We start from the raw sequence: 56738 nt of genomic DNA, 5'->3' as shown, positions 1-56738 counted from the left end.
GGGCTCCCGCAGCGGAGACCGGCATCTCGAAGACCGCCACCTCGCAGACAGTTCCATAGGAGGACGTGCCATGCCGTGGGCCACCGCTCACCGCCCCGCCCGCTCGCCGGGCGCCAGCCGAGGGGTCGGCCGGGTGCTGGCCCTGCTGCTCTCCTTCCTGCTCACCACGTTCGCCGTGCTGCTCGGGCCGGCCGGCCCGGCCTTCGCCGCCACGACCCTGAACTCCGACGGGTCGAGCTGGGCGGGCCCGGCCATCGAGAAGTGGCGCACCGACGTCGCCTCGCAGGGCATCAACATCAACTTCAACCCGAACGGCTCCGCGGCCGGCCGCCAGCAGTGGGAGAACGGGCAGGACGACTTCACCGCCTCCGACGTCCCGTTCCGCACCGCGATCGACACCGGGGCCAACCAGCAGGAGCAGGGCTCGGGTATCGCGAGCGCGGAGAACCCGACCTACGGCTTCTCCTACGTGCCGATCACCGCGGGTGGCACCGCGTTCATGTACAACCTGGCGATCGGCGGGAAGCAGATCACCAACCTGCGCCTGACGCCGGACGACCTGGTCGACATCTTCACCGGGAAGCTGACCTGGTGGGACGACCCGAAGATCACCGCGGCGTACGGCAAGGCACTGCCGCACATCCCGATCACGCCCGTGGTCCGCTCCGACGGCTCCGGTGCGACGGCGCAGTTCACCCGCTGGATGGAGCACACGCACCAGGGGCAGTGGGACCAGTACTGCTCCGGCGTCAACGGCGTCACCTGCGGTGACTACACGGAGTTCTTCCCGCCGTCGGGCCGGATGCTCGCGCAGAACGGGTCCGACCAGGTCGCCCACTACATCGAGCAGCCCTCTGGCCTCGGCGCGATCGGCTACGACGAGTACGCGTTCGCGCTGACCAGCGGCTGGCCGGTGGTCAAGGTGCTGAACCCGGCCGGGTACTACAGCCTGCCCACCGCCTCCAACGTGGCGGTGGCGCTCACCGCGGCGAAGATCCGCGGGGTGGACGACAACACCCCGCCGACCGACCCGAACTACCTGCAGCAGAACCTCGACGGCGTCTACACCAACGCCGACCCGCGCTCGTACCCCATCTCCAGCTACAGCTACGTGATCGTGCCGCGCAAGGGCGCCACGCTGAACCCGCCGCCGAAGTTCACCGACCCCAAGGGCGCGGCGCTCAGCCAGTACCTCGACTACGTGCTCTGCGGGGGACAGGCGACCGGCACCAGCGGGATCGACTCGATCGGGTACTCGCCGATCCCCCGGGGCCTGGTCAAGGGCGGCCTGCTCCAGGTCGCGCAGATCCCCGGCTATGCCGGGAACGTCGACCCCAACTCGCTGAACAACTGCCCCAACCCGACCTTCGACAGCAGCGGCAACCTGATCATCCTGAAGAACGCCCCGCAGCCGAACCCCTGTGACCAGCAGAGCCAGCCGCTCACCTGCACCACGGGCGGCCCCTCGGCGGGCGGCTCGGGCTCCGGTGGCGGCAGCGGTTCGGCCGGCGCCGGGGCGGGCGGCAAGGGCGGTACCGGCAAGGGTGGTTCGACCAAGGGCTCCGGCTCCGGCGGGGGCACCGGTGGGACCGCCGGCGGCTCCGGCTCCGGCGGTGGCTCGGGCGGCGCCGCGACCGGGACCGGTGCGGGCGGCGACGGCTCGGCGTCCGCCGCCGCGGATTCCGGCGGCACCACCGTCGATCCGCAGACCGGCGAGGTGGTCCCGGCCGGCGGGGGTGGCGGTGCGAGCGACGTGGCCGCCAGTGTGGTCAACGTCGGCGACCGGCCGCAGAACTGGACGCTGACCACGATCACCGCGCTGGAACTGCTCGCCGTGGTGGCCGTCCCGCCGTTCCTCGGCGGCTGGCTGCGCCGCCGCCGGGCGGCCGGCTCCTCGGGAGGCCCGCGATGACCGCCGCGACCGAGGCCCCGGTGGGCACCGACGCCTCGGCCACCGATGACACCGTGGTGCTGCCGACCTTGCCGGAGCCCGGATCCGACGCGGCGACGGCCCAGGTCCCGGTCGGGCGCCGCCGGGTGCTGCAGGTGGGCTGGGCGGCGACGCTGCTCTCGGTGCTGCTGCTCGGCTTCGCGGTCTACCTGACCGCGCTCTCGCCGCTGCAGGAGATGCACTACCAGGCCGCCGCCTACCAGACCTTCCGCTACCAGCTCTCCCAGGCGACCGCGCCGGTCGGCTCGGCGGCGGACGGCCAGCCGGTGGCGATCGTGGACATCCCGAAGATCGGCCTGCACCACGCGGTGGTGGTCGAGGGGACCACCGGGCGCGACCTGATGCGCGGCCCCGGCCACCGGCGGGACACCGCGCTGCCGGGCCAGGCCGGAGTCTCGGTGCTGTTCGGGCGCGGCGCCTCGTTCAACGCGCCGTTCGGGCGGCTGTCCGAACTGCGGGTCGGCGACCAGATCTTCGTCTCCACCGGGCAGGGGCAGTTCAGCTACACCGTCAACGTCTACGGCGACGGCAATCACCCGGTGCGCGACCCCGACCCCGACCGGCTGGTGCTGACCACCAGCGACTCCGGCTGGATCCCGACCGGCACCGTTCTGGTCGGGGCCCGCCTGGACGGCGACCCGCAGCCCGATCCGCACGGGCGCCCCGGACAGGTGGCGGCCGACCACGCGCTGGCGCAGGACACCGGGGCGCTGGCCGCCTTCCAGCTCTGGTCGGCGGCGCTGCTGGTCGCCGTGCTGGCCGCCACCCTGGCGGTGCGCTACTGGCACCGCAGGGCCGTCTACCTGACCTTCGTACCGGTGCTGGCCGCGCTGCTCTGGGCCTGCTACGAGAACGCCGCCGCGCTGCTGCCCAACCTCTACTGACCTGATGTGCACCAGAGCTGACGTGAGGTCAGCCCCGCGAAAGGACCCCGTCCGATGACCACCACCGTCCCTGGGCAGCCGCCGGCGGCCCAGTCGGACCGGCTCTCCGGCCTGGAGACCCGGGACATCTCGGCCTGGTTCGGCTCCCACAAGGTGCTGGAGCGGGTCTCGCTGAGCATGGCGGCCGGCGAGGTCACCGCGCTGATCGGGCCCTCCGGCTGCGGCAAGTCCACCTACCTGCGGATCCTCAACCGGATGCACGAGATGGTCCGCGGCGCCCAACTGGCCGGCGAGGTGCTGTTGGAGGGCGAGGACGTCTACGCGCACGGGCGCCGTCCGGCCGAGGTGCGGCGCCGGATCGGCATGGTGTTCCAGCGGCCCAACCCGTTCCCGGCGATGTCGATCGCCGACAACGTGGCCAGTGGGCTCAAGCTGGCCGGGATCAAGGTCAGCAGGGAGCACCGCGCGCACCTGATCGAGGAGAGCCTGCGCCGGGCCGGACTGTGGAACGAGGTCAGCGGCCGGCTCGGCACCCCGGGCGGCGCGCTCTCCGGTGGCCAGCAGCAACGCCTGTGCATCGCCCGCTCGTTGGCGGTGGAGCCGGAGATCCTGCTGATGGACGAGCCCTGCTCGGCGCTGGATCCGACCTCCACCCGGCGGGTCGAGGAGACCATCGCCGAGCTGCGCGGGCGGCTGACCATCGTCATCGTCACCCACAACATGCAGCAGGCGCAGCGGGTTTCGCAGTCCTGCGCGTTCTTCCTGGCCAGCCATGACACCCCGGGTCGGATCGTGGAGGCCGGGCCGACCGAGCAGATCTTCGGGAGGCCGGCCGACCAGCGCACCGCCGACTACGTCAACGGGCGCTTCGGATAGCCAGGCTGACGGTGCGTCAGACCAGTTAGACCAGTCAGACCAGGGCTCGGGTGATCAGTTCCTCGATCACCCGGGCCACGCCGTCGTCCTGGTTGCTCAGCGTGTGCTGGGCGACGGCGGCGAGCACCTCGGGGTGGGCGTTGGCGACCGCGTAGGAGGTGCCGGCCCAGGCCAGCATCTCCAGGTCGTTCGGCATGTCCCCGAAGGCGACCACCTCGCTGCGGTCGATGTCCAGTTCGGCGCACCAGCGGGCCAGCGTGCTCGCCTTGGTGACGCCGCGCGCGCTGATCTCCAGCAGTGGGATCGGGCTGGAGCGGGTGATCTCGGCGAGCGGGCCGACGGCCTCCCGGGCCTCGGCGAGGAAGGCGTCGGGGTCGCGGTCGGGGTGCTTGGCGAGGATCTTGTAGCTGCCGAGCGCCGCGCCCGCGTACTCGCCGGTGCCGCCGTCGGCCAGCAGCAGCTCGGCGGGGGCGATGGCGTGCGCCTCGTCGTCGCCCCACATCGGGGTCTCGTAGTGCGGCTCGCGGGCGAAGCCCTGCTCGTACTCGAAGGCGAAGGCGATCTCGGGCAGCCGCTCGCGCAGCCTGGCCACCACCGCGCGGGCGTCTTGTCCGCTCAGCGGGAAGCTCTCCAGTAGCCGCTCGCGCCGCACGTCGTAGACCGCGCCGCCGTTGGAGCAGATCGCCACGCCGTGGCCGCCGATGTGTCCGCTCAGCAGCCGCATCCAGCGCGGCGGTCGTCCGGTGACGAAGACCACCTGGAGGCCCGCGTCCTCGGCGGCGGCCAGCGCCGCGGCGGTCCGCTCGGAGACGGTGCCGCCGTGGCAGAGCAGGGTGCCGTCGAGGTCGGTGGCGATCAGGCGGGGGCGTGCGGCGGGCTCGGTCACCCGTCCATCCTCGCAGCTGCTCGAAGCCGCGAGTTGGGCGTCCAAAAAATTGACGGCGCGCGGTCAACCCCCGTGTGACCGCGCGCCGCCAGGGGAGCCGTCTATTTTGTTGGACGGCTCGCGCTCGAAAGATACGCTGAACCCTCCCTGGGCTGTCAACCGTAATGACATGTGGGTCGGCAAGTGACCAAAAGGGAAGGAACTTTCCGTTCCGCTCGTACCGAGCGTCCATTTCAGTGGATACTGGGGCCTACAGCACGGAAACAGCATCCGCGCGCGCCATGACGCAGTCGCCGCGCCCGCGGACCGGGGGAGCAGGGAGTGGCGATGGCGATGTCGATGCCCGAGCAGGCCCAGGACCGCCGACGCACCCTCGCGCAGAGACTCGACCACCTCTTCCAGGAGATCCACCCGGCGGGGCGCGGCCCGTTCAGCTACCACGAGGTCGCCCAGGCGATCCGCGAACAGGCCGGACCGGACGGGCCGACCGTCTCGCACGGCACCCTGCAGCAGATCCGCACCGGCGCCAAGACCAACCCGACGGTGAAGACCCTGGAGGCCATCGCGACCTTCTTCGGGGTGCCCACCGCGTACTTCCTGGACGACACGGTCGCGGACCGGGTGGACGCCCGGGTGCGCGAGCTGAAGGCGGGCGTGGCGCCGCCGTCCGCCGCCGGCTCCGCGAAGTCCGCGGCCAAGGCGGCCACCCCCGCCGACGAGCTGGCCGACGTGCTGGCCGACAGCAACATCCGCGCGGTCGCCTTCCGGCTGGCCGGCCTGTCGCCGCGCGCGCTCAAGGGGCTGCGGGCGATCGTCGACCAGGTCCGGGAGGTCGAGGGACTGCCCGAGGTCGGCCGCGCCAGGCGCGGGCGCGACCGGATCGCCTAGGTCCTGTCCGGCCGGCTTTGCCCACCCCGTGCTGGCGGTCCGCGCGGTGAACGGCGCCGTACGCCAAGGACACCGCACCTGCACGCCACCGCACGTGACCGCTGCGGGACCGGGCGTTTAAGCTACTGGCTCGATCGTCCGAGCACGGTCGGCGGATCGGCCCGGGTCGCCCCGGTAATCGAACGGTGGCAGAACGGCGGCGGAGCGATGGCGGAGAGGGCAGGCGGGCCATGAGGTGGCGCAGGCAGCCGCGGTCCCGGTTGGCCGAGCTGGCGGACCGGCTGGTCATGACGCAGCCGTTCCAGCTGGAGGAGTTCTGCGCGGCGATCGGCCGTGAGCGGGGCCGCCCGCTGCGCCTGCTGCCGCTGGAGAACGCCGCCGGTGCCGACCTGCCGTGCGGCCTCTGGGTCGGCCTGGACACCGCCGACCTGATCTTCTACGAGGCGGGGGCGGCACCGATCCTGAAGGCCCAGATCGTGCTGCACGAGGTGTCGCACATGCTGCTCGGCCACGTCTCCCCCGAGGGGACCTCGCTCGCCGAGTTCGCCGAGTTCGCCGAACGCGTCGAACAGGTTCGACTCGCCGAGCGGGCCGAGGCCGAACCGGCGGCGCGGGTCGAAGAGGCCGCCGCCGTGGACCACGCGACGCAGGACGCCGAGCTCGGGCTGGCCACCGACCGGCTGCTCGCGCTGCTCGCCCGCAACGGCTACAGCAGCCGCCAGGAGGCCGACGCGGAGTCGCTCGCCACGCTGATCCTGGAGCGCGCCACCAGGGCCGGTGCGGAGGTCGGCGCCCGAAGCTCCGACGCGGTGCTGAGCCGGCTCAACGACGCCCTCGGCCACCCGGCGCGGCGCGCATGACGGCCGCGTGCCAGCTCGCCAGGCTGGCGGCGGCTCCGCAGCCCGCCGACCCGGTGTCGCTCGGCCACCTCCTGGTGCTGGCGATGCTCTGGCTGGTGACCGCCTGGCGGCTGCCCGCCGCCGTCCGCAACCCGCGCCAGCGCACCCTCTGGACCGCCTTCGCCGCTCTGGCGGTCTCGATCACCCTGGGCCTGCCGGCGATCACCGACTGGGTGGACACGGCCAGCGGCGTCCACAACGTGGTGATGGTGATCAAGCACCTGATCGGCCTGGTCGCCTGCGACGGGGTGCTCGCCTTCGTGACCGCCACCACCCGCCCCGAGTCGGCGCCCCGGCTGCGCCGTCTGCAGCTGGCCGTCCTGTTCGCCGCGCAGGCCGGGCTGGTGGTCAGCTTCTGCCTGCTGCGGCACACGGTCGAGGTCGCCGACTTCTTCCAGGACTACCCGGGCTCGGTCCCCGTGGCGGTGTACGAGCTGACCTTCGCGGGCTACCTGGGGTCCGCGATGGGCTTCGCCTCCTGGCTGTTCGGCACCTCCGCCCGCCGGGCCGCGGCCGGCTGGCTGCGCACCGGTCTGCGGGTGCTGGGGGCGGGCACCACGGCCGGCTTCTGCTACGCGGCGCTGCGGGTCTGCCAAGTGGTGCTCCAGCTCGACGACCGGCCGATGTTCCTGCGGGCCTCGCTGCTGTACGACATCGAGTGGACGGCGATCGCGCTGATCCTGCTGGGCAGCTCGATCCCGGCGGTCGGCAGCGCCTGGACCGCGCTGCGGGCCTGGCGCACCGCCCGCCGGCTGCGACCGCTGTGGGCGGCGCTCACGACGGCGGTGCCCGAGGTGGTGCTGACCGCCCCGCTCGGCCGCAGCCCCCGGGTGCTGCTGCACCGCAGGGTGATCGAGATCCGCGACGCTTCGCTGGTGCTGGCCGGCTACGCCGACGAGGAGCTGCGCGAGCGAGTCGCCCGGCAGGCCGGTGCCGACCGCCCGGAGCTGGCCGAGGCGCTGCTGCTGCGGGCCTGCGGCGCCCAGAAGCTGGCCGGCCGGTTCCCCGGCCACCAGGCCGCGCCGCAGCCCACCGAGAGCTTCGCCGAGCTCGACTTCGAGGCCGAGACCCGCCGCCTGCTCAGCCTCGCCGCCGCGCACCGGTCGGCTTCCGCCATCCCCGTCATCGATCCCGAACTCCAGGACGTTCCGTGACCCCGCTCCCCGTCTCCCCTGTCGACCCCGCCGCCCCGCCCGCCGCCACGCCGTCGCCCGCCGCCACCGAGCCGCGCTTCGCCCGGCGGGTCACCGACGGCCTCGAGCCGAAGAACTGGATCATCGCGGTCACCCTGCTGATCGGCTGGCAGGCCGGCCGGTGGAGCGGGGTCGGCTGGGGGCTGACGGCGGCGCTCTTCTCCGGGGTGATCCCGATCCTGCTGATCAAGGCGGGCGAGCGGCGCGGGCACTGGGGCGACCGGCACGTGCGGCGGCGGCAGGACCGGCTGGTGGTGATACCGCTGATCATGGCCTCGGTGACGGTCGGGATGACCCTGCTGCTGGTCGGCGGCGCCCCGGCGGCGCTTGTCGCCCTGGTCGCCGCGATGCTGGCCAGCCTCGTGGTGATCCTCGCGGTCACCACGGTGTGGAAGGTCAGCGTGCACACCGCCGTCTCGTCCGGCGCGATCATGATGCTCGCCTGCTCGTACGGCCCCTGGCTGCTCGCGCTCTACCCCCTGGTCGCGCTGGTCGGTTGGTCCCGGGTGGTGCTGCGCGACCACACCCTGGCGCAGGTCCTGGTGGGGACGGTGCTCGGCGCGGCGGTCGCCACGCCGGTCTTCCTCGCGCTGCGCTGAGCGGCGCGTCGCTGCGTTGAACCGCGCTGGGCCGGGCCGACGTCGGTCAGGGGTGTCGAGGGGTCAAGTCCCCGCCTAGTGACAGAAGTTCTCAGTCTTCGCTGAGTCATTTGGCGCAGCATCCCGCGCGCGGCCCTGGGCCGCTGCCTAACGTGGCGGCAGGAGCGAGGCCGGCGGCCGGTCCCTCGGCGCCACTTCGGACCTCGCTCTCGCCCCCACTCCTTCAGCGGCTCCCGGATTCGCCGGGCGCTGCCCCGTGCCTGCCCAGGAGGCAGTACGTGACTGTCCGTATCCGTATCCGTACCCGCCGGTTCGCGGCGCTGGCCGCGCTGACCGTCACCATGGCGACCGGTGCCGGCACCGCGCACGCCGTGGCCGCCCGGCCCGGCGGCTCCGTGCCGTTCATCGCCCCGCTCGACACCGTGTCGAACGTCGCCTCGACGGTCCCCGCCAACGGCGACATGAACCCGTACGGCACCGTCGTGATCCACGAGAACGCCGGCGAGCTGCGTGCCGGCAACGTGCTGGTCAGCAACTTCAACAACAGTCAGAACCAGCAGGGCACCGGCACCACGCTGGTCCAGATCAGCCCCGACGGGCAGGTGCGCCAGTTCGCCCGGATCGACCCGAACAACCTGCCCGGCTCCTGCCCCGGCGGGGTCGGTCTGACCACCGCACTCACGGTGCTGCCCGACGGTTGGGTGGTGGTCGGCAGCCTGCCGACCACCGACGGCACCGCCGCCACCGCCCAGGCGGGCTGCCTGCTGGTGCTCGACAAGCACGGCACGGTCCGCGAGACGCTCGCCGGCGACGGCATCAACGGCCCGTGGGACATGACCTCGGTCAGCCACGGCGACCGCAGCGAGCTCTTCGTCACCAACGTGCTCAACGGCACCGTGGCGGGCGGCGGCAACGAGGTGGACCAGGGCACGGTGCTGCGGATCACGCTGCGCACCGGCCGGGACGACCAGCCGCCGGTCCGGGAGGCGACCACCGTGATCGGCTCCGGGTTCGGTCAGCGGACCGACCCGAACGCCCTGGTGATCGGCCCGACCGGGGTGGGCCTGGGCCGGGAGGGCAAGCTCTACGTGGCCGACACCCTGCACAACCGGATCACCGAGATCCCCGACGCCGAGCACCGCGACAGCGACGCCCTCACCGGCCGTCAGGTCTCCATCGGCGACCACCTGAACGGCCCGCTGGGCCTGGCCATCGCCCCCAACGGCGACATCCTGACGGTCAACAGCGGCGACGGCCTGCTCGTCGAGACCACCTGGTGCGGCGATCAGGTCGCCACCAAGCAGCTCGACTCCAGCGGCAACCCGCCCGGCGCGGGAGCGCTCTTCGGCCTGGCCGTCGACCGCGACAAGGACAGCGTCTACTTCGTGGACGACGCCACCAACATGCTCGCCCAGCTGCACTGACGGCCACCCGCACGCCGGGGCCCGTGGCGGCGCACGATCGTGCGCTACCACGGGCCTGTCCGTGTGCCTGGAACCAGCGCCCGCCAGGCTGTCTGACTGATCGTCAGGCAGTGGCGATCGCCGGGTCGCTGGTGCTGGGCGCGCCGGTCTCGACGTGGCCGGCCAGCCGGCGCAGGAAGCCGGGGTCCTGGTCGGTGGTGACGGACAGGTCGTACCAGCCGTGGCTGCCGCGCGGGTCCGCCGGGTGGGTGAACTCGGCGCCCGGGCGCAGCTGGTGGGTGGTGGGCTGGTCGTTGCCGTAGCCGTCGGCGACGGTGAGCTGGACGGGACCGGCGCCGGTGTTGGTCAGCACCAGCTGGACCTGTCCGCTGTCGCCCTGGTGACGCGCCGTCAGCTCGACACCCGCGGCGCCGGCCTGGCCCTGGAACCGGCGCAGGAAGCCGTTGGGACCGTGCACGGTGAAGTCGTAGGCGCCCGCCGCGAGGGTCCAGTCGCCGGTCAGCTGCCGCCCGGCCCCGACGGTGTAGGTCCACGGGCCGTTCGGCTGGGTCGCCGAGGTCACCAGGAAGTGGGCGCCGGCGTCGCCGTGGCTGGTGAACTCGATCTGGAGCCGGCCGTCGGCGCCGGCGCGGGCGTCGGCCGACAGGTCGTAGGGCAGCGGACGGGCGGTGCGCAGGCCTGGTTCCTGCGTCGGCAGCGCCGGGTCGGCCGGGGGCACCGGCTGGTAGCTGGGGTGGCGGTCCTGGTCCGGCGGCAGGTAGCCACTGGTGTCGGGCAGGCCGGGGACCTCCGGGTCGGGGCGGCTGAAGTCGAAGGCCGCCGTCAGGTCGCCGGAGACGGCGCGGCGCCAGGGCGAGATGTTCGGCTCGTGCACCCCGAAGCGCCGCTCGATGAACTGGATGATCGAGGTGTGGTCGAAGGTCTGCGAGCAGACCGCGCCGCCCTTGCTCCACGGCGAGACGACGAACATCGGCACCCGCTGGCCCAGGCCGTAGGGCCCGGCCGTGGCGGCGCCCCCGTCGTAGAGCTCCCCGGTGGTGGTCACGGTGGACTGCCCGTCGGCCGCCGAGCTCGGCGGGTACGGCGGCACGACGTGGTCGAAGAACCCGTCGTTCTCGTCGTAGGTGATCAGCAGCGCCGTCCTGCTCCACACCTCGGGGTCGGCGGTGAGCGCGTCCAGCACCTGGGAGATGTACCAAGCACCGTAGTTGACCGGCCAGTTCGGGTGCTCGGTGAAGGCCTCGGGCGCCACGATCCAGGAGACCTGCGGCAGCTTCCCGCCGACCACGTCGGCCTTGAGTTGGTCGAAGAGGCCCTCGCCGGCCTGGGCGTCGGTGCCGGTACGGGCCTTGTCGTAGAGCGGGTCACCGGGGTTGGCATCGCGGTACTGGTTGAAGTACAGCAGCGAGTTGTCGCCGTAGTTGCCCCGGTAGGCGTCCTCTATCCAGCCCCAGCCGCCCTTCGCGTCCAGGCCGTTGCCGATGTCCTGGTAGATCCGCCAGGAGACCCCGGCCCGCTCCAGCCGCTCGGGGTAGGTGGTCCAGGAGTAGCCGGCCTCGGCGTTGTTGATGACCGGGCCGCCGCCCTTGCCGTCGTTGCCCGTCCAACCGGTCCACATGTAGTAGCGGTTGGGGTCGGTGGGGCCGACCAGCGAGCAGTGGTAGGCGTCGCAGATGGTGAACGCGTCGGCGAGCGCGTAGTGGAAGGGGATGTCCTCGCGGGTCAGGTAGGCCATCGTGGTGGCGGTCTTGGCCGGCACCCACTGGTCGTACTTGCCGTTGTTGCGCGCCTGGTGGCCGCTGTTCCAGTCGTGGGCCAGGTCCTCCAGGAACTGCAGGCCGAGGTTGTCCGCGGTGGGGCGGAAGGGCAGCACGTCCTTGCCGCCGTCCGACTGGTACCAGACCGGCTTTCCGCTGGGCAGCGTCACCGGACGCGGGTCGCCGAAGCCGCGGACCCCGCGCAGGGTGCCGAAGTAGTGGTCGAACGAACGGTTCTCCTGCATCAGGACGACGACGTGCTCCACGTCCTTCAGGCTTCCGGTCCGCCGGTGCGCCGGGATGTCCGCGGCGCGCGCGATGCTGGTCGACATCGCGGACAGGGCGGCGGTCCCGCCCGCGAGCTGGATGAAGCGGCGACGATTGATGGCGCTCATGGCAGACCTGTCTCCTGGGGGGCTCCGGGATCACCGTGGACAGAGCGGGTGCGGAGACAGTCTCATGAGCCGACCGGGAACTGGCGACGGAGCGCGGGCGAAGCCCTGGAGAACGCTCCGCCAACTTCGGTCGCTTCGGGCATTTCCAGCAGTAGGCATACGATATGACGCCTACTCGGGCGGCGCTCGGAGCACGGGCCGGGACGGCCGGTTCAGCTCGCCTTGCTCAGCTGCGTGGTCTCGGCGCGCGGAGCGCGGGCGACCGTCTCGGGCGCCTGCGGCCGGCGGCCGGCCAGACGGCAGCCGAGGCAGCCCGGGTGTCCGTCCCGGGCGTCGGTGTCGCGAAGGCGCCAGTCCCGGCGGTCGACCGGGCGCGGTCCGCTCGGCTTGCCCCAGCCCGCGAGGTGCAGCGACCAGCTGGCCAGTGCGGCGGAGGCGACGATCACCACGCCCAGCCAGAGTCCCGCCGGGGCTCCGGCGGCGAATGCCACGCCCAGGACGAGGCTTCCGATGGCCACCAGGGCGCTGCCGGTCCAGCCGGCGACGGTGTGGCCCATGTCGTGTCCGCCGTGTGCGGTCATCCGGACTTCCTCCAGGATGTGATAGTCCAGCTGCGATGGAAGCAATTTAGCTTATGAGCTAAGTAACTTAGATGCTAAGGGGAATCCCGGTGAAGGGCAAGACGCGTCCGGAGGCGACGGCCGAGCAGGCACTGCAGGCGATGGACCGCATGATCGCGCTCGCCCACTTCGGCCAGCAGGACATCGCCGGGCGGCTCGGGCTCAACGTCACCGACCTCACCTGCCTGGGCTTCGTCATCGAGGCGGCGCTGGCCGGAGAGGCGCTCACCGCGAGCGACCTCGCGGACCGAGCCCGCCTGACCACGGGGGCGGTCACCGGCGTGCTCAACCGGCTGGAGGCGGCGCGATACGTCCGCCGCACGCCGGATCCGGCCGATCGACGCCGACTCCGGGTGGTCATGGACGAGTCCGCCCAGAGCCGCGTGCTGGAGGTCTACGGTCCCTTCTACGAGGGCCTCGGCGGGCTCTTCGCCGACTACACCCCCGACGAGATCGCCGTCCTCGCGGACTGGTTCACCCGCGCCCGGGCCCTGATGCAGGAGAGCTTGACCGAGATCCGCACCACCGCGAAGCCCACGCGTTCCTGAGGCGGCTCTCCTGGCGGGCCGTCCGGGCGCTCACGGGAACCGGTGTTCCTCTGGTCGGCGTCGTGCATTACGGTCGGGCTCGCACGCATGAGTGGACGGGGGTCACTGTGGCGATCGAGTTGCCTGGCGAAGTCGTGTCGATGCTCCAGTTCATCGGGGTGAACTGGCCGAACGTGAACGAGGACAAGGTCCGGGAACTTGCCTCGCATGTGCGGGAGTTCGCGGACAGTGTGGACGGTACGCACCAGAAGGCGACCGGGACGGTCAACGCGATGGCCGCCGACTACCAGGGCTCCTCGTACGAGGCGCTGGTGGCGAGTTGGGCGCATCTGTCGTCGAGTCACATGAGCGAACTGGTCGATGCCTGTCACACGGTGGCGACCGCGCTGGACGCGGCGGCCGGGGTGATCGTCGGGATGAAGATGCAGGCGATCGGCGAACTGGGCGGGCTGGCCGTGACGTTCGCGGCCGATCAGGCGGCGGCGGTGGCGACCTTCGGGCTGGCGGAGGCCGGCATGGCGCTGATCGTCGAGGGTGCGGAGCAGATCACGGACTACCTGGAGCAGCAGCTCGAGCAGTACATCATCGGGCAGGTGATCGAGGCGGCGATCACGCCGTTGGTGGGCGTGGTGGCGAAAGCGGTCAACGGGCTTGCCTTCGAGGCGGTTTCGGGGGTGCTGGGCGTCTCGGGCACCGGGGGCGCGGGCGGGACCGGGTTCAAGATCGACCCGGCGGCGCTGGAGGACCACGCGGAGACGATGAACGGGCACGCGCAGGAGGTGGCCGGGCACGCGCAGGTGCTGCGCGGCAAGCTGGCGGGGGTGGACTTCACATGAGCAACCAGATCGTCAAGGCGCTGGAGGACGGCGCGAAGAAGCTCGGCAAGGCCCTCGCGGAGGACGCGGGGAAGACGGTGAAGGACTTCTACCACTCGGCCGGCGCCAAGCTGAAGACGGTGGCGAAGCGGACCGCCGAGACGGACGCCGAGCACGAGGCGGCGCTGAAGAAGATCCTGGGAGACGCCAAGCACGACGAGCCGCATGAGCCCCACCTGCCGGGTGAGGGCGGTGGCCGTGGTGGCAAGGGCGGTTCGGGCGAAGGCGGTTCGGGCTCGGGCCGCAAGCAGGTCGCGGACCCACGGGAGGCGGGCCGCAAGGAGGACGCGGTCTGCGAAGGCGGCGAGCCCGTCGACATGGCCACCGGGCGGATGTTCATCGACCAGGTCGACGTCTCGCTGCCCGGTTCGCTGCCGCTGCTGTTCACCCGCAACTTCGAGTCCGGCTACCAGGCGGGCCGTTGGATGGGCCCGCGCTGGGTCTGCACCTTCGACGAGCGCCTGGAGGTCGACGCCGAGGGCGTGGTCCACGTGGGCGCCGACCGCCGCACCCAGGCCTACCCGCACCCCGAGCCGGGCGAGGCCGTCCAGGCCAGCGCCGGAGCGCGCCGCGACCTCGAACTCGCTGCTGGCGGCTACACCATCACCGATCGCTCCACCGGGCTGGTCCGCGAGTTCTCGGTCGCCACGGGCGGCACCGAGGCCCTGCTCACCCGCGTGCGCGACCGCTCCGGCCGCCACTACGACCTCGCCTACGACGAGCACGGCACCCCGCACTCCATCACCCACTCCGGCGGCTACCGCCTGCTGGTCACCGTGGACGCCGGGCGGATCACCGCCCTGCGCCTGGCCGGTGGCGACGTGCACGGCCACGACGCGCTGCTGCTGCGCTACGGCTACACCGAGGGCCACCTGAGCAGCGTCTACAACTCCTCCGGCAAGCCCATGCGGTTCGCCAACGACGCGAGCGGCCGCATCCTCTCCTGGACCGACCGCAACAACTCCCAGTACCTCTACGTCTACGACACCCGCGACCGCGTCATCGACGAGGGCGGCGCCGACGGCACCCTCAAGTTCCGCTTCACCTACGGCGATCCCGACCCCACCACCGGCCTCAAGCTCCACACCGAGACCAACGCGCTGGGCCACACCACGACGTACCACGTCAACGAGCACGCCCAGATCGCCACCATCACCGACCCGCTCGGCAACACCAGCCACTTCGAACGCGACGACTACGACCGCTTGTTGGCCGAGACCGATCCGCTGGGCCGCACCACCCGCTACGAGTACGACGGAGCGGGGGATCTGATAGCCGTCACCCGCCCCGACGGCGAGCGGGCCACCGCCGACTATCTCGGCGGGATGAGCCTTCCAGCGCACATCGCCGAGCCAGGCGGCGCGACCTGGCGGCACACGTATGACGCGACCGGTCGACGCACCTCGCTCACCGACCCGCTCGGTGCCATCACCCGCTACGCCTACGATGCCCTCGGCCACATCGCCTCGGTCACCGACGCCCTCGGCCACAGCACCCGGATCACGTGCAACCCGGCTGGACTCCCGACCGAGATCACCGACCCGACCGGAGCTACCACCCGCTACGAACGGGACGCCTTCGGGCGAACCGTGATCGTTACGGACCCTCTCGGCGCGTCCACCCGTCTCGGCTGGACGCCAGAGGGCTACCTCGCCAGCCGGACGGCCCCTGATGGCAGTACCGAGTCGTGGTCCTACGACGCCGAGGGTAACCAGCTCGACCACGTCGACGCGCTCGGCCGACGAAGCGCCTTCGAGTACACCCACTTCGAGTTCCTGGCCGCCCGTACCAGCGCTGACGGCGCGCGCATCAGCTTCACCCACGATGCGGACATGCGGCTCGTTGCCGTCACCAACGCTCTGAGCCAGCAGTGGACCTACTCCTATGACGCTTCCGGACGTCTGGTCGGCGAGACCGACTTCCACGGTCGTACGGTCCGGTACGAGCTCGATGCAGCCGGACAGGTCACCTCGGTCACCAACCCACTGGGCCAGACAACTCGCTACAGCTACGACACGTTGGGCCGGCTCGTGGCAGTCGACGCGGACGGCCGGGTCACCACCTATGTCCATGACACCTCGGGGTGCCTTGTCCGAGCGACCAACGCGGACGCGGACGTGCTCCGGACCGTCGATCTCCTTGGCAATCTGCTGACTGAAACCGTCAACGGTCGCACACTTACCCACAGACGGGACACTCTCGGCCGCCGAACCCACCGCACCACCCCCACGGGACACACCAGCGAATGGAGTTATGACGCGGCCGGGCGGCCCGCTGCCCTCATGACGACCGGGGGCACGCTCGAGTTCAGTCATGACGCGGCCGGGCGCGAACAGCGGCGCATCGTCGACGGCCACCTCGCCCTCGCCAGCACCTGGGACACCCGAGGCCGTCTGACGGCCCAGACCCTCCGAACAACGAGGCCCGAGCGGCAGGCTCTCCAAGACCGTTCATACACATACCGTGCGGACGGCAGCCTCACTGCCGTCGATGACCAACTCTCGGGTCGCCGTAGCTTCGAGCTCGACGCAGCCGGACGGGTTACCGCCGTCCGAGCACAGAGCTGGAGCGAGACGTACGCCTATGACTCGGCCGGCAATGTCACGGACGCCGACTGGCCCGCTCGCGGCGGCGAGGCCCTCGGTGCGCGCACATACAGCGGAACCCAGCTCGCCACCGCCGGTCGCGTCCGTTACGAGTACGACGCGGCTGGCCGTACCACTCTGCGCCAGGTCACCCGCCTCTCGAGGAAGCCTGACACCTGGCGTTTCAGCTGGGACGCCGAGGACCGCCTCACTCACGTCACCACGCCCGACGGCACTCTCTGGCGCTACCTGCACGATCCCTTCGGCCGCCGCATCGCCAAGCACCGGCTCGCCCCCGACGGGGCCACGGTTGAAGAGACAATCGACTTCACCTGGGACGGCCCCGTCCTGGCCGAACAGACCACCCAGGCTCCGTATCTGCCCGGCCCGCACAGCCTCACCTGGGACTACAAGGGGCTGCAGCCGCTGTCCCAATGCGAGGTGATCGCCTCATCCGCCGTCGGCGCAGGCCCGAGCCCGCATGATCACATCGATCGCCGCTTCTTCGCGATCGTCACCGACCTGGTCGGTACCGCGACCGAACTCGTCGACCCGGCGACCGACACCATCGCCTGGCGGGGCTCCCACAGCCTCTGGGGACAGACAACCTGGCCCAGCGACAGCACCACCTACACCCCGCTGCGATTTCCCGGCCAGTACTTCGACCCCGAGACCCGCCTTCACTACAACCTCAACCGCTACTACGACCCGCAGACCGCCCGGTACACCACGCCGGATCCGCTCGGCCTGCTCCCGGCTCCCAACCCCGATACCTACGTCCGCAACCCCCACACCTGGTCCGACCCATTCGGCCTGTCACCCCACCGTGAGACACCACCGGGGAATGCAACCAGCGAGTGGACACCTGATGAGAACTACTCGGACGCCACCGTCAACGACCGGCGCAAAAAGCAGGGCGCGTACTATGACACACCTCAGGACATTCATGACTTGGTGTCCGATGTCGTCTCAAACCCGAACTACCCGCAGCGGATGACCGGTCCTGCCGGACATCGAGTACCGGACTTCTACCAGGCCAACGGCGCCCCCCGGGCTGCTCAGAAGTGGCGACTTTCCAAGATCTTCGACAACGGAGATCCCAGCAGCCAGGCCCGCGTCCTGGTCGACGGCAATGGAAATATCGCCTATGTGGGAAGGCGAGCCGACGGCAGTCACAACTACAATCAGATCATTCCGTACCCGTGGGCGAAGCGGACATAGCTGTAGAGCCTTTGGGGTCAGGCAGGCCGGCGAGTCCCGGCGCCGGGGCGGTTCGAATATTCGTATAGGGGAGTCTGTATATGGACGAAGTGGACGATGCTGCGCTGGCGACGGTGTTCAGCACAGCCGGCCTCGACTACCTGGGGATGGTCGACCCAGGCGTGCCGCTCATTCCTCCGGCTCTCGCAACGCTTGTCAGCAGCTGTTCCGAAGAGGATGGGATCCTTGCGAGGTCGGTGGAATCGGGAGATCCGCAGCTGATCGAAAAGGTGAATTCCGAATGGTATCGGATTTCCAGTGGCGGCGGGTTGTTCGGAGTGGAGAACCCGGAGTTTCTAGTGGCTGTCAACCGGTTCGGTGACACATTGCCTCGAGTCTGGTGGTGGGCGAAGGTCAAGCTGGCTGATCGGTGGGACATCGCGGGCGACGGCGCAGCCTCGGGCATTCTCGGAAACGGTCCTGGCCATCCGGCATTCGTCATGCTGTCCCTCGACGGGAACGTGGTGGTGCGAGGAGACCGGGGAGAAGAATGGGTCGACTGCGTCCTGCTGCGGAATCCCCAGCGGGTCGGGATGCTGCGGCAGCACGGTCAGTGGCTGGTCGAACGGCCTCGTACGGACGAGTTCACGCGCGCCGCACTGGAACGATGGCTGAGTTCCACCGAGGAGCGCTGACGTTCCACGTCGACTGGCAGGCCGGTGACTCCTCCACCGGTACCCGCCTTCCGGCGACAGCCGCAGGATTCCTGAAGAACCACTTCGAACTCGATTGATGACGGACGACGGATTGCGGAGCCGACGGCTCTGACCGCCTGGATGTCTGCGGCCTCGCTGATTTCGTCCGTGCGAGGCCGCAGCGGGAAGCCGATCGTGATCTCGACGGTCCCGTAGGGTCGGATGCATGCGCCTGAGCACAGTGATCCTCCCCATCCACCGGTGGAACGAGGGACAGAAGATCTGGCGGCGAGCCGAGGACCTCGGCTTCCACGCCGCCTACACCTACGACCACCTCTCCTGGCGGTCCTTCCGCGACGAGCCGTGGTTCGGGGCGGTGCCGACCCTCACCGCCGCCGCCACCGCGACCGAGCAGATCCGCCTCGGCACCCTGGTGACGTCAGTCAATCCTTTTTCACCTATCGCATGCTGACCTGCGATGTTCCGCGGGTTCAGCCCCTGATGCCACTACCCCTGTGAGCTGGCGGGCCAGAACTTGGGCGGAGCGCTGGCAGGATCCACGATCCGCAAGCGGCTCTGCTGGGACGGGTCGACCGCATTCAGCGAGATCAGGCGCTGGCCGTCTGCCTGGTCGAGTTCAGCCAAGGCATGGGGCAGGCCGGCGCACACAGTGGCGATAGCTGCACCGAGACCCACCAACCCGCCGTGCTTGTGATTCTGGCGGTACTCGATGCGATGCAGGCCCGACTCGGCGATGGCGACTACCTCGAGTGGGCGGCTCAGTTGCTTCGTGTCCGTTCGTGACAACGATCTGAAAGCCGTCCGCCGCCGCACGCGCATAGAGGTCGACGTCCTTGGTTCCCGCCCAGTCTCCGAGTTCGGCCACGTGCTCGACGACGTGGTGTTTCAGGAGCAGCCGCACGATCCGTGCCATGGGAAGCGGCACATTCTCGTCGAGCAGCAGCTTCAAGACGCTGCCTGCCTGATTTCCGCGTCCTCGTAACTGTCGACATAGTCGGCGAAGTCCGCTGCGTCGCGCGCTGCCTCTGCTGTGACGCCCGGGTAGTAGTCGCCGATCTGCTCAGGTGGCACGCCGTCCCGTAGGAGAGCGGCAACCTCTGTAGCCGGGATGCGTGTCCCCTCGACGACCGGCTCGCCGCCTCGCACGGCAGGGTCGATGGACACGTGCGGCCGGGGTTCAAGAAGGTCCGGGATTCGTCGACCACCACGGTAGAAAGGCGCAAGCACGTCCACCATGTCGTGGATGACGACATTGCCCTTGCTCCGCACGAGGTCCACTGCGTGGTCCGGGTCTGCCAGGTAGATCGTGTCACCGCCCGCGACCAGCCGGTAGGCCGAGAGGTGTTCCCTTTCGTCGAGGCCCTCGCGCAACGTGTTCAGCGCCCGCCTGATCTTCTGGAGGGATGCCTCCTCGCGAAGGCGGACACAGGCTCGCAGGGCGACCACGTCGCGAAAGGAGTAGAGGATCGGACGAGATGCTGAGATCTCCGGCACGAGGACAGCGCCGCGCTCGCCGGTGGCCCGCCGCCAGTGCGACAGCTGCCGCAGAGTCGCACCGGACAACGCGGCAGCCAGTTTGGGCTCGTACGACATGCGGCACCTCCTTGGCTCCAGACGACGATCCGACGCTACTTCATCGTCCCGTACGGGCATCAGGCTCGCCAGCATTTCACCCGGATGAGGCCGCCGAGACGCGCCGCGCTCTTGTGAGCTTCTGCCGTCGGTCGCCGGCGGTGAGCTCGCTGAGGCGCTCGCCGATCACGGAAACGCCAGGTCGGGGCTCCTGCGCGTAGTACCGGGACTTGCGTCGGCGCAGTAGGGCCTCGCCGTGCTCACCCCAGGTGAATCCGGGCTTCCGCAGCAGCTTCCCGAACACCTCATCGACTGTCTCCGGAAACGCGGCGGCCAGTCGGCGGAACGGCAGTGGTGAGATCGACTCCTCGCGCAGGTATGTGCGCAGCAGGTCCTGGTGCTGCCTGCGGCCCGCGAGGGCCGGGTCGGCGAAGAGGTCCCGCAACAGTCCGTAGTCCGCGTAGAAGTTGAGTCCGTCGACCTCGTCGTAGATGACGCCGATGGTGGCCGAGTCCGCAAGATCTTGTGGCAGTTCGAAGAACGGCAGACCCAGGCCAGGGAGCCGCCTGCCTCGGGCGCGGTCGGGCGCCCCGGCGACGGCGGCTTCCTGCCGGTGCCGGTAGTAGGCGTTGAGCCTGGCCTCGGCCTCGGCAGGGGGCAGGACCAGTTCGTCGCCGCCGCAGAACTCGACGAACGCGGCCCGGTCCTCCCGCATCCGCTCCCATCCCTGCTCGATCTTCTCGGGGTTGCGGAAGACCAGTTCGGGTTGGCTGGTGGCCAGTTGGAGCGCGGCCTGGGCGATCTCGGTGGCACTGGACTTCGGGTAGGACGACATCATCCCGGAGATCAGCCACACACCGTCGGCCGAGTGGATGGGCACCAAGCAGGCGAGAAGGAACTGTCCCTTGGACACTCCACGGAAGACCCTCGGCCCGACGTTCGAGTACACGCGGTACTGCAGGTCGTCGACCAGGTTCAGCAGGACGACGCCATCCCCGTCCTTGCGCCGGATCTCGAAGATGCCCTCGACCGGGCCACGCCAGCCGAGCAGCAGCTCCCGATCGACTTCGCTCAAGTCCCGCCGTGAGGCGACGAATCGGTCCACAACGGTGATACCGCCCGGCAGGCGGTACCGCAGGATGAATTGGTCGGTGATCCGAACCGCCGTACCCTCGTCCAGCCGCCGCTCAGGGCCCGCGGCCTCCAGCAGGAGGGGAGTCAACCACTGGTCGAAGCGAGCGCTCTGCCCGAAGGCGACCAGCTCTCCCTTCAACTCGGCACTGCGCTCGATGAGATCGGTAAGCGAGCGCTCGCAGTGATCCGCATCCCGAACGGCGATCACCATGTCCTGCTCTCCCTGCTTGCCAGTGCCGAAATGATGTGTGAGCCGCTTGACGTCAGCCGGACCAGTAGCGGCTCGGCCCTGCCCAGCGCACCCATGGCGCCACGCTAGCGGTCGTGCAGGTGCCGTCGCCGCGGGTCGCTCGAATCTCACCTGCCGGAGCGAACGCGTAGGGTCGAAGCCATGCGTCTGAGCACAGTGATCCTCCCCATCCACCGATGGAACGAGGGACAGAAGATCTGGCGGCGAGCCGAGGACCTCGGCTTCCACGCCGCCTACACCTACGACCACCTCTCCTGGCGGTCCTTCCGCGACGAGCCGTGGTTCGGGGCGGTGCCGACCCTCACCGCCGCCGCCACCGCGACCGAGCGGATCCGCCTCGGCACCCTGGTGACGTCGCCGAACTTTCGCCACCCGGTGACGTTGGCCAAGGAGTTGGTCAGCCTGGACGACATCTCGGGCGGGCGGCTGACGGTCGGGATCGGGGCCGGCGGGGTCGGGTTCGACGCGACGGCGATGGGGCAGGAGGCGTGGTCGCCGAAGGAACGGGCGGATCGGTTCGGCGAGTTCCTGCCGTTGTTGGACAAGCTGCTCACCCAGGACGCGACCACCGAGGAGGGCCGCTTCTACTCGGCCGTCGAGGCTCGGAACATCCCTGGCTGCGTGCAGCGGCCACGGCTGCCGTTCTACGTGGCGGCGACCGGGCCGCGCGGGCTGCGGCTGGCGGCGGAGTACGGGCAGGGGTGGGTGACGTACGGCGATCCGAAGGGGCCGGCCGACGTGCCGGTCGAGCAGGCGCCGGACGTGATCGCGGCGCAGCTCGCGAAGCTGGCCACGGCCTGCGAGGCGCACGGGCGGGACGTCGCCGAGTTGGAGAAGGTCCTGCTCCAGGGCTCCACCGCCGAGAAGCCGCTCGCCTCGCTGGACGCCTTCGTGGACTGGGCCGGCCGCTACCGCGAGCTGGGCATCACCGAGTTGGTCATCCACTGGCCGGTGCCGGACTCGATCTTCGAGAACGACCTGGCCGTCTTCGAGAAGATCGCCACCGAGGGCCTGGCACAGCTGAGTTGAGCGGCGGAGGCACATGCGAAGTCAGTTCTGCTACACCACGATGACGAAGCAAGGATCCTGAAGGGACATCAGGCCGAGAAGATGTGCACAGAGCGTCCACCGGGTCTCCCACATGTGAGCGGAGAAGGGGGTGGGACGCACTGTCGCGCCTGCTTCCGCATCCGATTCTCCCGGAGGATCCTCCGATGTCTGCTCGCTCCACTCGCCGCCGCTCCCGTCTGCTGGTCGCCGCTGCTGCCGCCGCCGTGCTCGGCGCCGCGATGCCGCTGTTCACCGGCGCCTCCGCCGCCTGGGCCTGCGGTGACGGCGGCACCGCCGCAGTGGCACCCGCGACGCCGACGGCCCCGGCACCGACCGGTGCCGCCAACGCCGCGCCGGCGGCCGGCGGCCCGGCTACCGCGGTGCACAAGGGCGAGTCGACGATCGCCTACCTGCCGGGCACGCCCGACACCATCACCGCGGGCGGCAGCCCGATCGAGTTGCAGGTGGAGATGGCCAACTTCACCGGCGCGGCGTACGACGATCTTCGGCCGACCCTCGGCTTCTACGACATGGCGGCCGGTGGGACCAACCTGCGGCCCGAGGACTTCACCGTCCAGGTCATGACCGGTGGCCAGTGGAAGACGCTGCCGGTCCACCACGGGTGCGACCCGGTGATCTACCCCGACACCTCCGGCCTCGCCCAGCACCTGGACGCCGGCCGGGCTTCGCGGCTGATGTTCCGCGTCGCGCTCTCCGGCAAGGCGCCGGCCGACCAGCACGACATCACCGTGTTCCTCGGCACCGCACCCGGCGGCCAGGGCCCCGTGCGCACCCTGCACATCGTTCGCCCGGACGCGCCGACCAGCGCGCCGGCGAGTGCCCCGGCCAGGACCGCGACCGGGACGCCGACCAAGTCCGCCCCGGCTGCCGTGCCCACCGCCGCGCCGACCCAGGCCGCCGTGCGGCCCGCGGCGGCGACCTCGCCCGCCGCTGTCCCGACCACGGCGACCGCCACCCCGCAGCAGCTTGCCTTCACCGGCGGCGGCGCCTCGTCCGGCCTGCTGCTCGGCGCCGGCGGAGCCCTGGTCGTCCTCGGCGCGGGCGCGGTGACCATGGCCGCCCGCCGTCGCTCGACCGGTCGCCACTGAGGGCGGACGCAAGGCGGGCCGCGTCGGATCGGCGCCGTCCCTCACCCGCGCCCACCACCGGCCGCCGAGCACGACACTGCCGCTCCGGGCCATGCCGCGGTCACGGGTGTGGGCGACGTGGCAGCCGAGGAAGCCTCCACAGCTCACACATCCGTGACGAGTGGTCCAGCGCGACATGGGGCCGGGATCACGTGGCTGAGGAGCGTGATCCTCCCCGTTGTCAGAGCTGCGGCTTCACGGCGAAGACAGCCGGCCGACGGCACCCGCTACGCATCGGGGGCCGTCGGCCGGAACGGGCAGCTGTCGGAACGCGCTATGACGCGGTGAAGTAGCCGTACACGTCGGCGATCACCTGGGTGCTGCCTGCGTGGTTGTAGATGTCGACGGCGCCGTCGGGCCCCAACTGGGTCTGGACGTGGTTGGCGATGTCGCTCGACGGGTTGGTGTTGAGGCTGGACGTTCCCGGCGTCGGCTGGCCGTCGGGCCACACGGTCAGATGGCTGGGCTGGGTCTCCTGCGTGGCGGTGAGGTTCAGGACGGCGCCGATGGCACCGGCCGGAACGCCGCCGTGGCCGGCGACCGCCAGCGGGAGCGTGGAGTCCGGACCGATCGGGCCGGCGCCGGTGCGGGTGTCCAGCACCCGGCTCGGCGGGACGGGGGTGAACAGCCCTTGGCCGCCGGCGCTGTAGTAACCGACCACGTCGAGGACGGCGTCCACGGACCCCGCGTTGTTGTAGACGGCGATCGAACCCCCGCTGGAGGTGGAGAGCGGGACGATCGCCTGGTTGGAGACGTCCTTGCCGGGCTCGTAGTTGACGGTCGAGGTGGTGTATCCGCCGCTGGCGGGCGCGACGGTGAGGAAGCCCTTGGTACTGGCGTCGGTCGCGGTGAGGTTCACGACCAGGGCGGCGGCGTCGGTCGGGATCCCGGGCACGCTGTTGAGCTGGACGGCCCGTTGGGTCTGCGGACCCAGGGGGACCTGCTGCCGGGTGTCCAGCACCCGGGCCGGCTGGGTCGGGGTGTAGCGGTAGGTGGTCTGGGTCTGGCTCGGCGTCATGTAGTACCCGAGGACGTCGAGAACGATGTCGACCGAGCCCGCGTGGTTGTAGACCGTCAGATCCGCGCCGGGATTGCCGTGCTGGTCGGGGCCGACCGGGACGGTGACGAGGTTGGCCACGTCGTGCCCCGGCGAGACGTTGAGCGTGGAGAAGGCCGGCGGGCTGCCCTGGGTCTGCAGGCCGGGAGCGCCGATGCTCAGGTAGCTGTTCGCGGAGGCGTTGGTGGCGGTGACGTTGACCACCACGGCGGTCGCCCCGGCCGGAACGGTAAAGTACGGGGTGGGCGGCATGTGGCCCGCGCAGGCGGCGAGATCCACATCGGTGAAGCTGTTCTCCGACAGGGTTGAGGTCCAGCCGCAGTTCTGGTAGTTGGCCCGGGTGTCGAGGACCCGGACCGGGCTGACCGGCACGAAGCCGGACGGCGCCGGGGTGCTGGGCGTGGAGCCGGGCGTCGCGAACGCCGGGGTCGAGGCCCCGGCCAGGACGAGGGCCGCCGTGAGTACGGCGGCCAGGCGCAGATGCATGATGAGTCCCCCCGATGGAAGTGTGCTGCGAGCCTAGTTGGCTGGGAAATCGCCTGCCTGGATCCCCTGACGAAGGCCTGCCAGGAGGTGGCGGGGAAGCTGAGGGCGGTGCTGTCGGGGCCCTTTCAGTCGCGGACCGGGGTGAGGCCGGGGTGCCAGGCAGGCGGCCCGTGACAGGGCTTCGATTTGTAGCCGATCGTAGTCGCGGTCGGGGCTCTGGCGGCTTCGATTTTCAGCAACTGTTGTCTCTCCGAACGTGATCGTCGAGTTTCCGCTGTTCAGGCACGGTCGCGGTTGCTGCGTGGATGAGACGGCGCATCGTGTCGTCTGCGCAGTGGAGGCGCCGGGGTGCCGTAGGTGATGGGCCTGTTGGAGGATCGGAAGCTGGCCGCCCGGCCGCAGTTGGAGTCGCCGAGTGGGATGGCTGAACGGCTGAGGGCCCCGGTGCAGCGAGTTGGATCGCCGCACCGCGGCCCTCAGGTGTTCCGGATATCAGTCGTCAGTCGTTCTGGTAGATGCCGAACAGGTCGACGATCAGGTCGCTCGAGCCGTTGGCCCCGTTCCAGAAGTCGACGATGCCGGTGTTACCGGCGGTCGCCTGAACCAGGTTCGGGACCGTCTGACCGGCCGTCCAGTTCAGTGAGGACACTGGCGGCGGCGACAACGGCGTTGCAGTGTTGTTGTCGTACGCGGCCTGCGTGTTCGGGTCCGGGGCAACGCTCAGGTGCCCGTCCGACGTGGTGTTCGTGACCGTCGCGTTCAGCACGAAACCGGTGTAGTCCGGGTTGGCCGGGGACAGCGGCATCGGGACGTAGCTCCAGGAGCCGACCGGGCCGAGCTGCCACTTCGTGGTGTCGCGGGTGTCCAGCAGGCGCGTCGGCGGGACCGGCAGGTAGGCGCTCTTGCCACCCTGGCTGTAGTAGCCCACCACGTCCACGATCACGTCGGACGTCCCCCAGGCCGCGTTCAGCACGCGGACCGTGCCGTCCGAACCGACGGGCACGACAACCGAGTTGGCGACCGTCTGCCCCGTCGTGAAGTTCAGGTTCGACGCGTTCGGTGCCTGCTGACCGCCCGGGTAGACCGTCAGATGGCCGTTGGCGTTCGGGTTGGTCACGGTGACGTTCAACGCCACCGCCGTGATCCCCGACGCGGGCAGCTGACCGCCCGCCGCACCGGCGATCTGCACGGTGAGCGACTGCTCGGCGCCCACCGGCGACTGCGGTGCACCCGTGCCGTAACGGGTGTCCACCAGACGGGACGGCGACACCGGCGTGTACCCGGCAGCGGCCGACCGCACGAAGTAACCCGTGGTGTCCACCACCAGGTCCAGCGCAGCACCGTCGTTGTCCAGGTCCACGTACCCGTCAGGCCCGACCGGGACCACGACCATGTTGGGGACCGTCTGGCCCGTCACGTAGTTGACGTTCGACGTGTTCGGCGCCTGGGCACCGTCCCCGTACGCCGTGACGTGTCCGGCGCTGGTGGTGTCGGTCACCGTGACGTTGAGCACCACGGCCGTCACACCGGCCGGAATGCCGTTCGCACCCGTGACCTGCACCCGGGTCGTGGACCAGGCCCCGACCTTCGGAGTGCCGCTTCCGTCCCGGCTGTCCAGCAGACGCGTCGGACCGTACGCCACGTAGTCCGAACCGGCCGTGGTGATCTTGACCATGTTGGACACGGTGTTGCCGGAAAGGTCGGTGACGGTCACGTTGACCGGGTAAGTGCCGAGCGACGCGTAGACGTGGTTCAGGGCGACGTTGCCGGTTCCGCTGACCGTGCCCGTGCTGGGCTGGCCGGAAGTGCCGTCGCCCCAGTTGACGGTGACCGTCTCGGTTCCCGGAGCGCTGGTGACGTTCGCGGTGAGCGACAACCCGTACGCGCTGGTGTCCTTGGCATCCAAGGAGACCGCGAGGTTGGGGTTGGGGACGGTGGGGGTGGCGGTCGGCGTGGCAACCGGCGTGGTGCTGGCCACCAGGCTGCGGGTGCCGGCGTGCGGCGCGGTCGGTGCCGCACTCGGCACGCGGACCGTGTTGCCGGCCGGGCTGGAGAAGCTCTGGAGAGCCGGGGACGCGGCCTTGGCGATCGAGGGCGAACTCGCCAGGTGGGTCGCACCGGTGGGTTGTGAGGAGCCGGCCGCGAAGGCCAGGCTCGGTGTGAGCGCGACACCGGCCGCAAAGGCGGCGATTGTCGCGGCGAGACGGCGATTGTGCACCATTCCACCATGTCTTCAGGTGATCATCACATGATCAGGGTGCGCATAGCGTAGCTATCTGCGGGATCGCAGCTGCCAGAGGGTCTGGCATATGCCATTGGCATAGACGGCATCAACTGCCGTGTCCCGGGCCCTGTGGCCTGCCGAGAGGACACGTCGTTCTGGTAGGCGCCGAAGGCGTCCACGACGAGAGTCGGTGCGCCGAGTTCCTGCGCTGCTGGACGCGCAAGGAGGCGGTGCTCAAGGCCAGCGGTATCGGCCTGATGGCCGACGTCGGCTCGGCGGACGTGCAACCAGCGTTGCCAGGGCCGGAGCGTGAAGCTGACCGACCCACGAGATCTCCGAGTGCCCACCACCGGAGAGAAGGAGATGGCCGTGCCGACCCCCGTCGAACGGACTGCCCGTCATACCCCACCGACACCTTCGCGCCGCAGGCCGCTGATCGAGCGGGTGACCGGCTGGTCGGCCAGAAGCAGAAGGACCGCCCTGCTGGGCTGGATCGCCTTCGTCGTGCTGGCGCTCGCCGGATGCGCGACGCGTAGGTGTGGATCTGTGCCCCCGCGGTCTTGCCTGCGGTGCGGTGCCCGTCTACCCGAGACCGCTCGACGGTGGGGACACGGGGAGCCGGTCGCATCGCCCTGATATTGACTCGATATCGGTCTGCCGGAGATCCGCCCGGCAGTCGGTCCTGGCGTCAGGGACGCCGACCACCCGGAAAGCTGACGGATCGTCGCAAACCGCCGGATGGTTGCGGTTGGATCACAACGTGTCCGATAGGTGGGGCAATGGGGGAGAGGAGCGGGTTTTCCCGTTGCTGGCGCGGCCGATGATCTCTCATACTGCCAGGTGACTGACGGTGCGGCTGAGCTTGGCAGGCGGCGCGCGCGTCCGGCCCGTTCACTCCGAGGGCCCATTCACTTCGTGGGGGAAGTCTGTTGTCCGCGCCCGATCCTGCCGCTGACCTCGAGTCAGTGGAAGCGCCCGTTCTCGCGACGGAGCCGCCCGGTGAGCAGCCCAGCAGCCGGTCCCGCCGGCTGCCTCGAGCCACCATCGTCACCCTGGCCACCCTCGGACTGCTCGCGGTCACCGCGGCCAGTGCCACGGTGACCGTCGCCGTCGGCCGGCCGGGACACCACCCGGCCGCAGCGGCGGCGATCGCGCCGGCCGGCCCGAGCACCGCGCCGGCCGCCCAGCCGGGCCCAGGCACCAGCGCGACCCCGGTGCCGCTGCCCAGCCTCTCGCTCGCCCCGTCGCCCACCGGCAACCTGCACGGCTCCGTCAACGGCGACACCCACGGCGGCGACCTGCGCTTCTTCCTGGTCACGCTGCCGGACGGCGCCGAGGCCTACGGCGCCGCGGACGGCACTGCGCTCACGGTGTCCGACATCGCGAAGAACTACGCCAAGCCGGACGAGACCCAGGGCATCCTGGACTCCTACGGCTACCAGGAGGCGGCCTACCGCCGGTACCGCACCGCGGACGGGCAGACCGAGATCTCCGCCCAGCTGATGCGCTTCTCCTCGGCCGACAACGCGAAGGCCTTCGCGCAGTCGGCCACCTGGGACAGCGCAACCTCGGTGTCGGTGAACGGCGACAGCTCGGCCAGGGGCTTCCTCTTCAAGCCGGCCCAGCAGGCGGACACCGGCGAGCTGGCCGGCGTCGGCTGGGTCGGCGATGTCGAGTACGAGGTGCACGTGTACGTGAAGGGCGACCCGGACGCGTCGCTGCTGGCGGACGCGATGAAGCGCCAGCGTGACCGGTTGGGGAGCGGTGGCTGAGGCCGCGGACCGCAGTGGTCCGCCGTCGACCGTCGTCCCGCCCGCGCAGGAGTCCGCTGTGAGCACGCCGCCCGAAGTTCCTGATTCCCCCGCCGAGTTGGCCCCAGTGCCCGAGCCCGAACCGGCCGCCGAGCCTTCCGCCGAGCCTGTCGCCGAACCGGCCGCCGAGCCCGTCGCCGACCAGCGTCCGTGGCGTCGCTCGCGGACCGCGCTGCTGCTGGTCGGCGCGCTGCTGCTCGGGCCGTTGCTCGGTGGCGGCGTCGGATACGCGATCCAGGCACAGCGTCCGCCGACGCCGCTGCCGCCGATCCAGCCGGCCACGCTGCCCAGCTACCCGGCCGTCCACCTGGACCCCCAGGCCTCGGCGGCGATCGCCCCGAAGCCGCTCGCCATCGACGGCGATCTGCGTCCGCTGCTGGTGCCCAGGCCGGCCGGCGCGCAGGACTGGGACGACTTCGGTGTCGCGGACACCGGTGACTGGGAGACCGCAGGGCAACTGGCCCAGGAGACCGGGCGGCAGGCGCGGGACTTCCAGCAGCTGCTGACCGGCGGCTTCCGCCGGGCGGCGCTGATCACCTGGCAGCAGAACGGGGTGAAGTACCGGGTCCAGCTGATCCAGTACTTCTCCGACGCCGCCGCCTCGGCCGTCTCGCAGGCGGCGACCGCCCGTACCACTGGGACACCGTTCTCGAACGGCATGGCCGGCGGCTACCAGGCGGCGACCACGCCGGACACGTACTTCGAGACCAACGAGCAGTTCTACTACGCCTCGGCGGTCACCCGGCGCGGTGACCTGGTCGTGCGCGTGGAGGCGTTCGGTACCGCCCAGATGACCGCGGACACGGTCCGCGACCTGGCCAAGCAGCAGTGGGAGCGGCTGGCATGACCGACCTCGAAACCCCTGGGGCCGAGCCGGCACCCCTCCCCGCGCTCGAGCCGGAACCCACCTCGGCCCTCGTCTCCGCTCCCCGCCGCCGGCGCCCCGCGCTGCGGGTGACGGCGGCGGTCGCGGCGGCCGTGCTGGCCGGCGTGGTCATCGGCGCCGGCGTCATCGCGGCCACCCCCGGCCGCACCGCGCCCCGCGCCGCCAAGGCCCCGGCCGCCGCGCCCGTCCCGGCCGCCGCGCCGAGCAGTGGCCCGGCGTACGGCGCCGGCGCGAACGGCAGCCACTTCGGCTCGATGCGGGACCTGCTGCTTCCGCTGCCGGAAGGCTTCCGGCCGGGCCCGGACGACGGGATGTACGGCGACGACACGGCGCTGACGAAGGACCAGCTCACCTCCTACCTGGACGAGCAGATCAAGGACCTGCCCAAGGACCAGCGCGACAAGGTGAAGGCCGTGCTGCAGGCCGAGGGCCACAAGGCCGCGGGCGTGCGCAGCTACCAGCAGGACGACGCGACGATGGTCGCCACGGTGTGGCTGGACCAGTTCGACCAGCAGTCGGTGAACGCCGCGAACGCCTTCGCCGACGCGCTGGCCGGGGACTCGGGGATGTTCCGGGACGGGCCGCAGGTGCCCGACCACCCGGACGCCCGCTGCTTCCTGCCCAAGCTCGAGCCGAGCGAGCCGATCGACGGGATGGAGTGCACGGCGGCCGTCGGCGACCTGCTGGTGACCATGCACGTCGAAGGGGTCGCGCCGCTGCCGCTGAGCGAGGCCGTGTCCATCTTCCGTCAGCAGCTGCAGCGGCTGGCCCTTCCCGGAGCGTCCGTATGACCGAGCAGACCGCCGAGCAGGCCGCCGCGCGGCCCGAACAGGCCCCCGCGCAGCCTCCCACGCAGCCCGTGCAGCCTCCCGCGCTGCCCGCCCGCGCGCAGGCCGACTGGATCGCGGAGGTCGATGACGCGGTCAACCCCTGGGCCGTCCCGGGCCAGTCCGACCCGCGCCCGCCGCGCCGTCCCCGCCCGGGCTCCGTGCTGCGCTGGTCGGTCGCCGCGCTGCTCCTGGTGGCCTCGGGCGCTGCCACCGCCATCGCGGTCACCGCGCCGGCGCGTACCGACATCCCGGGCCTGGCGACCCCGGCCGACGGCCGCTACACCTTCGCGCAGGCGACGCTGCCGCAACTCCCGGACGGCAAGCCGGCCCCGAGCGCCTTCGCGGCACTGCACCGGCACTACGCCGACCTGCGGGCGCTGGTGCTGCCGGCGCCCCGCGAGGCCGTCCCGGGTGCCGCGAACGGCGCCGCGCCGGCCGCCGCACCCCCCTGCACCGACTACGCGAAGCTGCACAACGACTCGGCCGGCGTGCCGAACATGCTCGCGACCGATGCCTGCCGCGGCGCCGCCTCCCGGGTCTGGACCGCCAAGGACGGGACCCGCACCGAGATCTGGCTGCTCCGTTTCGGCTCGTCGGACGAGGGCAGCGACTTCTACGGCAACCTGACCGCGAGCGGCAGCCCCAAGGCGGTCCAGCAAGGAGCCACCGGCATCGACGAGTTCGACTTCAAGGTCCCGACCGCGAGCTTCACCAGCAAGAGCGGCCTGCTGGCCGGTCCGCAGGGTGCCGCGCAGCCGGTCGCCGAAGTCGCCTACCTCGGCTCCGGTGACGTGGTGGCCACCATCGTGATGAGCAACCCGCACGGTGTGCCGAACCAGGCCTTCCGCCAGGTCGTCCTGCTCCAGGCGGACCTGCTGGGCTGACGCGCCGTCACTCAGCCTGTGTGGCAACGCTGCTCGGGCGTCCCCTAGGGGATGGCCCGAGCAGCGTCATCCCGCAGCAGGAGAGGATCCACGCCTGCGGTCAGGTCCCACCGGGGTCGCCAGGCACTAGGTTCGACCTGTGTCCACCGCGCCTCCAGTCATCAGAACGGACGCCCTCACCAAGCGGTTCCCCGCCGTCACCGCGCTCGATCAGCTCACCGTAGAGGTGCAGCCGGGCGTGGTCGGACTCGTGGGGTCCAACGGGGCGGGCAAGTCCACGCTCATCAAGATCCTGCTCGGGCTCTCGCCGGCCACCTCGGGAAGCGGCGAGGTGCTCGGGCTGAACATCGCCACCGAGGGCTCGGCCATCCGCGAGCTGGTCGGCTACATGCCCGAACACGACTGCCTGCCACCGGACGTGTCCGCCACCGAGTTCGTGGTGCACATGGCCCGGATGTCCGGGCTGCCGGCCACCGCCGCTCGCGAGCGGACGGCCGACGTGCTGCGCCATGTCGGCCTGTACGAGGAGCGCTACCGCCCGATGGGTGGCTACTCCACCGGCATGAAGCAACGGGTGAAGCTCGCCCAGGCGCTGGTCCACGACCCGCGGCTGGTGCTGCTGGACGAGCCGACCAACGGCCTCGACCCGGTGGGCCGGGACGAGATGCTCGGGCTGATCCGCAAGGTGCACCGCGAGTTCGGCATCTCGGTGCTGGTCACCACCCACCTGCTCGGTGAGCTGGAGCGGACCTGCGACCACCTGGTGGTGATCGACGGCGGCAGGCTGCTGCGCTCCTCCTCCACCGCCTCGTTCACCGAGGTCACCCAGCTGCTCGCGGTCGAGGTGACGGACAACGCCGACGGCAGCGCCGATCAGCTGGTCCAGCAGCGGCTGGCCGCCGCCGGGTTGAGCGTCCGCCCCGACAGCGGGCACATCCTGCTGGTCGAGCTGGCGGGCGACGCCACCTACGACCTGATCCGGGACACCGTCGCCGACCTCGGGCTCGGCCTGGTCCGCCTGGAACAGCGCCGCCACAAGGTCGCCGAGATCTTCACCGAGCCGGCCGCCGAGCCGGCCGCCGAGCGGACTGCCGAGCGGACCGCCGAGCCGGCAGGGGACAGCCGATGACCAACCAGTCCGACTTCCCGGCGCTCACCGACGGTGCCGCCGCCGACGCCGCCCCCGGGGCCGCCCCCGACGGTGTCATCCACAACATCGGCTACCGCGGCTACCAGGGTCCTCGGCTCGGGCGCGGCTACGCCACCCGCTCGCTCTTCGTCCAAGGCCTGCGCGGCGCCTTCGGGTTGGGCCGCTCGGGACGGTCCAAGGTGCTGCCGATGCTGATGCTGGCCGCGATCACGCTGCCGGCCGCCCTGGTGGTGACGATCGCGATCAAGGGGGGCGAGGCCCAGCTCAGCACCGACTATCCGCAGTACCTGGCGAGCGTCGGCCTGCTCTTCGCGGAGATCTTCGTGGCCGCCCAGGCCCCGGTGCTGCTCTCCCGCGATCTGCGGTACGCGACCGTCCCGCTCTACTTCTCCCGCCCGATCGTCCGCGCGGACTACGTGCGGGCCAAGGCCGCCGCGCTGGTGGCCGCGATGCTGATCGTCACCGGCCTGCCGCTGCTGGTGCTCTACCTGGGCGCGCTGCTCGGCGGGATGGACTTCGCCCACAACACCGAGCACTTCGGCATGGGGCTGCTCGCCGCACTGCTCTACTCGGTGGTCTTCTCGGCGGTCGCCCTGGTGATCGCGGCGGCCACGCCGCGGCGCGGCTTCGGGGTCGCGGCGATCATGGGCGTGCTGGTGGTCACCGGGATCGTGGCCACCATCATCGCCGGGCTCTCCGCCGGCGGTCTGCGCAACGACGGGGCAAACGGGGCGACTTGGGCCTATCTGATCTCGCCGAGCTCGGTGGTGGATCGGTTCGTCAACCAGGTCTGCGGTCTGGCGTCCGACTCCCCGGGGACGCCCGGGATGCTCGGCGCGGCGGTCTTCGGACTGGAGATCGTCGCCCTCGTCGTCGGCGCCTACCTGGTGCTGCTGCGCCGCTACCGGAAGATCTGAGGGGTCGTCATGGCTGTCATCACCATCGACAAGGTCTCCCGCTGGTTCGGCAACGTGGTCGCCGTCAACGACGTCTCGATGTCGATCGGCCCCGGCGTGACCGGCCTGCTCGGACCCAACGGCGCGGGCAAGTCCACCCTGATCCACATGATGAGCGGCTTCCTCGCGCCCTCGGCCGGCAGCGTGACGCTGGACGGTGTGCCGATCTGGCGCAACCAGGAGGTCTACCGGGCGATCGGCCTGGTGCCGGAGCGGGAGTCGATGTACGACTACCTGACCGGCTGGGAGTTCGTGCTCGCCAACGCCGAACTGCACGGCCTGCCCGACCCGGGCGCGGCGGCCGCCCGGGCACTCGCCCTGGTCGAGATGGAGCCTGCGCAGCAGCGGCAGACCGGCACCTACTCCAAGGGCATGAAGCAGCGGGTCAAGATGGCCTCGGCGCTGGTCCACGACCCGGCGGTGCTGCTGCTGGACGAGCCGTTCAACGGCATGGACCCGCGCCAGCGGCTGCAACTCATGGAGCTGCTGCGCCGGTTCGGCGCCGAGGGCCGCACGGTGCTGTTCTCCTCGCACATCCTGGAGGAGGTCGAGCAACTGGCCCGGCACATCGAGGTGGTGGTCGCCGGACGGCACGCCGCCTCCGGTGACTTCCGCCGGATCCGCCGGCTGATGACGGACCGTCCGCACCGCTACCTGGTCCGCTCGAGCGACGACCGGCGGCTGGCCGCCGCGCTGATCGCGGACGGTTCCACGGCCGGCATCGAACTGGACTGGCAGGAACGGGCGCTGCGGATCCAGGCGATCAACTTCCAGGGCTTCACCGCCCTGCTGCCCAAGGTGGCCAAGGAGGCGGGGATCCGGCTCTACACCGTCTCGCCGGCGGACGAGTCGCTGGAGAGCGTCTTCTCCTACCTGGTCAGCTCCTGACTCGCTCAACCCTGTTCCAGAGTCTCCAGAAGTCCAGAAGTCCAGAAGTCCAGAAAGGCTGAACACCGTGAACCTGACCGTGGCACGGCTGACCGTACGCGGTCTCCTCGGCCGGCGGCGGGCGATCCTGCTGCTGGTCGTCCCGGTCCTGCTGCTGCTGATGGCCGTGGTGGCGAGCGCCTCCAGCACCGCCGACACCGACAAGCACGACCTGACCGTCAGCATCCTCGGCACGCTGGGGCTCGGCACCCTGGTCCCGCTGCTCGGGCTGGTGGTGGGCACCGGCGTGATCTCGACCGAGATCGACGACGGCTCGATCGTCTACCTGCTGGCCAAGCCGCTGCCGCGGCGGGTGATCATCACCACCAAGCTCGCCGTCGCCGTTCTCACCAGCTGGGTCTTCGCCGCCGTTCCCACCCTGATCGCTGGGCTGATCCTGGACGGCACCGCGGACCGGCTGGCGCTCGCCTACACGGTCGGCACCCTGGTGGCGGGCGCCGCCTACAGCGCGCTCTTCCTGCTGCTGGGCGTGGTCACCCGCAACGCGGTGGTGGTGGGGCTGGCGTACGCGCTGGTCTGGGAGAGCCTGGTCGGCAACTTCGTCAAGGGTGCCAGGACGCTGAGCATCCAGCAGTGGGGTCTGTCGATCGCCAAGACCATCGCGTCACCGGGCGCCATCACCGCCGATGTCGCGCTCGGCGCGGCCATTGCGCTGCTGGTGATCGTCATCGTCGCGACCACCGCCTTCGCCACGGTCCGGCTGGCCGGGCTGACGCTCAGCTCGGACGACTGACGCTTACGCCGGCCGGTTGCGGGGGCGGTGGGCACGGGTGTCCGCCGCCCCCGACTGCTACCCCCGTCCGCTACAGCGTCCGGTCCCGCCCGGCTCCCCAGCCGGCCACCGCCGCCACGCCCGCCAGGGCGAGCAGCACCACCAGCACCGCCGTCCAACTCCCGGTCAGCTGGTGCAGCGCGCCCCCGCCGACCGGGCCGGCGGCGGCGATCAGGTAGCCGACCGCCTGCGACATGCCGCCCAGCCGGGCGGCGCCCGCCGCGCTGCGGGTGCGCAGCACGATGAAGGCCAGCGCCAGGCCGAGCGAACCGCCCTGCGCCAGGCCGAGCACCGCCGCCGCGACCCAGGCACCGGAGACCGGTGCGAGCAGCAGCACCGTCACGCCGGCCGCGTTCAGCGCCGCCATCGCCACCGCGAGCCCGCGCTGGCGGGTCAGCCGGCCGGCCAGCAGCGGCACCAGGAAGGCGCCCACCACCTGCACCAGGTTGCTGAACGCGAAGACCAGGCCGGCCTGGTCCCGGCTCATGCCGTGGTCGGCCAGGATCGTCGGCATCCAGGCGACCAGGGTGTAGACCATCAGCGAGGAGATGCCCATGAACAGGCTGATCTGCCAGGCCAGCGGCAGTCGCCAGATCCCAGCGATCGGCTTCTCGGCGACCGTCCGAGCCGGAGCAGCGGCGACCCCTGCGGTCTCCCCGACCCCAGCGGCCCCGAAGGCCCGGTCCTGACGGGCCTTCAGCACCTGCGGCAGCCAGGCCACCGCCGCCACCAGCGCCAGCAGTGACCAGGCCCCGAGCGAGGCCCGCCAGCCGCCGCCGAGCGCGTGCTCCAGCGGCACCGAGCTGCCGGCCGCCAGGGTGGCGCCGACCAGCATCGTGGTCGAGTACACCCCGGTCATCGCCGCCGCCCGCTGCGGGAACTCGCGCTTGACCAGTCCGGGCATCGAGACGTTCAGCACGGCGATCGCCACCCCGATCACCACGCAGCCCGCGTACAGCGCCACCACCGAGGGCAGCACCCGCAGCAGCACCCCGGCGCCCAGCACCAGCACCGCCCCGAGCACCACCCGCTCGGTGCCGAAGCGGCGGGTCAGCCGCGGGGTGAGCGGCGCGCCGAGGCCCTGGAAGAGCACCGGCACGGTGGTGATCAGCCCGCTGACCGTGGTCGAGAGGCCGAAGGTGTGCTGGATCTCGCCGACCATCGGCGAGATCGCGGCCAGGCAGGCCCGCATGTTGAGCGCGACCAGCACGATCCCGGTCAGCAGCAGCGCCGGGTGGGCGAGCTTGGTACGGACACGGACGGCCGAAGTGGGCAGCGACTGCTGGGCCCGGGTGACGGACATGGTGGTGCCATTTCTAGGGAAACGGGGGGTGGCAGGGGGAGACGGGGGCCCGCTGTGGTGCGGGCCGGCGGCTGCCGACTACTTCCGCGCGGCGAACTCCGCGAGCAGCTGCTCGACCGCCGCGGTCGGCTCGGCGAGCAGGGCGCGGCAGGCGGTCTCGGCCCGCTCGGGGTCGCCGCTCGCGATCGCGTCGACCAGCGCCGCGTGGGTGGCCACGACCACCTCGGGCATCTCGTGGTCGCCGAACGCGGTGCGCATCGACTCGCGTACCGAGGCGCCGAAGTAGCGGTAGACCTCGGTCAACGCGGGATTGTGGGCGGCCTCGACGACCGCGGTGTGGAACTCCAGGTCATGCTCGACGGTGGCCTCGCGGCCGACCCGCTCCGGGTGTGCGGCGATCACCTCGGCCTCCCGGGCGAGCGCGGCCCGCATCCGGTCCAGGTCCTCGGGGGTGTGCCGGACGGCGGCCAGCCGGGCCGCCTCGGCCTCCAGCGCCGCGCGCACCTCCAGCACGTCGCGCACGCCGGAGCGCTGCACGCCGCGCAGCACGGCGGCGGGGTCGCTGGTGCTGCGCACGAAGGTGCCCTCGCCCTGCCGGGTGACCAGCATGCCCGCGTGCACCAGCACCCGGACCGCCTCGCGCACGGTGTTGCGGCCGACCTGCAACCGCTCGGCCAGCTCGTGCTCGGTGGGGATCCGCTCGCCGACCGCCCAGCTGCCCGCCGCCAACTGCGCACGGAGCTGCTCGATCGCGAGGTCCACCAGGGAGCGCCGACCGGCGGCCTGCAGGGAGCCGCCGCCGTTGCCCGTACCGCTACCGCTACCGCTGGTCACCCGCCACCTCCACCCGTTCGCCTGTCCACCCGCTGGCTTGCCCGGTCATCCTACAACCACTTGCCCGGTCATCCTACAAGTGCCCCTGTGGGCTGTGCATGCAGGTTGTGAGACCCACTTGCATGGTTAAGCAATAGTGCAAGTCAAGGCCCGGTCAAGGCATCGTGATGATCTCTCTATATGCTCCGCTGAAAGCGCCGGCGGAGAACCGATGGAGGGGAGTGCGGATGGCAGGCCAGAGGGCACGTTCGTCCGACCGCGACACTCCGCAGGAATCGCCGGCGGGCACCGGCGGCCGGGCCGCCGCCCGTCGTGCCCGTGCCCGGGCGCGACGCAAGCCGGCCAGTAGGAAGAAGATCATCGCCTGGACGGCGGCGGCCGCCGTGGTGCTGACGGCCTCCGCCACCGGCGCGGTCTATCTGAAGCTGACCGGCAACATCAAGAGCTTCGACCGGGCCGGCATCGCCCCCGACCGCCCGCCGGAGGCGACCCCCGACGCCAACGGCAACAAGCCGGTCAACGTGCTGCTGATCGGCTCCGACTCGCGCGGTGGCGGCAACAGCGACCTCGGCGGCGGTGGCGACGCCGGCGCCCGCTCGGACACCACGATCCTGTTGCACGTCTACGCCGACCACAAGCACGCGGTCGGCATCTCGATACCGCGTGACTCGCTGGTCGAGATCCCGTCCTGTCTGGTCAACGGCAAGTGGACCAAGCCGCAGCCGAACACCATGTTCAACGCGGCCTTCTCGATGGGGAACACCAACGCCGGCAACCCGGCCTGCACCCAGAACACCGTGGAGCACCTGACCGGGCTCCGGGTCGACCACACCCTGGTGGTCGACTTCGCCGGCTTCTCGGCGATGACCAGCGCGGTCGGCGGCGTCCAGGTCTGCCTGCCGAACGCCGTCTACCAGGGCGACCTGAACCCCAACCTCGGCCACAAGGGCGACCAGCTCTTCGCCAAGGGACTGCAGACCATCTCCGGCCAGCGGGCGCTGGACTACGTCCGGGTGCGGCACGGCATCGGGGACGGCTCCGACATCGGCCGGATGCAGCGTCAGCAGGCCTTCCTCGCCGCGCTGATCAAGAAGGTCAAGGGCCAGGGGATGAACCCCACCACCCTGCTGCCGCTGGCCGACGCCGCCACCAAGTCGGTGACGGTGGACCCGGACCTGGCCTCGGCCGACAAGCTGCTCGGCTTCGGGTTGTCGATGAAGAACATCGACCTGCACGACGTCAAGTTCGTCACCGTCCCCTGGCGCTTCGAGGGCCCCCGGGTGGCCTGGGTCGAGCCGGACGCGGACCGGCTCTGGGCCGCGCTCAAGGCCGACCGCACGCTGGACGGCCAGGACGCCAGCGGACAGCAGCCCGGCGCGGTGGCGAGCGGCGGCCCGAGTCCCAGCCCCAGCGCCGCCTCCATACCCAGCCCGAGCCCGAGCGCCGCGGTGGACGGCGCCGGCGCCAAGGTCATGGTCTACAACGGCACCACCACCAAGGGCCTGACCGGCGTGGCCGGCGCCAAGCTCAAGGAGGCCGGCTTCACCGTGACCGGCGCCGCCAACGCGGCCGCGCAGAACCACGACACCACGCTGATCCAGTACGGAGCCGGCGCGGTGACGGCGGCTCAGCAGCTGGCCCGGCTCTTCCCCGGCGCGACGTTGGAGAAGAGCGGGAGCGGGCTGGACCTGATCCTCGGCAAGGACTACGCGGCGGCGGCAGCCGGCGCCGCGGCGCCCAGCGGCTCGACGGCGCCGGCGGCCCAGCCTGCCCCGCTGCCCTCCAGCATCGCCGACAACGCCCGCTCGGCCGACGACGATCCGTGCGCCAAACTCAGCTACAACGGTTGACGGCTGACGATCCGTCAGCCGTAGAGTCGCTCCAGCACCGTCGCGACCCCGTCCTCGGCGTTGCTCGCGGTCACCTCGTCGGCCACCGCCAGCAGCTCCTGGTGCGCGTTGGCCATCGCCACCCCGTGCGCGGCCCAGTGGAACATCGGCAGGTCGTTGGGCATGTCCCCGAACGCGATGGTGTCGGCGGCCCGCAGCCCCAGCCGGCGGGCCGCGACGGCCAGCCCGGTGGCCTTGGTCAGGCCCAGCGGCAGCAGCTCGACGATCCGCGGCCCGGCCAGCGTGACGCCGACCAGGTCGCCGACGATCCCCCGGGCGGCGGCGGTCAGCTGATCATCCGTCAGTTCCGGGTGCTGCAGGAAGAGTTTGCTGATCGGCTCGGCGAACAGCTCGGCGCGGCCCAGCACTTGGCGCAACGAGAAGTCGCCCGCCGTCTCCAGCCGGTACGGGCCGAGGGCCAGCGCGGCGCCGTCCAGGCCGTCCTGGACGGCGGCCACGGCCAGCGGGCCGAGCTCCGCCTCCAGCTTGGCCAGCGCCAGTTGGCCGAGCATCCGGTCCAGGGTCATCGAGGTGAGCAGCTTGTGCGCGCCGGCGTCGTACACCTGCGCGCCCTGGCCGCAGACCGCGATCCCGGTGTAGCCGATCTCGTCGAGGACCGGGCGGGCCCAGGAGACCGCTCGCCCGGTGACGACGATGTGGACCGCCCCGGCCGCCGTCGCGGTGGCCAGGGCGGCGCGGGTCCGGTCGGAGACCGTCTCCGCGGGGGTGAGCAGGGCGCCGTCCAGATCGGTGGCGATCAGCCGGTACGGCAGCCCGGCGGTCACTTGACCGGGTCCAGCGTGGTCCGGCCACCCAGGAACGGGCGCAGCGCCTCGGGGAGCACCACCGAGCCGTCGGCCTGCTGGTGGTTCTCCAGGATCGCCACGATCAGCCGGGGGACGGCGGCCAGGGTGCCGTTGAGGGTGGCCAGCGGGCGGACCTTGCCCTCCTCGCGCATCCGGATCGACAGCCGGCGGGACTGGTACTCGGTGGTGTTCGAGGTGGAGGTGACCTCGCGGTACTTGCCCTGGGTCGGGATCCAGGCCTCGATGTCGAACTTCCGGGCGGCCGAGGCGCCGAGGTCGCCGGAGGCGACGTCGATCACCCGGTAGGGCAGCTCCAGCGCGTTCAGGAAGTCCTTCTCCCACTGGAGCAGGCGGCGGTGCTCGGCCTCCGCCTCCTCCGGGGTGGTGTAGACGAACATCTCGACCTTCTCGAACTGGTGCACCCGGATGATGCCGCGGGTGTCCTTGCCGTAGGTCCCGGCCTCGCGGCGGAAGCAGGAGGAGAAGCCGGCGTAGCGCAGCGGCAGCTTCTCGGCGTCCAGGATCTCGTCCATGTGGTAGGCCGCGAGCGGGACCTCGCTGGTGCCGACCAGGTACCGGTCCTCCTGCTCCAGGTGGTACACGTTCTCGGCGGCCTGGCCGAGGAAGCCGGTACCGTCCATGGCGGCCGGGCGGACCAGGGCCGGGGTGATCATCGGGATGAAGCCGAGGGCGGAGGCCTGGGCCATCGCCATGTTGACCAGGGCCAGCTCCAGCAGGGCGCCGGGGCCGGTCAGGTAGTAGGAGCGGGAGCCGGCCACCTTGGCCCCGCGCTCCATGTCGATCGCGCCGAGCAGTTGGCCGAGCTCCACGTGGTCCTTGGGCTCGAAGCCCTCGGCCGCGAAATCGCGCGGGGTGCCGATCTCCTCCAGCGTGACGAAGTCCTCCTCGCCACCGACCGGGGCGGCGGGGTCGATCAGGTTGGCCAGCGAGCGCAGCAGCCGCTCGGCCTCCTCCTTGGCCTCGCCCTGTTCGGCGTCGGCGGCCTTGACCTCGGCGGCCAGCTCCTTGGTGCGCTGGAGCAGGGCGGCCTTCTCCTCGCCCTGGGCCTTGGCGACCTGCTTGCCCAGACCCTTCTGCTCGTTGCGCAGCTCGTCGAAGCGGCTGCCCGACGACCGGCGGCGCTCATCGGCGGAGAGCAGGGCGTCGACCAGGTCGACGTCCTCGCCACGGGCGCGCTGCGAGGCGCGCACTCGGTCAGGGTCTTCACGAAGCAGACGAAGGTCAATCACGGGGGCAAGCCTACCGGGGCCGGACCCGGCTGGGGATAACTTATCGATCCCTGTGGATAACTCGCCTCACAAGATCCTTCGCCGCTATTTGTCCACAGGCCCGGGCTGGGCCCTGTGGATGACGGCCTGGCGCCGGATTCGGCACCCCCGAACCGGTGTTTTCGGGTTTCAAACCTCGCTTCGCGGTCCCGGCGGAGCGAATTCCACCACTCGGAGGGGTGACTTCTCTGCAGAAGGGTGACTCTGATGTGATCGGTCCCTTTTGGCGTGCTTACCGATGATCAGACCCGGCCTGGGAGTAGCTAAGCCGGTTTGTCGACTCATCCCCAGGTCTGTGGATAACCGGTGGATAACTACCGGGTAGCCCAGCCTGTGGATGGCGGAGCGGGCAGGTCACCGCCCTGTGGATGAGCCTTCTGGTCGCCTTTCGGAGAGATGTCCGAAAAGCGACGGGGAGGTGGCGTGGAACCGTCCGTCAGCTTTCGCCGCGGCCGTCCAGGCAACGCGCCAGCCAATCGGCGGCCCTGACGAAATCCTCGTCCGAAGAACCCGGACGGCGCGCCGTGGCGGCCCGCCGGTCGGCGCGCGGATAGGAGCCGAGGAACCGGACCTGCGGGCAGATCCGCCGCAGGCCCATCAGCGCCTCGGCCACCCGCCGGTCGCTCAGGTGCCCCTCGCAGTCGATCGAGAAGCAGTAGTTGCCCAGGCCCTGGCCGGTCGGCCGGGATTCGATCCGCATCAGGTTGACCCCGCGCACCGCGAATTCCTGCAGCAGTTCGAGCAGCGCGCCCGGGTGGTTGTCGCCGAGCCAGACCACCATGGAGGTCTTGTCCCAGCCGGTCGGCGAGGCGACCCGGCCCTGGCGGCCGACCAGCACGAAACGGGTGGTCGCGGTCGCGGCGTCGTGGATGTCGGTGACCAGCGGGTGCAGCCCGTAGAGCGGGGCGGCGAACTCGCCGGCGAAGGCGCCGTCCACCTGCCCCTCCTGGACCAGCCGGGCACCGTCCGCGTTGGAGGCGGCCGCCTCCCAGTCGGCCTCCGGCAGGTGGGTGCCCAGCCAGCGGCGCACCTGCGGCTGCGCCACCGGGTGGCTGGTGACGGTCTTGATGTCGGCCAGCTCGGTGCCGGGGCGCACCAGCAGCGCGAAGCTGATCGGCAGCAGCACCTCGCGGTAGATCATCAGCGGCGAGCCGAAGGCCAGCTCGTCGGCGGTCGCGGTGACCGCGCCCTCCACCGAGTTCTCGATCGCCACGAAGGCGCCCGCCGCCTCACCGCCGCGCACGGCGTCCAGCGCGGCCTGCACCGAGGTCAGCGGCACCAGCTCGCGGGTGGCCGCCTCGGGCAGGGTGTGCAGCGCCGCCTCGGTAAAGGTGCCGGCCGGCCCCAGGTAGGTGTAGCGGGTCGCCGACATTCCGCGCCTCCGTGAGCTCGAGTTCGACCGGTACCAGACCTGCCACCATAGCCACTTCGGCGCCCGCGCGGCGCCGCGGTCCGGTCAGTGGTCCGATCACCCCTCCAGCAGCGCCTGTCCCAGGTACCCTTCGCCGCCCGCCACACCGGGCGGCACCGCGTACAGCCCGCTCGCCTCGTGCCGCAGGAACCGGGAGAGTCCGTCTGCGCGGGCCAGCTTCTGCTGCACCGGGACGAAACCGCGCGCCGGGTCGGCCTGGAAGGCGAGGAAGAGCAGGCCGGCGTCCGGCGAGCCGTCCGGCAGCGTCCCGTCGGCGTAGGAGAAGCCGCGCCGCAGCATGGCCGCGCCACCGTTGGCGGCCGGCGCGGCCACCCGGATGTGCGCGTCGGCGGGGATCGCCAGGGTGCCGTCCGGGTTCTGCCCGGCGAGGTCCACCGCGGTGCGCTCGGTGCCGCCGGAGAGCGGTGCGCCGTCGGACTTGCGCCGCCCGATGACACGTTCCTGACGGTCCGTCGGCAGGTTCTCCCAGTCGTCCAGCAGCATCCGGATCCGCCGCAGCACGAGGTACGAGCCGCCGGCCATCCAGTCGGGGCCGGTGGCGAAGACCTTGGCGGCGAAGTCCGGGTCGGTCGGCTTGGGGTTGTTGGTGCCGTCCAGCTGACCCATCAGGTTGCGGCCGGTCATCGGCTCGGCGGTGGCGCCCGGGGTGCGGGCGAAGCCGGCCATCTGCCAGCGGACGGTGGCGGCGGGCGCCGCCTGCTGCTGCAGCACCCGCAGCGCGTGGAAGGCCACCAGCGCGTCGTCCGCGCCGATCTGCACCCACAGGTCGCCGTCGCCGCGGGCCGGGTCGAGCGCGTCCAGCGGGAAGGCGGGCAGCGGGGCCAGCGCGGCAGGCCGGCGGTCGGCCAGGCCCGTCCTGTCGAACAGGGACGGGCCGAAGCCGACCGTCACGGTCAGCGAGCTGGGCCCGGCGTCCAGCGCGATCTGGTTCTCGTGGTTGCCGGCCGGCTCGCCCACGGTCAGCCGGGCGATGGTCTGGGACCACTCCTTCAGCAGTCCCCGCAGCCCGGCGCGCCCGGCGGTCGGGGCCAGGTCGAAGGCGGCCAGCTGGACCCGGGCCTGCTGCGGCTGCGTGATCCCGGCCTGGTGCGGGCCCTGCCAGTCGACCCGGGCGGCGCCGAGCGCCGGCGGCCCGGACGGCGTCGCGGGGACCGCCGCCGCATGGGCCAGCGCCCCACCGGCGGCCCCGACGGCGAGCCCGGCGCCGGCCCCGCCGAGCAGCGCCCGGCGGGAGAAACCTGTCGTCGTCATGGGTCAGCCGCCGATCGTCAGTTGCTTGGTCTCGGTGTCCTGGTCGATGTCCGAGGACCGGACGACCACCGCCGCGACCCACTCGCCGGCGAGCGGGATCTGCGCCGTGCCGGTCCAGCGCCCGGTGCCGGCCTTGGTCAGCGTCACCGGCAGCGGCCCGATGTCGCGGTCGGGCAGCGTGAAGGAGAGCTGGGTCTCGGGCACGTCCACCGGCTTGCCGGCGGTGTCGGCCACCAGCAGGGTGAGCTGGTCGGCGCCGGTGGTGGCCGGGGTGACGGTGAGGGTGGCGGTGCCCTTGGCCCCCTGCTCGGTGCCGCCGGTGTTGTAGGGCAGCTTGAGCTCCACGGTGCGGGCGCCGGCGCTCGGCGCAGGCGCGGCGGTGCTCGCACCGGCGGCGGCGACCTGGGCCGCCACCCGGCCGGGCGGCGAGTTGGTCAGCAGCGTGGTCACCACCAGCACGCCGATCGCCACCATCGCCTCGATCAGCACTGAGCGCCGCAGCCCGGCCTGTGCCGGTGAGCCGTCCTGCGCCCGGCGCACCCCGGCCGTCGCCACCGCTGCCCGCTGCCGGGCCAGTTGGGCCTGCCGCTTCGGGTCGTCGGTGGCGTCCCTGGTGGCCTCCTCAGCTGCGTTCGCCGCCTCGCCGACCGTGGCGGCGACCCGGACGTCGACCTGTTCGACTTCCTGTGCCAGGCCCTCCGTCAGGTCCACGGCCACCGCACCCACCGCACCCGCCCGCAGCCGCGCCGTCCAGCGCCGCGAGAACCAGGCCGCGGCCAGCATCAGCAGCACCAGACCGACCTTGATCAGCAACAGCCGCCCGTACTCGGTGTCCACCAGCGCGCCCCAGGAGCCGACGCCCCGCCAGGCCTGGTAGACGCCGGTCGCCACCAGCGCGGCCACCGAGACCAGTGCGACCTTGGAGAACCGCTCGGCCACCACCGCCCCGGCCCCGTCCCGCAGCGCGAAGAGCAGCGCGACCAGGCCACCCAGCCAACAGGCCATCGCGATCAGGTGCAGCATGTCGAAGGGCAGCGCGACCCAGACCTGGATCCCGACCGCCGCGTGGTCGGCCGCCGCCCAGGTGGCCGCCAGCCCCAGCGCGAGCAGCGCCCCGCCCACTCCGAGCGCCAGCCGCGCCTCGCGCAGCGGCCGGTCGGCGGCTCGCCGCTCCAGGCGCCGCAGCTCGTCCTCCTCCGGATCACCGGTCGGCGCCTGCGCCTGCTCGGCGGCGGTGTCCTGCTGACCCAACTGCCCCACCAGCAGCGACAGGAAGACCCCGGCCGCGGCCAGCAGCAGCAACCGCGCGGCCAGCGCGGTGCCGAGGCGCTCGTCCAGCGAGCCGCGCACCAGCGAGAGGTTGAACGCCTGGCCGAGCCCGCTGCCCTGCTCGTACGGGCCGCGCAGCAGCAGCACCGCGACGGTGGACGCGAGCAGCGCGACCCAACCGCCCATCAACAGCCGCTGCACCGCCCGGGTCCGGGCCCCGCGCGGCCAGCAGAGCAGCACGAAGGCCGCCACCCCGACGAGCAGCGCGAACGCCCCGTACGCCACCGCCCGCCCGGTCCCGTACAGCGCGGAGACCGTGCCGTTCGCCTGGGCGCCCTGGATCTGCGAGGCGGAGACCGAGGTGTCCGAGGCCGCGCCGATCGAGAAGGTGAAGGCGCCGCCGACCACGTGGGTGTCCGCCGAGACGGCCCGCCAGGCCACCGTGTAGGTGCCGTTGCCGAGGCCGGGACGGAGCGCGACGGTGGCGGTGTCGCCCTTGCCGTCGGCGTGTCCCGGGTTGCCGAGGTCGACCGGCTTGCCGGCCGGGTCGAGTACCCGCACCGAGTCGCCGAACAGCGACACGCCTTCGCTGAAGGTGAGCGTCACGGCGGCCGGCTCGGTGGCCACCACCGAGTTCTGCGCGGGGTCGGTCTGCAGCAGTGCCGCGTGCGCGGCGGCCGGGGAGGCGGTGCCGATCAGCAGGATCAACAGGGCGCCCGCGGTGGCGAGCCAGGTCCGGGCTTTGCGCAGCAGCATCTGGAGGTCAGCTCCCGGGACGGTAGGTGAGGGGTTTCACCGGCACCTCGACGGTGATGGTGCCACTGTGCGCGAAGGTCAGGTCCAGCTCCAGCTGGTCGCCGACGGCGGGTGGCTTCTGCCAGCCCATGATCATCAGGTGGGTGCCGCCGCGGCTCAGTTGCAGGGTGCCGTCGGCCGGGACCGGCAGGCTGTCCACCTCCCGCATGGTGGTGTCGGTGGACTGGTGCATGCTCACCGAGCCGGCCCCGGGGCTGCTCACCCGCACCAGGGTGTCCGCCGCGCCGCCGGTGTTGCGGACCGTCAGGTACCCGGCCGCCATGCTGTCGTCGCCGCTCGCGCCCGCTGGGAGCGGGATGTAGGAGTCGGTGACGCTCAGCTTGGCGCTCGCGCCGGATCCGCCGCCGCTGCCGCCGCAGGCGACCACTATGGCGCTCGCGGTCAGCGCGGCGGCCACCGCGGCGCCGGCCAGCGCGGTGCGCCGGAAGTCCCGGGAGGCGGGCATCAGGCCGCCACCCCCTTGGCGAACAGCGGCAGGTCGTGCTCGAAGGTGGCGGTGGAGGTGTCGCTCAGGTAGACCACGTGGGCCTTGTCGTCGGAGGGCTGGAAGGCCAGCACCTGGGCGCCGTGGGTGGAGGTCACCGTGCCGTCCTTGTTGACGATCGGATCCTCGACCAGGATGCCCAGGCTCTGCGCGGCGGCCTTGACCGTGGTCAGGTCGCCGGTCAGCCCGATGAAGTTCTTGTTGAACGAGTCCAGCCAGGTCCGCAGCACCTTGGGGGTGTCGACCTGCGGGTCGGTGGAGACGAAGACCACGTTGATCTCGGCCTGCTGGTCGGCGGGCAGCTTCTGCAGGGCCACGCCGATGTCGCCCATGGTGGTCGGGCAGACGTCCGGGCAGCTGGTGTAGCCGAAGTAGAGCAGCGTGGTCTTGCCCGCGGTCTGCTTGCGCAGGTCGAAGGGCTGGCCGCTGGTGTCGGTCAGCACCAGGTCGGGCTTGTCGAAGTGCTTGGCCAGCACGGTGCCCTGGTAGGGCGAGTTCTGGGCCTGCTGGGAGACCACGGCCACCGGGCCGGCGCTCTTGGTGGTGCCCGAGCCGCAGGCGGTCAGCGCGAGGGCGGCGGTCAGCGCGAGAGTGGCGGCACCGGCGGCCCGGCGGCGGGAGGAGAGGAACTTCATGCTGTGGCGGTCCGTTCGTGAGGGCTCGTGGCTGGTGGGGCCGTCCGCCGGGGCCGTCCGCTCGGGTGCGGATCGGACGGCCCCGGCGGCTGGCCGTGGCTAGGAGGTCGGAGTGCCGCGCTTGCCGCGCAGGCCGAGCACGCCGAGCCCGGCACCGAGCACGCCGACCACGATGCCCACCACGCCCAGCGTGCGGGCGGTGCCGTCGTCGGACTTGCCCGCGGCGGTGCTGGTCGGCACGTTCACCGCGGCGGCCTGGGTGGTGTTCGCGGCGGGGGTGAGGGTCAGCGTCGGGGCGGGGTGCTGCGGCTCGGGCTGGCCCTGCTTGGCCTCGTCGATCCAGCGCACCACGGTGCCGTCGTCGTAGGTCTGCAGCGCCTTGAAGACCAGCTTGTCGGTGTCCTTGGGCAGCGGGCCGAAGGAGATCTTGAACTCCTGGAACTGGCCCGGGCCGACCTTGCCGGTGGCGTCGGCGGTCCAGGTGATCTTGCTGACCGCATCGGAGACCGAGTCGCCGTCGTCGGTCTTCACCGGCGTGTCCAGGTGGGTCTTGTCGACGGTGGCGGTCCAGCCGGGCACCGGCTGGGTGGACACCGAGGCGATCGGGTGATCGGTGGGCACGGTGACCTCGAGCTTCACCGTGCTCGCCTTGTCGCTCTCATCCGGCACCCGGAAGGCGACGGCGGTGTAGCCGCCCTGCTGGGCGGTGTTCGGCTGCACGGTGACGTGCGCGAAGGCGGGGACGGCGGTGGCCAGCAGGGCACCGGCCGCCAGGACGACGGCGGTGGCGCAGCGGCGGGCGGAATGCGAACGCATCGGGGCGGTCTCCATCGGGAGCAGGGCACAGGGGTGCCCCGGAGAGTGGGGTGATGACGGGTGCGAAAGGCGCGCCCGGACCCCGGACCGTCAGCCGGCTCAGTGTCGATCCCGGTGGTGACGGCGGGTCAGCGCGCGCAGGCCGCCACCGGCGGACCACGCCGGATCACGCTGTGCCGCAGCGCGGCCGCCACCGGCAGCCGCCGGTCTCCCGCCCCGGGGCACGGCCCGCGTACCCCGGCGCCGGCCGCCCTGAGCAGGCCGCGCAGCACCGCGGCGACCAGCGCCAGTGCCCGACTCAGCGGGGCGGTCCACTGCCGCGCCTCACGGGCGGCGCTGCCGGCCAACTGGACCAGCCGCCACACCGCCACCTCACCGCGCCGTAGCCACCAGCCGGCCACGACCGCGGCGAGCAGGTGGCCGAGCAGCATCACGGGGGTCACGCCGAACTGCCACCAGGCGCCGGTGGTGGTGGCGTGGTAGGCGTTCGGATCCAGACCCGCGCTGCTCAGCAGCTGTGCGGGGCTGATCCCGGCGGGCAGCGTGTGCGCCATGCCGGGCATGTCGTTGCAGATCAGCCGCCCGGCGACCTGATCCATCGTCATCCCGGCCATCATGTGGCCGCCGGTGCCGTGGAAGAGCAGGTGCAGGCCGAGCTGACCGGCGCCCAGCGCACCGGCGATGCCGAGCAGCGAGCGTTCCCGCCCACCGAGCAGCGACGCCAGGGCGGTGACCAGGGCGAAGCCGAGCAGCAGGGTCGGCACGGCGATCTCGCCGCCACCGCCCATCAGGTGCCCGGCCGCGGCCACCACCGTGCAGACCAGCGCGAACGGGACCGCGCGCAGCAGCCGCAGGTCCCACGCCGCGCGCAGCGCGGGCCGGAGCGCCGGTGTGGCGTCCGGTGGCGGTGCGGGCTGGCGGTCGGTCATGGCCGAGCCATCATCTCACCGGGCCCCGGCCCGTTCGGGGCGGGGTGCGCACCGGTGGACGGGCCTGCTCCCGTTACTCCCGATGGCCCCGGCGCGAACGGGTGAGATGCGCGCCGTTCGGCATACCGTGCCGCGGCAGTCCATCCGCCGAATGGGCGGAGTGGCCGCGCAGCGACGGTTCATGGTCGGATCGCTCGGCAATACCTAGTTGTATGTGGAGCCCCAGCCAGGAGGGACCGGTCGTGGACATCTGGTGGACTCTGCACCTCAAGCGCGAGCTGGCGAGCGTTCCGCTGGCCCGGCGCTTCCTGCTCGGCACCATGGAGAGCGCCGGCGTCGACCCGCAGATCGCCCAGGACCTCGGCCTCGCGCTGACCGAGGCCTGCGCGAACGCGGTGGAGCACGCGGGCGCGGGCCGCGGCGACGGCTTCCAGGTCACCGCCGCGCTCGACGGCGACCTGCTGCGGATCGAGGTGATCGACTCCGGTCCCGGCCTGCCCGCCGCCCCGCACCTGGTGCCGGCCCGCCGCGCGCTGCCCGCCTTGCCCCCGCTGCCCGCCGCGCACCCGCACGCCCGCCCGCGCCGCCGCCGCGGCCGAGCCACCCTGCCGGGCCCCGCCGCCCTCGGCCCCGCCCGCCGCAGCCGCCCCACCCCCTACGACACCCACGTGCTCCCGCCCGGCCGCCCGCACCCCACCCTCCCCCGGCTGCCCGACCTGGACACCTTCCCCGACCTCACCGCCGAGTCGGGCCGCGGCCTCTTCCTGATCCGCGCCCTGACCGACCACGTCCGCCTGCAGAACCACCCGCAGCACGGCGCGATCGTCAGCTTCGACAAGGTGCTGAACCGCCCGGCGCTGCGGGTGGCCTCGTAGCGAACCTCACGAGCAGCGCGAGGCGAGCCCGTCGACCGTGGTGATCACGACGTCCGCCGCGGCGACCCGGGTGACCTTGCCGGTGCCCGGGTCCCAGAGCGCGACCCGGGCAGCGAGCGGGTCGAAGGTCAGCAGCGGCGCACCGTGCGGCAGGGGCGCTCCTTCGCTGGCGATGGCGCCGGCGAGCGGGCGCACGCAGACCGCGGTGGCGGAGAGCGCGTGGAAGGTGCGGGGGAGCTGCCGGGTGACGGCGGCGTGCCAGGCGGTGGCGGCGGCTCGGGTTCCGTGCTGGCTGGCGGCCGTGGCCATCACCAGGACGTAGAGCAGAGCCAGCGGGATGACCACGTACCGGCCCAGATCGGTGTGCAGCCAGCGGACGTATCCCGCGATCGCGAGCGTGAGGACGTACGCCGCCAGCCCGATGGCGAGCACGCGGAAGGCGGGCCACGTCTGATCGATTCCGCCCAGTTCGACATCGCCCGTCCGCATCCCGAATTCCCACAGGTAGGACCGGTAGGAGAAGTCGCCGATCTGCTGCAGAAACGGCGGGACGAGCGTGATGAGCAGGGGTACAGCCAGGGTGGCCAGCTTCCGCGCGCCGGTGCCGCGGACCAGGAACCGTAGCCCGAAGAAGGCGAAGACCGCGAGGAACGGTGCCGCGCGCCCCCACAAGCTGCCGGACGGCGCGAGGAGCCCGGCCACCACCGACAGGAGCGTGGCGGCGCTCGCCCCGACGGCCGCGATCAGCAGCCGGAACCTTCGGGTCCCCTCCTGGCCGAACGTCAGGTAGAGCGCGAAGGCGAAGAGCCCGACGAAGGGAGCCAGCGTGGCAGCGCTCCACAGGGGCTGGCTGAACAGCGCCAGCGCGATGCCCGCCACGAAGACGGCAACGAACCGCGCGATCGGCGTGCCGCCGTCGCGGAGCAGGTAGCGGCCGCTGGTCTCCCCGTCCGGGCCGTGCAGCACCGCGCCGGCCGACCGGGCGGGGCCGTTGTGCAGCGCGGCCCGACGCTCGAACTCCTGCGCGGCGGCTGAGCGGGAGCGTGCGTCGATCGACTCCGTGTCGTCGCGCAGCCCGAGGTCGGTGAGCAGCCGATCGAGGCCCTTCGCGGTGCGGGGCGGACGGCGCACGTAGTAGCTCTTGCGGCGCATCGCGCTCGGCTCGAGCACCCAGCCACCGCGGACATCCACCAGCACGCCGTACGGTTTCACCAGCCGCCATACCTTGAGCTTGGCCAGGGTCACGGCCATCCACCTGCCGCCGACCAGTGGAATGTCGACGAACCAGTGGGAATCCAGCTCGGGGTCCTGGAAATCCGCGTCAGGTACGCAGTTCCAGTTCGCCTCCCGAAAGGCTGTCAGAATCAGTTCGGTGTCTGCCTGATGAAGCGAGAGAGCGACCCGAATCCGCAGGTCGAAGTCGCCTCCGGGGAGCACCGGCACGGGCGGCTCCCCCGGTCCGGCGGGCGGCTGCGGGGGCATGGCGGGCTGCTCGGTTCGACGGCGTGGCAAGAGATTGGAGAGACTCATCTCGACTCTCGGGTAGGAGATTTCGGTCGGTCTCAAGAATTAGCACTCGCCGCTGACAGCCTTCAGGGATATCACCGAACGTCGATCTGGCCGACTTCCGGGACGTAATCTCCCCCCATGACCGACTGGGACCTCAAGAAGCTCCGCATCCTGCAAGCCCTGCACGAGTACGGCACGGTGACCGAGGCCGGGGCCCGGCTCAACCTGACGCCGTCGGCGGTGTCGCAGCAGTTGGCGGCGCTGGCGCGGCAGGTGGGGGTGCCGATGGTGGAGCCGTACGGGCGGCGGGTGCGGTTGACTGCGGCGGCCCGGCTGGTGTTGCGCCATGCGGATCGGGTGTTCGGTCAACTGGAGGAGGCCGAGGCGGAGTTGGCCGGCTATCTGCACGGGGAGGCGGGGGAGGTGCGGGTCGGGGCGTTCGCGACGGCGATCACGGCGCTGGTGGTGCCGGCGGTGGTGCGGTTGCGGGAGCGGGCGCCGCGGTTGGCGGTGCGGGTGGTGGAGGCGGAGGCGGCCGAGGCGGTGGCGCTGCTGGCCGCCGGGGAGGTGGACGTGTCGGTCTCGCTCAACGTGCGGGGGAGCGTGGCCCGGGACCCGAGGTTCGTCCAGCTCCCGGTGCTGGACGACCCGTTGGACATCGCGCTGCCGCTGGACCACCCGTGGGCCGAGCGGGCGGGGCTGCGGCTGGCCGACCTCGCCGGCGAGCCGTGGATCTTCGGCGCGGCCGGCCCGTGGCGGGACATCACGCTCGGCGCCTGTGCCGAGGCCGGGTTCGTGCCCGAGCGGGCGCACACCGCCGCCGACTGGGCGGCCATCCTCGCCATGGTCGGGGCCGGGCTCGGCGTGGCGCTGGTGCCCCGGCTGCTGGCGGGCGGTGGGGGCCCGGTGGTGGTCCGCACGCTGCCGGCCGACCTGCCCAACCGCCGGGTGGTGGCCGCGGTGCGGGCCGGCACCGAGCAGGCGCCGCCGCTGCGCCGGGTGGTGCGGGAAATCGTTAAGTCGGGCTCAACGTTTTGATCAGTTCTTTGCGATGGACCTGAAGGGTCGTCGGCTCCCAGAGTGGAGCCATGACCACCTACGACCCCGCATACGCCGACTACCAGGACCTCGCCGCCGACGCTCCCTACCGCCGACTTCCCGACCTGGCCGACCGCCGGCTGGGCGCCGCCGTCCTGGCCGCCAGTGACGAGTTCTTCGCCGAGCGCGAGAACCTGCTGCGCCCCGAGGCCGCCGTCTTCCGCCCGCACACCTTCGGCCCCAAGGGCCAGCTGATGGACGGCTGGGAGACCCGCCGCCGTCGGGGCGCGGACACCGCCCACCCGCACCCGACCGCCGCCGACCACGACTGGGCGCTGATCCGGCTCGGGCTGCCGGGGTCGATCCACGGGATCGTGGTCGACACCGCGCACTTCCGCGGCAACTACCCGCAGCGGATCGGCGTCGAGGCCGCCGAACTGCCCGGCCAGCCGGGCCCGCGCGAGCTGCTCGACCCGGGGGTGCGCTGGCAGCGGCTGGTCCCGCCCACCGCCGTAAAGGGCCACGCCGCCAACGGTTTCGCCGTCGAGGACCGCCGCCGCTTCACCCACCTGCGGCTCACCCAGTTCCCGGACGGCGGGATCGCCCGGCTGCGGGTGCACGGCACCGGGCTGCCCGACCCGGCCTGGCTCGCCGCGCTGGGCACCTTCGATCTCGCGGCGCTGGAGCACGGCGGCAGCGTGGAGGACGCCTCCGACCGCTTCTTCTCGCCGCCGCTCAACCTGATCCTGCCCGGCCGCTCCCGCGAGATGGGCGAGGGCTGGGAGAACCGGCGCCGCCGCGACCAGGGGCACGACTGGGTCCGGCTGCGGCTGGCCGGGCGCGGCATGATCCGGGCGCTGGAGGTGGACACCGGCAACTACCTCGGCAACGCGGCCGGCTGGGCCGCGGTGCTGGGCTTCGACGCCACCGACCCGCGGGCCGGCGACCCGGCCGACCCCACCGCACCCGGCTGGTTCGAGCTGCTCCCGCGCACCGGGCTGCGGCCGGACGCCGTGCACCGATTCGTGCTCGGTGCGGGCACCCGCCCGGCCACCCACGCCCGGATCGACGTCTTCCCCGACGGCGGCGTCGCCCGGCTGCGCCTGCACGGCTCGCTCGCCTAGCGGGTGCCCCGGCCCGGGCGCATTGTGGAGTTATGTTGCATCGGATGCACGCCGAATACGGCGATCAGGGCCGATCCGGCCCGGTGAAGCAGTGGCACATGGTCCAGGACGACAGCCTGACGGGCCTGTGCGGACGCGACCTGGTCGAGGGGGCGGCCACCCTCGCACCGACCGAGTGGGGGCAGACCCAGGAGGTCTGCTGCCGGGCCTGCGGGGTGCTCTGGTTCCAGTCGGTCCCGTTCCTGGCCGACGAGCACGACCGGTCGAAGTACCTGCCGCACGAGAGCCCCTAGGACCGGACAGGACCTAGCGTCGCCGGGGCGGCAGCGGGAGCGGACCCGGGCCCTTGACGATGCGCATCGTCGGGGCGGTCTCCAGGTGCCGCACCGCGGGCAGCGAGGCGATCCGGGTGGTGAGGTAGCCGTAGAGCTCCTGGACGTCCCGGGTCAGCACCACCGCGTGCAGGTTGGTCGGCCCGGTGGTCGCGCAGGCGTAGGCCACCTCCGGGTGGGCGGCCAACGCGGCTCCGGTGGCGGCGAGTTCGGCGGGGGCGACGGAGAGCCACAGGGTGGTGTGGGTGCGCACCTGGAAGATCCGCCAGTCCACGTCCAGGTCGAAGTAGAGCACCCCGCAGCCGGTCAGCTCGTCCAGCCGGCGCCGCACCGTGCTCGCCGACCAGCCGGTCGCGGCGGCCAGTTCGGCCAGCGGCGCCCGGCCGTCGACGGCCAGCGCGTCGAGTAGCCGCCGGTCCGCCTCGTCCAGCGTCGGCGGCGGCCCGGGCGGCCGTTCGGTGGGTGCGTCGGCCGGTGCGTCGACGGTCAGCGCGGCCACCTGCCCGCCGGTCAGCGTGCCGGACTTCACCACCATGCTCTGCGCGCCGCCGAAGAAGGTGTGCATCACGCAGTGCGCGGTGACGCCGACCACGCTGGGGGTGCGCGGCAGTCGCTCCAGCAGCAGCGAGTGGTCGGCCTGGGTGGGGTGGGCCCGGGTGGAGCAGTTGATCTCGGTGCCGCCCGAGTTGAGGGTCACCCAGGCGGTGTCCTCGCGGCGGGCCAGCGCCTCGGCGACCGTACCGGCGGCGTCCGGGGTGCACTGCACCCGGACGTGCCAGCGCACCTCGCCCAGCGCCTCGGGGGCGGTCAGCCCCAGCACCCGGATCCAGTTCGCGCCGCGCAGTCTGGTGTAGCGGCGGGCCACGGTCTGGTCCGAGACGCCCAGCACCGCCGCGATCCGGCTGAACGGGGCCCGGGCGTTCAGCTGAAGGGCATGGACGAGCTGGCGGTCCAGCTCGTCGAAGGTGTCGGATTCCATCGGATCAGGGTACTGGATGTCGAAATTCGCCGGATCAAGTCGGCCGGCTGGGGAATTCGAGTGGGCCCGTTCATCGTAGGGGTCGTTCATTCCACAATTCCCGATCGGAGCCACCCGTGCGCAAGTGGATACCCCTGGCGGCGATCTGCCTGGGTGCGTTCATGCTGCTGGTCGACGTCAGCATCGTGAACGTCGCGCTGCCCAAGATGTCGACCGACCTGCACTCCTCGTTCACCTCCCTGCAGTGGGTGGTGGACATCTACGCCCTGGTGCTGGCCGCGCTGCTGATGGCGCTCGGTTCGCTGGGCGACCGGCTCGGCCACCGGCGGCTCTACCTCGGCGGCCTGGTCGTCTTCGCCGTCGCCTCGCTGACCTGCGCGCTCGCGCCGGACGCGGCCACCCTGATCGCCTCCCGGGCGGCCCAGGGGATCGGCGGCGCCGCGATGATGACCTCGACCACCGCGCTGCTGAACGGCGCCTACCACGGCCGGGACCGGGGCACCGCGTTCGGTGTCTGGGGCGCGGTCAACGGGGCCGCGGCGGCCGTCGGGCCGGTGCTCGGCGGGCTGCTCACCGACCAGTTCGGCTGGCGCTCGATCTTCATGGTCAACGTCCCGGTGGCGGTGCTCGCGCTGCTGATGACCGTGGGCTACCTCAAGGGCGGCGCGGGTGCGGCGCGCGGTCGGCTCGACCTGGCCGGTGCGCTGAGTTTCACCGTCTTCGCCGGTGCGCTGACCTACGGGCTGATCGAGAGCGGCGACAAGGGCTGGGGCAGCCTGCTGGTGCTCGGCTCGATCGCGGTGAGCGTGCTGGCGCTGGTCGTCTTCGTCGTGGCCGAGCTGCGCGGCGGCCGGGACGGGCACCCGCTGCTCGACCTGGGCCTGCTGCGCAACCGCACCTTCCTCGGCCTGCTGCTGGGCGGCCTGCTGCTCACCGCCGCGGCCTTCGCGCAGCTCACCTACACCTCGCTCTGGCTGCAGCAGGTGCTGGACCTCAGCCCGCTCGACGCCGGCCTGGCGGTCTGCCCGCTGGCGCTGGCCGCCTTCGTGGTGGCACTGGTCAGCGGCAAGGTGGCGCACCGGCTGGCGCCGCAACTGCCGATCGGCGTCGGGCTGCTGCTGATCGGCGGCGGCACCCTGCTGCTCGGCCTGGTCTCGGCCGGCTCCGGCTGGGCCGCGCTGCTGCCGGGCCTGCTGGTGACCGGGGTCGGCGTCGGGATGTCCACGCCGCTGCTGATGTCCACCGCGCTGGCGGCGGTGCCGCGCGAGCGGGCCGGGATGGCCAGCGGCGCGGTCAACACCGCGCGGCAGCTGGGTTACGCGCTGGGCATCGCGCTGCTCGGCACCGTCTTCCAGGACCGGGTACGGCAGTTCACCGGCCACGTCGCCGGGCGCCCCGACCTGCACGTGGCCTTCGCGGCCGGGCTCGACCGGGTCTTCCTGGTGGCGGGCTGCACCGGCCTGGTGGCGGGCGTGCTGGTGCTCGCCCTGGTCCGGCGCACGCCGGCCCCCGCCTGGGGCGGCGGCGTACCGGGGCAGCCGGCGCAGGCCCAGGCAGCGGCTCCGGTAGACGCGGTGGCCTAGTAGGGCTTGGTCAGGTTCGTGTGGGTGTGGGTATGTCGCGGTGGCAGGTAGGGCATGCGCCGGCCCAGGTGGCGAGGAGTAACTGCAGCTC

50 protein-coding genes and 1 pseudogene are annotated in these 56738 nt (G+C 71.8%); 29 read left to right on the top strand and 22 right to left on the bottom strand.

All coding sequences use genetic code 11. The features are described from left to right. The first annotated feature begins 70 nt into the window (after positions 1-70). Genes P3T41_RS19195 through P3T41_RS19185 form a run of 3 tightly spaced genes read left to right on the top strand, consistent with a single transcriptional unit; the run spans position 71 to position 3711 of the window. Complete coding sequence (locus P3T41_RS19195; RefSeq protein ID WP_280691174.1) at positions 71-1912, top strand: substrate-binding domain-containing protein; 1842 nt, start codon at positions 71-73, stop codon at positions 1910-1912. Continuing rightward, on the top strand, positions 1909-2835 hold the full coding sequence (locus P3T41_RS19190) for a sortase (protein WP_280691173.1): 927 nt from the start codon (positions 1909-1911) through the stop codon (positions 2833-2835). The genes P3T41_RS19195 and P3T41_RS19190 overlap by 4 nt, the downstream gene beginning before the upstream one ends. A gap of 54 nt (positions 2836-2889) precedes the next feature. Beyond that, positions 2890-3711, top strand: a complete 822-nt coding sequence (locus P3T41_RS19185) for a phosphate ABC transporter ATP-binding protein (RefSeq protein ID WP_280691172.1) — start codon at positions 2890-2892, stop codon at positions 3709-3711. A 34-nt stretch (positions 3712-3745) separates the two neighbouring features. Here P3T41_RS19185 and P3T41_RS19180 read toward each other — a convergent pair whose 3' ends face one another. Further along, positions 3746-4597 (bottom strand): HAD family hydrolase, encoded by an 852-nt coding sequence (locus P3T41_RS19180; protein WP_280691171.1) that lies wholly within the window; start codon positions 4595-4597, stop codon positions 3746-3748. Between the two features lie 327 nt (positions 4598-4924). Between P3T41_RS19180 and P3T41_RS19175 the strand changes: the two genes are divergently transcribed. From P3T41_RS19175 to P3T41_RS19155, 5 genes are all read left to right on the top strand, one after another. Next, on the top strand, positions 4925-5485 hold the full coding sequence (locus tag P3T41_RS19175; protein ID WP_280691170.1) for a helix-turn-helix transcriptional regulator: 561 nt from the start codon (positions 4925-4927) through the stop codon (positions 5483-5485). Positions 5486-5715: 230 nt separating this feature from the next. After that, a complete protein-coding gene (locus P3T41_RS19170) occupies positions 5716-6345 on the top strand; it encodes a hypothetical protein (protein WP_280691169.1) in 630 nt (209 codons plus the stop codon). Then, positions 6342-7538: an MAB_1171c family putative transporter gene (locus tag P3T41_RS19165; protein WP_280691168.1), complete on the top strand. Its 1197-nt coding sequence runs from the start codon at positions 6342-6344 to the stop codon at positions 7536-7538. The genes P3T41_RS19170 and P3T41_RS19165 overlap by 4 nt, the downstream gene beginning before the upstream one ends. Further along, positions 7535-8176 carry a hypothetical protein gene (locus P3T41_RS19160; RefSeq protein ID WP_280691167.1) on the top strand — a complete coding sequence of 214 codons (642 nt, stop codon included), beginning with the start codon at positions 7535-7537 and terminating at the stop codon, positions 8174-8176. Before P3T41_RS19165 ends, P3T41_RS19160 begins: the two co-directional genes overlap by 4 nt. A gap of 278 nt (positions 8177-8454) precedes the next feature. After that, complete coding sequence (locus P3T41_RS19155) at positions 8455-9600, top strand: hypothetical protein (protein ID WP_280691166.1); 1146 nt, start codon at positions 8455-8457, stop codon at positions 9598-9600. A gap of 103 nt (positions 9601-9703) precedes the next feature. Here the strand turns inward: P3T41_RS19155 and P3T41_RS19150 are convergent, their stop codons facing one another. Beyond that, entirely contained in the window at positions 9704-11752 is a 2049-nt protein-coding gene (locus P3T41_RS19150; RefSeq protein WP_280691165.1) for a phospholipase C, phosphocholine-specific, read from the bottom strand. 212 nt (positions 11753-11964) lie between these two features. Beyond that, a complete protein-coding gene (locus P3T41_RS19145) occupies positions 11965-12333 on the bottom strand; it encodes an HGxxPAAW family protein (protein ID WP_280691164.1) in 369 nt (122 codons plus the stop codon). Between the two features lie 89 nt (positions 12334-12422). Here P3T41_RS19145 and P3T41_RS19140 point away from each other — a divergent pair, with 89 nt between their 5' ends. The 5 genes from P3T41_RS19140 (at position 12423) to P3T41_RS19120 (ending at position 18747) form a co-directional block, all read left to right on the top strand. Then, positions 12423-12920 (top strand): MarR family transcriptional regulator, encoded by a 498-nt coding sequence (locus P3T41_RS19140; protein WP_280691163.1) that lies wholly within the window; start codon positions 12423-12425, stop codon positions 12918-12920. A gap of 140 nt (positions 12921-13060) precedes the next feature. Next, positions 13061-13756, top strand: coding sequence for a WXG100 family type VII secretion target (locus tag P3T41_RS19135; RefSeq protein ID WP_280691162.1), 696 nt, complete (start codon positions 13061-13063; stop codon positions 13754-13756). Further along, entirely contained in the window at positions 13753-17601 is a 3849-nt protein-coding gene (locus P3T41_RS19130) for a DUF6531 domain-containing protein (RefSeq protein ID WP_280691161.1), read from the top strand. Before P3T41_RS19135 ends, P3T41_RS19130 begins: the two co-directional genes overlap by 4 nt. A gap of 80 nt (positions 17602-17681) precedes the next feature. Continuing rightward, positions 17682-18275 (top strand): hypothetical protein, encoded by a 594-nt coding sequence (locus tag P3T41_RS19125; protein WP_280691160.1) that lies wholly within the window; start codon positions 17682-17684, stop codon positions 18273-18275. Between the two features lie 226 nt (positions 18276-18501). Beyond that, positions 18502-18747 (top strand): LLM class flavin-dependent oxidoreductase, encoded by a 246-nt coding sequence (locus tag P3T41_RS19120; RefSeq protein WP_280691159.1) that lies wholly within the window; start codon positions 18502-18504, stop codon positions 18745-18747. A gap of 35 nt (positions 18748-18782) precedes the next feature. Here P3T41_RS19120 and P3T41_RS19115 read toward each other — a convergent pair whose 3' ends face one another. The 4 genes and pseudogenes from P3T41_RS19115 to P3T41_RS19100 all read right to left on the bottom strand — a co-directional run bounded on the left by P3T41_RS19115 (position 18783) and on the right by P3T41_RS19100 (position 21213). Further along, complete coding sequence (locus P3T41_RS19115; protein WP_280691338.1) at positions 18783-19115, bottom strand: hypothetical protein; 333 nt, start codon at positions 19113-19115, stop codon at positions 18783-18785. 13 nt (positions 19116-19128) lie between these two features. Next, positions 19129-19209 (bottom strand): annotated as a pseudogene (locus tag P3T41_RS19110) (hypothetical protein); the annotation flags it as partial. 32 nt (positions 19210-19241) lie between these two features. Beyond that, the gene (locus P3T41_RS19105; RefSeq protein ID WP_280691158.1) at positions 19242-19889 is read right to left on the bottom strand and encodes a DUF433 domain-containing protein; all 648 of its coding nucleotides are present in this window, start codon (positions 19887-19889) and stop codon (positions 19242-19244) included. A 76-nt stretch (positions 19890-19965) separates the two neighbouring features. Next, on the bottom strand, positions 19966-21213 hold the full coding sequence (locus tag P3T41_RS19100; RefSeq protein WP_280691157.1) for a hypothetical protein: 1248 nt from the start codon (positions 21211-21213) through the stop codon (positions 19966-19968). Positions 21214-21393: 180 nt separating this feature from the next. Between P3T41_RS19100 and P3T41_RS19095 the strand changes: the two genes are divergently transcribed. Beyond that, positions 21394-22281: an LLM class flavin-dependent oxidoreductase gene (locus tag P3T41_RS19095; RefSeq protein WP_280691156.1), complete on the top strand. Its 888-nt coding sequence runs from the start codon at positions 21394-21396 to the stop codon at positions 22279-22281. A 185-nt stretch (positions 22282-22466) separates the two neighbouring features. Further along, on the top strand, positions 22467-23411 hold the full coding sequence (locus tag P3T41_RS19090; protein ID WP_280691155.1) for a hypothetical protein: 945 nt from the start codon (positions 22467-22469) through the stop codon (positions 23409-23411). A 313-nt stretch (positions 23412-23724) separates the two neighbouring features. Here P3T41_RS19090 and P3T41_RS19085 read toward each other — a convergent pair whose 3' ends face one another. Next, positions 23725-24993 (bottom strand): hypothetical protein, encoded by a 1269-nt coding sequence (locus P3T41_RS19085; protein ID WP_280691154.1) that lies wholly within the window; start codon positions 24991-24993, stop codon positions 23725-23727. Between the two features lie 499 nt (positions 24994-25492). Then, positions 25493-27211 (bottom strand): PKD domain-containing protein, encoded by a 1719-nt coding sequence (locus P3T41_RS19080; RefSeq protein WP_280691153.1) that lies wholly within the window; start codon positions 27209-27211, stop codon positions 25493-25495. A gap of 971 nt (positions 27212-28182) precedes the next feature. On the opposite strand from P3T41_RS19080, the gene P3T41_RS19075 reads away from it, so the two are divergent. The 8 genes from P3T41_RS19075 (at position 28183) to P3T41_RS19040 (ending at position 35415) form a co-directional block, all read left to right on the top strand. Further along, positions 28183-28989 (top strand): hypothetical protein, encoded by an 807-nt coding sequence (locus P3T41_RS19075; protein ID WP_280691152.1) that lies wholly within the window; start codon positions 28183-28185, stop codon positions 28987-28989. A 58-nt stretch (positions 28990-29047) separates the two neighbouring features. Beyond that, complete coding sequence (locus P3T41_RS19070) at positions 29048-29875, top strand: hypothetical protein (RefSeq protein WP_280691151.1); 828 nt, start codon at positions 29048-29050, stop codon at positions 29873-29875. Next, a complete protein-coding gene (locus P3T41_RS19065; RefSeq protein ID WP_280691150.1) occupies positions 29872-30705 on the top strand; it encodes a hypothetical protein in 834 nt (277 codons plus the stop codon). The genes P3T41_RS19070 and P3T41_RS19065 overlap by 4 nt, the downstream gene beginning before the upstream one ends. Continuing rightward, positions 30702-31628 carry a hypothetical protein gene (locus P3T41_RS19060; protein WP_280691149.1) on the top strand — a complete coding sequence of 309 codons (927 nt, stop codon included), beginning with the start codon at positions 30702-30704 and terminating at the stop codon, positions 31626-31628. The genes P3T41_RS19065 and P3T41_RS19060 overlap by 4 nt, the downstream gene beginning before the upstream one ends. Positions 31629-31767: 139 nt before the next feature. Next, positions 31768-32757, top strand: coding sequence for an ABC transporter ATP-binding protein (locus P3T41_RS19055; protein WP_280691148.1), 990 nt, complete (start codon positions 31768-31770; stop codon positions 32755-32757). Beyond that, positions 32754-33695, top strand: coding sequence for an ABC transporter permease (locus P3T41_RS19050; protein WP_280691147.1), 942 nt, complete (start codon positions 32754-32756; stop codon positions 33693-33695). The genes P3T41_RS19055 and P3T41_RS19050 overlap by 4 nt, the downstream gene beginning before the upstream one ends. A 9-nt stretch (positions 33696-33704) precedes the next feature. Beyond that, complete coding sequence (locus tag P3T41_RS19045) at positions 33705-34622, top strand: ABC transporter ATP-binding protein (RefSeq protein WP_280691146.1); 918 nt, start codon at positions 33705-33707, stop codon at positions 34620-34622. Positions 34623-34689: 67 nt separating this feature from the next. Beyond that, entirely contained in the window at positions 34690-35415 is a 726-nt protein-coding gene (locus P3T41_RS19040) for an ABC transporter permease subunit (protein WP_280691145.1), read from the top strand. Between the two features lie 70 nt (positions 35416-35485). Here the strand turns inward: P3T41_RS19040 and P3T41_RS19035 are convergent, their stop codons facing one another. Beyond that, positions 35486-36757, bottom strand: a complete 1272-nt coding sequence (locus tag P3T41_RS19035; protein WP_280691144.1) for an MFS transporter — start codon at positions 36755-36757, stop codon at positions 35486-35488. 78 nt (positions 36758-36835) lie between these two features. Then, the gene (locus P3T41_RS19030) at positions 36836-37591 is read right to left on the bottom strand and encodes a FadR/GntR family transcriptional regulator (RefSeq protein ID WP_280691143.1); all 756 of its coding nucleotides are present in this window, start codon (positions 37589-37591) and stop codon (positions 36836-36838) included. Positions 37592-37818: 227 nt separating this feature from the next. On the opposite strand from P3T41_RS19030, the gene P3T41_RS19025 reads away from it, so the two are divergent. Next, the gene (locus P3T41_RS19025; RefSeq protein WP_280691142.1) at positions 37819-39441 is read left to right on the top strand and encodes an LCP family protein; all 1623 of its coding nucleotides are present in this window, start codon (positions 37819-37821) and stop codon (positions 39439-39441) included. A 14-nt stretch (positions 39442-39455) separates the two neighbouring features. Here P3T41_RS19025 and P3T41_RS19020 read toward each other — a convergent pair whose 3' ends face one another. The 9 genes from P3T41_RS19020 to P3T41_RS18980 form a co-directional block, all read right to left on the bottom strand. After that, positions 39456-40265, bottom strand: a complete 810-nt coding sequence (locus P3T41_RS19020; protein ID WP_280691141.1) for an HAD family hydrolase — start codon at positions 40263-40265, stop codon at positions 39456-39458. Continuing rightward, positions 40262-41536 (bottom strand): serine--tRNA ligase, encoded by a 1275-nt coding sequence (gene serS, locus P3T41_RS19015; RefSeq protein ID WP_280691140.1) that lies wholly within the window; start codon positions 41534-41536, stop codon positions 40262-40264. Before serS ends, P3T41_RS19020 begins: the two co-directional genes overlap by 4 nt. A gap of 475 nt (positions 41537-42011) precedes the next feature. Next, entirely contained in the window at positions 42012-42947 is a 936-nt protein-coding gene (pheA, locus tag P3T41_RS19010) for a prephenate dehydratase (protein WP_280691139.1), read from the bottom strand. A gap of 96 nt (positions 42948-43043) precedes the next feature. Next, a complete protein-coding gene (gene efeB, locus P3T41_RS19005; protein ID WP_280691138.1) occupies positions 43044-44258 on the bottom strand; it encodes an iron uptake transporter deferrochelatase/peroxidase subunit in 1215 nt (404 codons plus the stop codon). 3 nt (positions 44259-44261) lie between these two features. Continuing rightward, complete coding sequence (locus P3T41_RS19000; protein ID WP_280691137.1) at positions 44262-46283, bottom strand: copper resistance protein CopC; 2022 nt, start codon at positions 46281-46283, stop codon at positions 44262-44264. Positions 46284-46290: 7 nt separating this feature from the next. Further along, entirely contained in the window at positions 46291-46788 is a 498-nt protein-coding gene (locus tag P3T41_RS18995) for a copper chaperone PCu(A)C (protein ID WP_280691136.1), read from the bottom strand. Beyond that, a complete protein-coding gene (locus P3T41_RS18990) occupies positions 46788-47462 on the bottom strand; it encodes an SCO family protein (protein WP_280691135.1) in 675 nt (224 codons plus the stop codon). The genes P3T41_RS18995 and P3T41_RS18990 overlap by 1 nt, the downstream gene beginning before the upstream one ends. Positions 47463-47561: 99 nt before the next feature. Continuing rightward, positions 47562-48278: a YcnI family protein gene (locus tag P3T41_RS18985; RefSeq protein ID WP_280691134.1), complete on the bottom strand. Its 717-nt coding sequence runs from the start codon at positions 48276-48278 to the stop codon at positions 47562-47564. Positions 48279-48406: 128 nt separating this feature from the next. Beyond that, positions 48407-49207, bottom strand: a complete 801-nt coding sequence (locus P3T41_RS18980) for a hypothetical protein (protein ID WP_280691133.1) — start codon at positions 49205-49207, stop codon at positions 48407-48409. Positions 49208-49449: 242 nt separating this feature from the next. Here P3T41_RS18980 and P3T41_RS18975 point away from each other — a divergent pair, with 242 nt between their 5' ends. Next, a complete protein-coding gene (locus P3T41_RS18975) occupies positions 49450-50082 on the top strand; it encodes an ATP-binding protein (RefSeq protein WP_280691132.1) in 633 nt (210 codons plus the stop codon). Between the two features lie 6 nt (positions 50083-50088). Here P3T41_RS18975 and P3T41_RS18970 read toward each other — a convergent pair whose 3' ends face one another. Further along, positions 50089-51327, bottom strand: a complete 1239-nt coding sequence (locus tag P3T41_RS18970) for a hypothetical protein (RefSeq protein WP_280691131.1) — start codon at positions 51325-51327, stop codon at positions 50089-50091. 402 nt (positions 51328-51729) lie between these two features. Here P3T41_RS18970 and P3T41_RS18965 point away from each other — a divergent pair, with 402 nt between their 5' ends. Genes P3T41_RS18965 through P3T41_RS18955 form a run of 3 tightly spaced genes read left to right on the top strand, consistent with a single transcriptional unit; the run spans position 51730 to position 54046 of the window. Continuing rightward, complete coding sequence (locus tag P3T41_RS18965) at positions 51730-52629, top strand: LysR family transcriptional regulator (protein ID WP_280691130.1); 900 nt, start codon at positions 51730-51732, stop codon at positions 52627-52629. A gap of 50 nt (positions 52630-52679) precedes the next feature. Then, positions 52680-53753, top strand: a complete 1074-nt coding sequence (gene alc, locus P3T41_RS18960; RefSeq protein ID WP_280691129.1) for an allantoicase — start codon at positions 52680-52682, stop codon at positions 53751-53753. A gap of 44 nt (positions 53754-53797) precedes the next feature. Continuing rightward, a complete protein-coding gene (locus P3T41_RS18955) occupies positions 53798-54046 on the top strand; it encodes a hypothetical protein (RefSeq protein ID WP_280691128.1) in 249 nt (82 codons plus the stop codon). Between the two features lie 13 nt (positions 54047-54059). Here P3T41_RS18955 and P3T41_RS18950 read toward each other — a convergent pair whose 3' ends face one another. Continuing rightward, the gene (locus tag P3T41_RS18950; RefSeq protein ID WP_280691127.1) at positions 54060-55064 is read right to left on the bottom strand and encodes an AsnC family transcriptional regulator; all 1005 of its coding nucleotides are present in this window, start codon (positions 55062-55064) and stop codon (positions 54060-54062) included. Positions 55065-55180: 116 nt separating this feature from the next. Between P3T41_RS18950 and P3T41_RS18945 the strand changes: the two genes are divergently transcribed. Beyond that, positions 55181-56647: an MFS transporter gene (locus P3T41_RS18945; RefSeq protein ID WP_280691126.1), complete on the top strand. Its 1467-nt coding sequence runs from the start codon at positions 55181-55183 to the stop codon at positions 56645-56647. The last annotated feature ends 91 nt before the right edge of the window (positions 56648-56738 follow it).

The sequence above is a fragment of the Kitasatospora sp. GAS204B genome, assembly GCF_029892155.1.
In the GTDB taxonomy this organism is placed as follows: Bacteria; Actinomycetota; Actinomycetes; order Streptomycetales; family Streptomycetaceae; genus Kitasatospora.
This window is presented reverse-complemented; position numbering and strand designations above follow the sequence as displayed.

What these genes read in the sequence shown, in the direction of transcription:
- P3T41_RS19195 (WP_280691174.1), top strand. Translation starts at nt 71, where the DNA reads ATGCCGTGGGCCACCGCTCACCGCCCCGCCCGCTCGCCGGGCGCCAGC.
- P3T41_RS19190 (WP_280691173.1), top strand. Translation starts at nt 1,909, where the DNA reads ATGACCGCCGCGACCGAGGCCCCGGTGGGCACCGACGCCTCGGCCACC.
- P3T41_RS19185 (WP_280691172.1), top strand. Translation starts at nt 2,890, where the DNA reads ATGACCACCACCGTCCCTGGGCAGCCGCCGGCGGCCCAGTCGGACCGG.
- P3T41_RS19175 (WP_280691170.1), top strand. Translation starts at nt 4,925, where the DNA reads ATGGCGATGTCGATGCCCGAGCAGGCCCAGGACCGCCGACGCACCCTC.
- P3T41_RS19170 (WP_280691169.1), top strand. Translation starts at nt 5,716, where the DNA reads ATGAGGTGGCGCAGGCAGCCGCGGTCCCGGTTGGCCGAGCTGGCGGAC.
- P3T41_RS19165 (WP_280691168.1), top strand. Translation starts at nt 6,342, where the DNA reads ATGACGGCCGCGTGCCAGCTCGCCAGGCTGGCGGCGGCTCCGCAGCCC.
- P3T41_RS19150 (WP_280691165.1), bottom strand. Translation starts at nt 11,752, where the DNA reads ATGAGCGCCATCAATCGTCGCCGCTTCATCCAGCTCGCGGGCGGGACC.
- P3T41_RS19145 (WP_280691164.1), bottom strand. Translation starts at nt 12,333, where the DNA reads ATGACCGCACACGGCGGACACGACATGGGCCACACCGTCGCCGGCTGG.
- P3T41_RS19135 (WP_280691162.1), top strand. Translation starts at nt 13,061, where the DNA reads ATGCTCCAGTTCATCGGGGTGAACTGGCCGAACGTGAACGAGGACAAG.
- P3T41_RS19130 (WP_280691161.1), top strand. Translation starts at nt 13,753, where the DNA reads ATGAGCAACCAGATCGTCAAGGCGCTGGAGGACGGCGCGAAGAAGCTC.
- P3T41_RS19125 (WP_280691160.1), top strand. Translation starts at nt 17,682, where the DNA reads ATGGACGAAGTGGACGATGCTGCGCTGGCGACGGTGTTCAGCACAGCC.
- P3T41_RS19120 (WP_280691159.1), top strand. Translation starts at nt 18,502, where the DNA reads ATGCGCCTGAGCACAGTGATCCTCCCCATCCACCGGTGGAACGAGGGA.
- P3T41_RS19115 (WP_280691338.1), bottom strand. Translation starts at nt 19,115, where the DNA reads ATGCGCGTGCGGCGGCGGACGGCTTTCAGATCGTTGTCACGAACGGAC.
- P3T41_RS19105 (WP_280691158.1), bottom strand. Translation starts at nt 19,889, where the DNA reads ATGTCGTACGAGCCCAAACTGGCTGCCGCGTTGTCCGGTGCGACTCTG.
- P3T41_RS19100 (WP_280691157.1), bottom strand. Translation starts at nt 21,213, where the DNA reads ATGGTGATCGCCGTTCGGGATGCGGATCACTGCGAGCGCTCGCTTACC.
- P3T41_RS19095 (WP_280691156.1), top strand. Translation starts at nt 21,394, where the DNA reads ATGCGTCTGAGCACAGTGATCCTCCCCATCCACCGATGGAACGAGGGA.
- P3T41_RS19090 (WP_280691155.1), top strand. Translation starts at nt 22,467, where the DNA reads ATGTCTGCTCGCTCCACTCGCCGCCGCTCCCGTCTGCTGGTCGCCGCT.
- P3T41_RS19085 (WP_280691154.1), bottom strand. Translation starts at nt 24,993, where the DNA reads ATGCATCTGCGCCTGGCCGCCGTACTCACGGCGGCCCTCGTCCTGGCC.
- P3T41_RS19065 (WP_280691150.1), top strand. Translation starts at nt 29,872, where the DNA reads ATGACCGACCTCGAAACCCCTGGGGCCGAGCCGGCACCCCTCCCCGCG.
- P3T41_RS19060 (WP_280691149.1), top strand. Translation starts at nt 30,702, where the DNA reads ATGACCGAGCAGACCGCCGAGCAGGCCGCCGCGCGGCCCGAACAGGCC.
- P3T41_RS19050 (WP_280691147.1), top strand. Translation starts at nt 32,754, where the DNA reads ATGACCAACCAGTCCGACTTCCCGGCGCTCACCGACGGTGCCGCCGCC.
- P3T41_RS19045 (WP_280691146.1), top strand. Translation starts at nt 33,705, where the DNA reads ATGGCTGTCATCACCATCGACAAGGTCTCCCGCTGGTTCGGCAACGTG.
- P3T41_RS19035 (WP_280691144.1), bottom strand. Translation starts at nt 36,757, where the DNA reads ATGTCCGTCACCCGGGCCCAGCAGTCGCTGCCCACTTCGGCCGTCCGT.
- P3T41_RS19025 (WP_280691142.1), top strand. Translation starts at nt 37,819, where the DNA reads ATGGCAGGCCAGAGGGCACGTTCGTCCGACCGCGACACTCCGCAGGAA.
- pheA (WP_280691139.1), bottom strand. Translation starts at nt 42,947, where the DNA reads ATGTCGGCGACCCGCTACACCTACCTGGGGCCGGCCGGCACCTTTACC.
- efeB (WP_280691138.1), bottom strand. Translation starts at nt 44,258, where the DNA reads ATGACGACGACAGGTTTCTCCCGCCGGGCGCTGCTCGGCGGGGCCGGC.
- P3T41_RS19000 (WP_280691137.1), bottom strand. Translation starts at nt 46,283, where the DNA reads ATGCTGCTGCGCAAAGCCCGGACCTGGCTCGCCACCGCGGGCGCCCTG.
- P3T41_RS18995 (WP_280691136.1), bottom strand. Translation starts at nt 46,788, where the DNA reads ATGCCCGCCTCCCGGGACTTCCGGCGCACCGCGCTGGCCGGCGCCGCG.
- P3T41_RS18990 (WP_280691135.1), bottom strand. Translation starts at nt 47,462, where the DNA reads ATGAAGTTCCTCTCCTCCCGCCGCCGGGCCGCCGGTGCCGCCACTCTC.
- P3T41_RS18985 (WP_280691134.1), bottom strand. Translation starts at nt 48,278, where the DNA reads ATGCGTTCGCATTCCGCCCGCCGCTGCGCCACCGCCGTCGTCCTGGCG.
- P3T41_RS18980 (WP_280691133.1), bottom strand. Translation starts at nt 49,207, where the DNA reads ATGACCGACCGCCAGCCCGCACCGCCACCGGACGCCACACCGGCGCTC.
- P3T41_RS18965 (WP_280691130.1), top strand. Translation starts at nt 51,730, where the DNA reads ATGACCGACTGGGACCTCAAGAAGCTCCGCATCCTGCAAGCCCTGCAC.
- alc (WP_280691129.1), top strand. Translation starts at nt 52,680, where the DNA reads ATGACCACCTACGACCCCGCATACGCCGACTACCAGGACCTCGCCGCC.
- P3T41_RS18955 (WP_280691128.1), top strand. Translation starts at nt 53,798, where the DNA reads ATGCACGCCGAATACGGCGATCAGGGCCGATCCGGCCCGGTGAAGCAG.
- P3T41_RS18950 (WP_280691127.1), bottom strand. Translation starts at nt 55,064, where the DNA reads ATGGAATCCGACACCTTCGACGAGCTGGACCGCCAGCTCGTCCATGCC.